Raw genomic sequence first — 57,671 nt, forward strand, 5'->3', positions numbered from 1 at the left:
AGCCGCAAAAGGATGAGATCAGCTTGGAAGTGACAATACAGCATATTGCGAAAAAGCTGGGCTTATCGGTCAGTACCGTATCCAGAGCGTTGAACGGCAGTTACGGTGTACATCCGAGAACCATAGCCCGCGTGCAAGAAGCGGCCCAGTCCCTTGGATACGTCCCCAATTTGGGTGCCAAGCAACTGGTCACCCGTAAAAGCAACCTGGTTGGTGTATTCATGCCGGAGATGGAAAAGGAGTCAATTCGTGAGTTCGACGATATTTTTACCACCTTAAGAAAGGCTTTACGGCTCTACCAGAAGGAGATTCTAATTTTCTCAGTGCCCTTTACGGAGTATAAGCCCAACAGCTTAACCGAATGGGTGCGGATGAGAAATCTGGAAGGCTGTGTATTCATGCCACCCTTTGCCAAGAATCACCCGCTTATTAAGGAAGCGGTAAAGCTGCAGATTCCCTCTGTAAATCTTGGCTCAGCTGTAGGGCCACGTTGCTCGCTGGTTGCCTCTGACGACCGGGAAGGCGGGAAAATGGCAGCCGCCTATTTGATTGGGCTAGGACATCGGAGAATCGGCTATATTACTGGCCCCCCGGATGTAAGCATATGCGAGGAACGCTATAAGGGCTTCAGCGAGATATTTTTATCCGAAACAGGGACTCTCCATGATTCCGCCCAGCTGGAATATGGAGATTTTGGCGGGGAGAGCGGAGCGGTGGCAGTCCTGAAACTGCTGGCAAGGGCACCTGAGCTGACGGCGGTTTGCTGCGCAAATGACTTAATGGCAATGGGTGCGGTTATGGAGCTTGCCCGCAAAGGCATCTCCGTGCCTCAGGATATCTCAGTAATGGGCTATGATGGAGCATTTTTTACCGCATATAATAACCCGCCGCTGTCTACAGTGCGGCATCAGTACGAACGCATGGGGACACTCGCTGCTGAAATGCTGCTTGAAGTGATGAACGGCGGAGCCGGCAGAACATTGAAGTTAGTCCCGGAATTGATCCGCCGGGAATCGGTTAATGCTAACCGAATTTCAACGGATTAATGAATTGAATAGAAGGGCAGTGAGGTCATCTCAAGTCTGCTAATTGTTCAGAGAAAATAAAGTTGCAGACTGAGAAAATAAAGTATTAGACTGGCAGGCGTTTCATAAGCTAACAGAAACTTTTCGTAAAAACTAAATTTGACATCTATTCCAAAAAAACGGAACGGAGAGTTTGAATGATGAAAAGTCGATGGATAACTGTAGCTGTGCTATTTTTGTGTCTACTTTTGCTGTTAACCGCCTGCAGCGACAACACACCAGTAGCTGAGATGCAGAACACAGCAGGGGCACTAGATACATCTGAGGTGGTCGAGTCAAGTGCTGCTCCGATAACCGTGCCGATGGCGGAAATGGACTCGCCATCTAACGAAGCTGGGCTCACCTACGAAGTAACCCGGAAAGATGCAAAGGAAAAGGCAGATCTCCTCACGAAAACTTACGATACTAACAGCGTGCAATACGCCATTATTGATCATGGCAACATCGTTGTATCCGGCCAATCCGGCAAGAATGATGAGAAAGGACAGAGGCCGCTCACGAAAGACACGATGTATGGGATCGGTTCGACGAGTAAAATGTTTACCACGGTTGCCGTTATGCAGTTCGTCGATCAAGGGAAAATCGATCTGGATACGCCGATCGTCCAGTATATCCCAGAGTTTACGATGAAGGATGAACGCTACAAACAGATTACTCCGCGCATGCTGCTCAATCATTCTTCCGGGCTGAAGGGATCCTCGTTTACGAACGCCGGTTTATTCGAAGATAACGACACCTATGCCCACGACACACTGCTTAAGCAACTGGCCGGTCAGACCTTAAAGGCGGCCCCGGGCGCTTATTCGGTTTATTGCAATGACGGATTTACGCTGGCCGAGATTCTGGTTGAGCGGGTTAGCGGCATGGACTTTACCGCTTACATCCACCGGTATATTACGGAACCTCTGGGTATGACGAGTACAGTGACACCGCTCGATTCTCCGGACGAAGCGAAGATGGCGGGACTCTATTATCCTACATATGCAGAACAACTTCCGGGCGAGACGATCAACGTGATCGGAGCTGGGGGCATTTATTCCACGGCGGAAGATTTGGCTCGATTCTCGCAAGTTTTCACGGGGGAAGCGGAAGAAGTCTTGTCCGGTAAATCGGCTGCGGCCATGGCGCAAGACGAGTACAAGATGCCATTGTGGCCTGACGATGCGGACAACTCATTCGAATACGGTCTCGGCTGGGACAGCGTCAATCTGTATCCCTTCAGCGAATACGGGATGAAGGCGCTGACCAAAGGCGGGGACACGTCTTTCTATCACGCGTCGCTCGTTGTGCTTCCCGAACAGTACATGGCGGCAGCTGTTGTCACTTCCGGCGGGAACGGCACGTATGATCAGCTTCTGGCGAATGAAATCCTGCTTCAGGTGCTGAAAGAGAAAGGGACAATTACTGAATTCAAGCCTGAAAAGTCATACGGCGCGCCGGTAAAATCTGATATGCCGGAGTCCATGCTGCAGTATTCGGGAATCTATGGCGCAACCGGTACAACGATGAACATCAAAATATCCGAAGACGGCGTAATGTCCATCACTTCGGAGCTGTCACCTGATAATCCGGTCCAAACCTTCGAATATTCGGCGGACGGCATGTTCCATAGTTCGGATGGAAATTCGCTGATCAGCTTCGTGACGGAGGAGAACGGCCGTATCTACTTATGGCTTCGTCAATACACTTTAGTGCCGGGTCTTGGGCAGATTGCTATGTCTGTATATAATGCCGAGAAGCTCCAGCCCCAACATATTCCGGCTGAGACCAAGGAAGCATGGATGCAGCGCGACGGGAAGAAGTATTATCTGCTGACTGAGAAGTATACGTCGATTTCTTATTTGAAAAAGGTAATCACCAACTTGAATGTGTCGAAACAATTGCCGGGGTATGTGTTGGATAAGCGAATAACCGGCCCGAATTCAGCTGTCTCCGAATTGCAAATTCCGGGATTGAACGGGCGGGATCTCTCAGATCTTATGTTCTTTACACATGACGGCGTTGAGTACCTGAGTATGGGTGGAATCATCTTAGTGAACGAGGACGCCGTGAAGCCTATGTACGTCGCTAAGAAGTCAACCGTTACGATTCAGCCCGACGGCTACGCCAAGTGGTATACGATAAGCGACAAAGACGGGGGTAAGACTATTAAGGTGAGCATGTCCCCGAACGCTTCATTCGCCGTTTATGATGCCAAGGGAAAATGTATCTATTTCAGTGTCATCGGAGGCAAGGATCCGGTCGTACTGCCCTTGGAAGGATCCATTGTTTTCGCCGGTGATGCCGGCACGAAGTTCGAGATTTCCGCTCAGTAACTTCGCAATAAGCATCTTGGCTGTTGCAAGGAAGACTGAAATTCGGCGTATTTTCATCATCTGTGGTGCTGCGCTTGCGCTAGTCAATACTTTATTTTCACCGAACAGCAATACAGTTAGGACGCGCTGAGTTTTGTACAGGGCGTCCTTTTTTGTAAACATTTATACAGCAGATTCCATAATTTACTTTTTCGAAACTGAGATTAATCCATATATTAACACTGCGTCCTTGAGTTGGCTGTGAAAAGCTGTTTTTTTTAATAAGCCACTTGAAATCGCTAACACATGGATTTATAATAGGGCTATCGAAACGATTCGAATCAACCATCAGATGAATTAGCAATATGTTCACGAAAATGCTCATTCAACTCGAAAAATGTCTAAATATTCGTTTCATTCTACATTTTTTGGTTAATATTACCTGTGACTACCTCGGGGAATAAGAAAAAGAATGATAATATTCGAATTTTTTTTCGATAATAATCGAAACGTTTCGATGTAAGGGCTTTTATCATAGTTTTTTAAGTTTTGCTCATACTAAAACAGGGGTGAAAGAGAAATGAAGAAAAAAACTGGAGTTACGATGATGGCAATGTTGATGAGTTTCTCATTAGTTGCGGCGGGTTGCGGTAATAATTCCAACAATGCTGCTTCGGGAGACAACAAGACGCTTAAAGTATGGTTCATGGGTACATCTGATACCGTAGAACCTATTGCTAAAATGTATGAAGAAAAAAATCCTGGTATCAAAGTGGATGTGCAAGCGATCCCATGGGATACCGCACATGATAAGCTGCTGACCGCAGTTGCTTCCAAAAACGGCCCGGACGTTGTTCAGATGGGTACCACATGGATTCCTGAATTTGCTGCTGCCGGAGCTTTGAAAGATATGACTCCATACATCGAAAAGTATCCAAGCATGAAACCGGAGAACTTCTTTGACGGAGCCGTTGAAACGACCAAATATCAAGACCAGACGGTTGGTATCCCATTCTATGTTGAGACACGGGCGCTGTTCTACCGCACCGATATGCTTGGTGATGTTGGTTACCCTGAAGGTCCAAAAACTTGGGACGAGCTGAAGGATGCAAGCAAGAAGCTGGTGGCAAAAGGCGGAGCCGGACATTATGCCTTGCCGATTGAAGGTAAAGACTCTATCTACCCTGTAATTTTTGCTTGGCAGAACGGCAGCGAAATTATTGATAGCAACCGTAAGCCGCAGTTCAATCAACCGGCCTATGTGGAGACTGTTAATTTTCTGAAAAGCTTCTATGATGAAGGATTGTCGCCTAAAGGCACTGACCTTGATACTGTAGCAGCATTCAAAGACGGAACGATGGCTATGTTCATCAGCGGTCCTTGGATGATCCAGACCGTAAAAGAGAAAAACCCTGAAATTGACGGCAAATGGGCTGTAACGACATTGCCTGCTAAAGTAACCAACACCTCTTCCATTGGCGGTGCTGATCTGTCCATCTTCAACTACAGCAAGAATCCGGATGAAGCTGCAAAATTCATTGCTTTCATGGCCGAACAGGATGCACAGCTGAAGTATTTCGAAACCTCTAACTCCATGCCGGCACTCAAAGCAGCTTGGAAGAACGAAGCGCTTCAGGATCCAATGATTGCAGCGTTCGGTAAACAGCTTGAAAATTCCCGCCCGGCTCCAACGGTCAGAGAATATGAAGAAATTGCACAGGCTGCAATGGCTGCTTTCGAGCAGATTACCATGGGCGGAGCGGATACACAAACCGAGCTGGACAAGCTGAACGCCAAAGCGAATGAATTGCTGGGCAACAAATAATTATTGAAGTATTGTGTCAGGCGGACTGCCGGGATCTCCTTTTTACGGAGGTTCCGGCATTATGCCTGTATATCCTTCCACACGGAAGAAAGTGAAAGAATGCGAAGGGGTGTGATGTTGTGAGTTCATTTGTCAAGCAGTGGAACAAGCATAAGTATCCATATTTGTTTATCGCGCCCGCGGTAATCCTGCTGACCCTTTTTTCGATTATCCCGATAATTATCGCACTGGTCATCAGTTTTACGGATATGGATTTGGTGGGGCTTGCGGATTATTCGAATATAAGTGCTATTGGTTTTGATAACTATTTTAATATTTTCAAAGATCCTATTTTCTTAAAGTCGATGTATAACACACTTATTTATGTTGTTGTCGGGGTTCCCTGCGTGGTTATTGCTTCCATGGGGGTTGCATTGCTGCTGAATTACGGAACAGGCTGGCTGTTTAAAAGCTTCCGGGTGATTTATTATATGCCTTCCATTACCAACATTGTGGCCGTAGCCGTAGTATGGGGTTATTTATACAATGGTTCGTACGGTTTGTTTAACTATGTTCTTTCCTGGTTTGACCTGCCTGCGCAGCAATGGCTTCAAGATCCTGTGCTGGCGAAATTTTCACTTATCCTGCTGGCATTCTGGAAATCAATTGGTCTCAATATGATCATCTTCCTGGCGGCCCTTCAGGGAATTCCACGTTCGTATTATGAAGCTGCGGAAATCGACGGTGCAACCGGCTGGAAGAAGCTGCGCTACATCACCGTTCCTTTGCTTGGATTCGCTACTTTCTTTGTAACCATTACGACCCTGATCGGCTGGATTCAGTTCTTCGAAGAGCCGCTCGTGATGACAAAAGGTGGACCGCTAAATGCAACGATGTCAATGGCGCTCTTTATTTACAATAACGGGTTCCAGCTGAGCAAATTCGGTTATGCGGCTTCGGGTTCATTCATACTGTTCATCATCATTATTATTGCGACACTTATCCAATTCGCGGTCAAAAAGAAAGAAGTGGAATACTAAGCTTCAGCGTGATGCTGCAGGCTTAAGAAGGAGGGAACTAGCATGGCACTGAAGATGAAGAAGATGGAAAAAGGAATTATGATTACCCTGCTCGTTGTCGGAGGACTTCTGATGATGGTGCCGTTTATTTGGATGATCGGTTCATCCTTTAAACCAGAGAATGAATTTACGGTGATTCCACCGTCGCTTTTCCCGGCGCACCCAACGTTTAACAACTACCGGGATTTGTTCGTGAAGATGGATTTCTTAATTTACTTGAAAAATACACTGATTATCGTGTTATGTTCTTTTGCCGGACTGTTTCTGAATGCGATGGCCGGATATGCTTTTGCGAAATTTGATTTTCCGGGCAAAAATAAGTTCTTCTTTATTATCCTGGGTACGATGATGATTCCATCACAAGTAACCATGATCCCGACGTATCTGATTATTAATCAAATGCATCTCGTAAATACGATGGCGGGTATCGTTCTGCCCGGCTTAGTAGGGGCATTTGCGATATTCTTGTTCCGTCAGTTTATGACTACCATTCCGATGGATCTGCTGGAAGCGGCAAGGCTGGATGGAGCGGGCGAGCTGCGGATCTTTTTCCAGCTGATGGTGCCGATCGTGAAGCCGGTATTTGCGGTGCAAGGGATTTTGACGTTTATCGGGGCCTGGAACAGCTTCCTGTGGCCGCTGATTATTGCCAATGACGAGAAACTATATACACTTTCAGTAGGTTTGTCCTTGCTCAAAGGCCAATATGGTACAGCGTTTGGACTGCAAATGGCTGGTGCGGCCTTTATGGTCATTCCAATTATTATCATATTTATCTTCTTCCAGAAGCATATCATAGAAGGATATACGATCTCTGGGATAAAATAGTATATAGAGAAATAATGCAGGGTTCAGGAAGGGTTGAAATGGATGGCAACAATCAAGGATGTGGCCAAGCTGGCGGGCGTAGCCCTGTCCACAGCTTCGTATGCGATGAGCGGGGACAGCAAGGTTAGCGCAAAAACGAGAGAAAAAGTTCTGGCAGCAGCAAGACAGCTGAATTATCAAAAAAACGGCTTTGCCATGGATTTGAAGCGGAGCCGGACCAATACGATTGCACTCATATTAACGGATTTATCCGGTCCTTATTATTCGGAGCTCATCCGCAGCATTCAGGATGTCACGCTATCCAACTCCTATGACCTGATTGCCTGCAGCTCGATGGGTGGAAAAGATTCGACGGCTGTACGTTATTTACTCGAAAAAAGAGTAGATGGCGCTATTGTGCTGGCTCATAATATTACAGTAGATCTTCTTCATGCTGCTGCGGGTGCGCGTTTTCCAATCGTCGTGATGGATCGACTGATTTCCGGTGAAGGCCTTATCAATGTGGTGGTAGACAGCGAACAGGGTGGGTATAGTGCGACCCGTCATCTGATTGAAAAAGGGCATCATTCTATTGCTTATATTAGCGGACCTGCTAACTCTTATGACAATGCACTGCGTTATCAGGGGTATTTGCGTGCCATGCATGAGGCGGGTCTGAATGAAAAAACGAAGTGGAAGCTAAGCGGCAACTTTGTCCGTGAGGGCGGTTATAAAGCAACGAAGATGATGCTGGTGCAGGGTGAGCTGCCTTCGGCGGTGTTTTATGCCAATGACGAAATGGCAGTCGGGGGAATGAAGGCGCTGGAGGAAGCCGGAGTTTCCGTGCCGGATGATCTTTCGGTCATTGGATTTGACGATATCCAGTTAGCTGAATACCTTCAGCCAAGGCTGACCACCATCCGTCAACCGATGTACGAATCCGGTTCGCTGGCCGGACATCTGCTGTTCCAAAGGTTGAACGGAGATGAGGTCAACGATTTCTACAAGCTCAAGATCGAACTGATTGAACGGAACTCGGTTAAAATCAACAGTTAACCGGAGCTGGATGCGATAATCCCGCCGAACGCTTTGTTTTTGGCCAGCGCGGCGGCAAGCTTCCGGTTATTTATCGGGCAAGAGTAGATTCTGGTACTCCTACTGCTCTGTATTGCTGTCGAAATTAATAGAAACGTTTATGAAATATATACAATTCATACTGTAAGAGACCATATAAATAAAGAGATAATAGAATAGAAACGTTTCGTTTCGGTGGAGGGAACACAACCATGACTGAACATCTCTATCACAAATATGTTAAGCACATGACACTTGAAGAAAAGATAGCCCAGCTGCTGCAGCTCGCAGCCCCCTTTTATGACGAACCGGGCGATCATTCAGAAATCACCGGACCTATGGAGGAGCTCGGTATCGGCAGCGAGACCAAACTTGCGGCTGGTTCCGTACTTGGAATAGCCGGTGCGGAGAAAATGATGGCTGTGCAGAAAGAACATCTGAAGAATAACAGACTTGGCATTCCATTGCTGTTTATGGCGGACATTGTACATGGATTCAAGACGATATTTCCGATTCCCCTGGCGATCGGCTGCTCCTGGAACCCGGAACTCGCTAAACAGAGTGCAGAAATCGCCGCGCGTGAAGCCGCAGTATCAGGACTACATGTAACTTTTGCGCCGATGGTGGATTTGGTCCGAGATGCCCGCTGGGGCCGTGTGATGGAATCAACGGGTGAAGATCCCTATTTGAACTCAGTATTTGCCAAGGCATTTGTACAGGGCTTCCAAGGGGATGACCTGAGAAATGATGTATTCCGTGTTGCAGCCTGCGTGAAGCATTTTGCAGCTTATGGACTGTCTGAAGGCGGACGTGATTACAATTCAGTCGACTTGTCGGAACGCCAGTTGCGCGAATACTACTTGCCGGCCTATAAAGCAGCGGTAGACGCAGGAGTCGAGATGGTGATGACTTCCTTTAATATTGTGGACGGGATTCCGGCTACCGGAAACAGCAAGCTGCTGCGCAGCCTCTTGCGTGAAGAATGGGGTTTTGAGGGGATCGTCATTTCAGACTGGGCGGCTATTAAAGAAATCATTGCCCATGGCGCTGCCGAAGACGAAAAAGAAGCCGCCTTTAAGGCAATCTGGAGTGGCGTCGACATCGATATGATGACCACAAGCTATGTGAATCATCTGCCCGAACTGGTGGCAGAAGGCCTTGTGGATGAAGAGCTGATTGATGAAGCTGTGCTGCGGATACTGAAGCTTAAGGAAAAGCTGGGCTTGTTCGAGAATCCAATGCGTGGTGCGGATCCGGTTCTTGAACGCGAGCTTGTGTTCTCCGGCGAGCATCGCCTGGTTTCCCGCAAGCTTGCCGAGAAATCCAGTGTACTGCTTAAGAACGAAGGTGTGCTGCCGCTGGCGCCTGAGCAACGGGTTGCATTGATCGGTCCGTTTGCGAATAGCGGAGATATTCTGGGCTGGTGGTCTTGGACCGGTTCTAAAGAGACGGCGGTCAAGCTTGGTGCATCCATGCGTATACTCAGCAAAAATCCGGGCAATGTGATTATTGCTGAGGGAAGCGGCATCGACACGATCAGCGAGTTTCAGCGTAATGAGGCCTTGAAAGCAGCTGCAGATGCTGATGTAATCGTGCTTGCGGTCGGTGAATCTTCAGAGATGAGCGGTGAAGGCGGCAGTCGCAGCAATATCAAATTGCCGCAGGCGCAGCTGGAACTGATTGAGCTGATGAGAGGGCTGGGCAAACCTTTAGCTGTTGTCCTGTTTAACGGCCGCCCGCTTGATCTGCATGGTGTGTATGATCTTGCTGATGCTGTACTTGAAGCATGGTTCCCGGGAAGTGAAGGCGGTGCTGCGCTGGCGGATCTGTTATACGGAAAGGTTAATCCATCCGGAAAGCTTAGTATGTCCGTTCCTTATTCCGTTGGCCAGGTTCCTGTTTATTATAACTCCTTCAGTACCGGCCGTCCCAAACCGGAAGAAGAGACAGGCAACCGTTATATTTCCCAGTACCTTGATATTCCTAACGAACCGTTGCTGCCATTTGGCTTCGGTCTAAGTTATACGGATTTCACCTATGAGCGACTTACACTTTCAGCGGAGACAATGAAGGGTGATCAGCCGATTGAGGCGAAGGTGACTGTCACAAATACCGGGAAGATGGCTGGAACAGAAACGGTTCAACTTTATATCCGTGATGTATCGGCAGAGGTAGTCCGCCCGGTTAAAGAGCTGAAAGGTTTCAAGCAGGTGGAGCTGGCTCCGGGAGAAAGCAGCGAGGTCGTCTTCCAGATTGACGAAAGTATGCTCCGCTATCATCACAGTGACCTGTCCGTAAGCAGTGACCGCGGCCAATTCCGCCTGTTCATCGGCGCTAGCAGCAAGGATGTTCAGGCAGCATCTTTCCGTTTGCTTAAATAATGCGAAATGTTAAACACAAATACTGACGAATAGCGGCAATCTGCCGCAGCAGATAAGGAAGTGAGTAGAAATGACAACTATAACAGGAACTGGCTCCAAGCTGTCGCTTCACGAGGATGGGTTGACTTTTACTTTCCTGGAAAGCGGCGACCTGTACCAGGCTGTCGGCGGGACGATGATGATCAATCAGCTGCTGTCTAATAGCGTAGACGGTGCTCCCGGAAATCTTTATGCGCGTTTGCACCTGCAGGATGGCATTCAGGTCTTTCCGCTGCTAGGTGTGAAATCGAGCAGCCGTTTCCGTCAGGACGGCAAACGCCTGGTGTGGCAAGGTGAAATTACTGCGGGTCCGGATGTGCCAGGGCTATTGACGGATATCCGTTATCAAGTGCTATTTACTTTGTCCAGCCGTGGGGTGTGGTTCTGGGATGTGAAAGTTGAAGGCAGCAATGTGCTGCTGGACGTCATTTATAGTCAAGACGTGGGAATTGCTTCCCCTGCAGCTGTCACCAGTAATGAAGCCTATTTATCGCAATATATTGATCATGCGGTATTTGAGGATGAGAAGTATGGATATGTGGTCTGCTCCCGGCAAAATCAGCCGCAAGGCGGCAAGTTCCCGTACCTGCAGCAAGGTACTCTCACCGGAGCTGCCGGGTATTCCACCGATGGCTTCCAGTTCTTCGGATTATCCTACAAGGAAACCGACAAACCGGAAGCATTGTACCAGGAACAGCTGGCCAATGAGATTTATCAATATGAATTTGCCTATACGGCGCTGAAATCCGAGAAAGTTCAACTGGATGGAGCCGCACGTTTTACTTTTTACGGACTGTTCCGTGAAGATCATCCCGCAGCCATTACAGAGCTGGAATTTAATTCGGCACTGCGTCAAGCGTGGGATGAGGCTGAAGCCCTGGGAGACGTTCAGGAAACAGGTCATTGGCTGAATCAGGCCTCCTTATCTTCACGTTTTGGAACGCCGCTGCAAACTGTAGACATGCTGGAGGAAGAGCTGAACTCATTGTTCCCGCAGAGATTTGAGGAAGAACGTGATGGCGGCCAGCTGCTAGCCTTCTTTACCGGCACCTATGAGCATATTGTGCTCAAGCGTAAGGAATTGCTGGTCGAACGTCCGCACGGGCATATTCTGATGAGCGGGGACAATGCTCATCTGGGTGCTGAGGTCATGACCACAACCTCGTATATGTATGGGATTTTCAACTCCCAGGTGGTAGTCGGTAATACGAATTTCAATAAAATGATGTCCAACCCCCGTAATGCGCTGAATGTGTACAAGACTTCAGGACAGCGTATTTATGTGGAAATGGATGGACAATACCGTATGCTTACGATGCCGTCGTTATTTGAAATCGGCTTTAACTACGTGCGCTGGTACTATAAAACTCTATCCGATACGCTTGTGATTACCAACTATACAACAGTTGATTCACCGGAAGTAAAGCTGCATGTACGATCTGTAAGCGGCCAAGCCTACCGTTTCCTCGTCAGCAACCAGATTACGATGAATGTGGCCGAGTATGAGGTGCCTTACCAAATGGCTCAGGATCCGAACGGAGTGATCAGCTTCCGCGGCGAGAAGTCCGGAACGAGTGCTGAGGTATATCCTGAGCTCACTTACAAGATGTTCCTGGAGGGTGCTTCTTACCGTCTGGGAGATGAAAGTCTGCTGGCGGACGGACCGGTTCAGGGCAGTGCTTCGCTTGCGGTGCTTGAACTGGAGGAGAGCGCAGAGTGGACGCTGACACTACAGGGCTTGCTGGACGGCAAGGAACGTCCGCTCTCCAATAAACCCGTCACAGAAGAAATCACCCGTTACCGTGAGTTTTTCTCCGGTGTCATGAATGGGTTCAAGCTGACACAGGAAAGCGGAGTCGAAGGCGGACTATTCAAAGTGAATGCGCTGGCCTGGTGGTACACTCACAATATGCTGGTCCATTACTCAGTGCCTCATGGTCTGGAGCAGTATGGCGGCGCAGCATGGGGGACACGTGATGTGTGCCAGGGACCGGTGGAATATTTCCTCGCCACACACAAATATGAGCAGGTGCGCGAGATTCTGCTGACCGTGTTTGCCCATCAGTATGAAGATGATGGCAGCTGGCCACAGTGGTTCATGTTCGACAAATACACATCCATTCAGCAGGAAGAAAGCCACGGCGATATTATTGTCTGGCCGCTTAAAGTGCTGGGGGATTATTTGCGGGCAACCCTTGATTTTGCTGTGCTGGATGAACAGATTCCATATACACGCAAGCACAGCTTTGACTTTACAGAAACGACAGCTTCGCTGCGGGAACATGCCAACAAAGAGCTGGATTACATTAAATCTCACTTCCTGCATGATACGTTCCTGTCTTCTTACGGCGACGGGGATTGGGATGATACGCTCCAGCCGGCGAACGCACAGCTGAAGCAGTATATGGTCAGCAGCTGGACAGTTGCACTTACCTATCAGACAGTGCTCGGTTTATCCGGAGTGCTGCAGAGCAATGATGAAGCTTGGTCAAATGAGCTGAAGCAGATGGCGGAAGGGATCAAAAGTGATTTCAACCGTTACATGCTGGGAACGGAAGTGATTCCAGGCTTCCTGTATTTCGAAGATCCGCAGGATGCCAAGCCATTGCTTCATCCAGAAGATCAGGAGACCGGTATTCAATACCGGCTGTTGCCGATGACCCGCAGCATGATCGGTGAGCTGCTCACACCAGAGCAAATGGAGTCGCATTATAAGCTGATCCTGGAGCAATTCCTCTGCCCGGATGGTGTGCGGCTGATGAATCATCCGGCGCAATATGCCGGCGGAGTCAGCACACATTTTAAACGGGCGGAGCAGGCGGCTAATTTCGGACGCGAAATCGGACTTCAATATGTGCATGCGCATATCCGGTTCGTAGAAGCTATGGCGAAGATCGGCAAGCGGGATCAGGTATGGAACGGACTGGCGGTCATTAATCCGATTGGGATCCGCGATGCCGTGCCGAATGCTGAACTGCGTCAGAGCAATGCCTACTTCAGCAGCTCGGACGGGAAATTTGCTAACCGTTACGAAGCGCAGGAGCGGTTCAATGAGCTGCGGAATGGTTCGGTAGCCGTTAAAGGCGGCTGGAGAATTTATTCCAGCGGTCCCGGAATCTACATGAATCAGCTGATCACAAACGTGCTCGGTATCCGTGAGGACGGCGGTGACCTCATCATTGATCCTGTACTGCCGGATGAACTGGATGGAACCCGCTTTGCCTTCGAATATGGCGGTTCGCCGGTATCGTTCATCTACCACTGTGCAGAAGGCAGTCTCCGCTCTGTAAACGTGGGCGGCAAGGAGGTTCAGGCCGAACGGCTTGCCAACCCTTATCGTCTTGGAGGATTGCGGATCAAACAGGCAGACTTTGAAAATCTGCGCACAGCAGAAGGTACTGTAGTCGATATTTATATGTAACAACAAGAAGGGGCCGCTGATTAAGCGGCCTCTTTGCTATTCACAATTATTCATCTGTTAAGTCATCAATTCCAGAACCTTTGTTGAAAGCATCTCGAGTTCATTTAAAATAATCAAGGCTCATGGCCTCGCGGACTTCGTTCATCGTTTCCTGGGCCAGAGACCGGGTATGGCGGGTGCCGGCCATTAGAATGTCATTGACAAGCTTCGGTCTGGCCGCATAATAAGCCCGGCGTTCCCGCATCGGTGCCATAAGCATTTCCAGCGCGGAGGTGATCCGTTCTTTGCAGGCCGAACATCCGATGGTCCCGCGTTCGCAGCCTTCGCGGATTTCAGCGGCGTCTTGCGGAAGAAAGGCCCGGTGATAAGCATAAATTGGACAGATATCCGGATGCCCAGGATCATTTTTATGAACGCGGGCAGGATCTGTCACTGCTCTTTTTATTTTGTGGGCAAGGTCTTCCGTTGAAGCATCGAGCGTTATGGCGTTGCCGAGGCTTTTGCTCATTTTCGCGTTGCCGTCTGTGCCAATCAGCCGGGGTGTTTCACTAATCAACGCCTGAGGTTCCACAAATATAGGCTTATACAGCTCGTTAAACCGGCGCACAACTTTACGGGCCAGCTCCAGATGCGGCAGCTGATCCTCACCAACGGGAATGATGGTGGCTTTGCAAAAGGCAATATCGGCCGCTTGGCTTACCGGATAACCGAGGAACCCATAATACATTTCATCCAGACTGCTGTTTTTCGATTCTGCTTTTACCGTTGGATTGTGCCGCAGGTTATTCACCGTAACAAACATAGAGAAGAAGATCGTCAGCTCGGCGATTTCCGGAATCATGGACTGTACATAAAGGGTTGTCTTACCGGGGTCAATGCCTACAGACAAATAATCGAGCATAATCTCGCGGATATGGCTGCGGATCAATTCGGGTCTATCGAAATGGGTCGTCAGTGCCTGAACATCCGCCAGAAATACATAGGATTCATATTGATCCTGCAAAATAACCCGGTTCTGCAGGCTGCCGGCGTAATGGCCAAGGTGAAGTTTGCCGGTAACCCGATCTCCTGTGAGTACACGTTCTTTCATCGTTAAAAAACCTCCTGGTATAATGTTGTTGTGTAGAAATTATAAATCGCCACCACCAGCCATCCTCCATGGCCATCACCCCCTTATCAATACAAAAAAACTCCGTCCCATAAGGACGAAGTTGTCGTTGTACCACCTTAAATGACCGTCCCGCTGCATGAATTGCAAGCGTTACAGTCTTCGCTATACGGTGCGGAGATCGCTAAATACATGATCTCGAGACCGCTCCCTTGATAACGGCGGGATGCCCGGCATTTCCCTACAACATTGTAGCCGACGGTTCGGGAAAGCAACTCCAAAGTCCATTCGATCATATGCCGGACACCGGTTCGCAGCTACCACCGGCTCTCTGCAAGTCCTCTCACATATGTCTACTTACTCTTCTTCTGTGTTGTTGTTATATATGTATATTATTACCTGATCCATGGAGATTGGTCAATGCTTTATTAGATTGGGGCAGGAAAAAGTATCAATTGTGATAAGATATTTATCAAAGAAAGCCGAGAACACCCAACCTTCTATAGGTTGGGGATGAATCGGTGTTTTTTGCAAAGAAAACGAACGTATGTGCTATAATATCCCTATATACTTCGTCGAAAGGAGGTTGTGTTGGCATGCTCATTCATAAAGCCTATAAGTATCGCATCTTTCCTACAAATGAACAACAGCAACTCATTCATCAGATGTTCGGGTGTTGCCGTTTTGTGTTCAATCATTTTTTAGGTCTATGGAATGATTCCTATAAGACGAAAGGCAAAGGCTTATCCTACAATCGTTGTGCCACACAACTTCCTGCACTCAAACAACAGTTCGAATGGTTGAAAACCGTGGATAGCATTGCTTTGCAATCATCGGTTCGAAACGTGGCAGATAGTTTTGATCGGTTCTTCAAAAAACAGAATCAAGCTCCACGTTTCAAAAACCGTAAACACCCTGTCCAAAGCTACACAACGAAATATACCAACGGCAACATTGCTGTGGAAGAACGTCTACTCAAGCTTCCCAAGCTGGGATGGATGCCCTTTGCCAATTCCAGAGCTTTAGAGGGACGCATCCTGTCTGCAACCGTTCGCCGGAATGCGTCTGGGAAATATTTCGTATCCATCGTCTGTGAAGTTGACGTTAAGCCCCTGCCTCAAGCCAGCAAAGAGATTGGTGTTGACCTTGGCCTTAAAGAGTTTGCCGTCTGCTCCGATGGATTTCGGGTTCAAAATCCCAAGTGGTATCGCCATTTCGAAAAGAAGTTAGCCTATTGGCAACGCCGTATGGCTCGCCGTAGCAAAGGCGGCTCTAATTGGCACAAAGCCAAGCAAAAGGTCGCTTCCATTCATGAGAAGATCGCCAATTGCCGCTATGATTTTCTGCATCAGCTCACAATCAAACTGATTCGCGAAAACCAAACGATCAGTATAGAAAACCTTCGCGTGGCGAATATGCTCAAAAATCACAAACTGGCAAAGTCTATCGCCGATGCGTCCTGGAGTGAGCTCGAACGTCAAATCTCCTACAAGGCGAAATGGTACGGACGCACGGTTAAGATTTCGGATACCTTTGCCCCGACCAGCCAAACCTGTTCTGTATGTGGCTTCATCAACCCCGAAGTGAAGAACCTTTCAGTGCGGCAATGGGTCTGCCCAGGTTGTGATACAACGCATGATCGTGATGAAAATGCCGCACAGAATATTATAATGATGGCGGTTTAACCGTCTTGCAAAGAACTGTGGGAACCACAGGGATCGCTTGGTGTACGATTTTTCACATTTGAGAAAATCGATGCATTTTGCTTCAAGGAAGCAATGACCCAAGAATCCCCCACCTCTACAGGTGGCGGGAGTGTTCAAAGACAATAAATGAAGAGGGATGCAATTACATAAATATTCGGCTGTAATGATAATGACAAATTGCTTGGTATTATCGAGGCATTTGATTTTAATCAGAAAGTAAATATGGTATCGGTCGGCTATTTTTTGGAGCAAGCCCATTGGGGGAAAGGCATTGCTTCAGAAGCGTTATCCCTATTGATAAGTTATTTGTTTAATAATGCGGATATCAATAGGATTCAAGCTGAAGTAATGCCTCCCAATAGGGCTTCCAAAAAGGTACTGCTGAAAAACGGCTTTATGAAAGAAGGGACTTTGAGACAAGCCAATGTATGGTCAGGCAAAGGAATCGTCGATCTTGAAGTGTACAGCATCCTGAAAGATGACTACATCAGCAAACTCAAGGTTTTTTCACTTCTATTTTTGGCAGAGCAAAGCTCCAGTTCACATCGGTAAACCTTTTATCCGTTATGACCCGGCGGAGCGTCAGCTCCTCGGGCAGTTCAGTCATGCCTTTGGCAATAAGATAGGCTTCATTCACATGATTGCCCGTCTCACCGAATGTGACTGTCTCATCCATAGTGAAACCACCTCTAAAGATAACTTTGTATTCCTTTCCTTTACCATCGAGGGCGACCCACTTGTCATTGGCAAATCTGTTGGTGAATTCGCCGCTGACCGACATCCAGCCGGATATTCCCGGTTCATCCTTAATTTCTTTGATCTCCATCTTGTTCACCTTCAGCACATCACCTTGAGCACTAAATACTGCGGGTTTCTCATTAAGCTCATGAGGATGGAACGTCACTGAATCGTTAGACTTGACGGGACTATTGTAACCATCCAGGATGAACCGTACTTGCCGGCTGTCATATGGAAGGCTCTTGAAATAGTAGGTCCAGTGCAGCTTGCCGGCTTGTTCTGTTGATCTGACAGTGTAGCCGAAGGAAGTGTCGGTAATATATCCGGACTTGTAACGGTTGATTCTTGAAACTTCTTCACCTTTCTCATCCTCAAAATGGAACATGAGCCCAAGAGCGTTATTAAGATTGGCAGAAATAAGGCTGGCTGCCTCTCCAGTAAGCGAGGTGTTGAATTTCAGTGTGACACCTGCAGGTGTATGCATTACTTGATCCATCTCCAGCTTCATCCCATCCGGAGTTTTATAGACATGGTCCTTCAAATCTGTGGTTACCGATAATGCCTGTGCTGCGGTCATATCTGCTTCATAGCTAAAACTCCAGTCTCCGGCGACTACCTTTTCTGTTTCACTGTTTGAAGCCAGTTCATGAATATTGCCTTGAATAACTACGGTGCTTCCTGGGCCTTCATCAGGGAATACGTAAGTCAACAGCAGAGAGGCTTGACCAGAGTTTCCATAAATGTCACTGGCCAAGGGCATGATCTCTTTCAGTTCTCCGATGTTGTGTCCTTGTTCATCATGGATTTCCAATTGGCTGGTATTAAATTTGGACATTGCGTCGTTGGCAGCATGTCCGGTTTTATCCGTAATGCTAATGTTAAGCACCAAACGGGTAGGATCAGCCACTACGTCCTGCAGGACAAAGGTATAGCCTTTATCGGTTTTCTCTATGCCAGGCTGCTGCACCACTCCGAGTATTTTGGCGTCCAGAAGACCAAGCTCTGCCCACTGGTTGGCAAGGAGGAACGGCTTCTGTGGAGGGTTGGACAGCGTCTCTGACACTGTACCTGATTTGCCTATAAAGAACAGTAATGAAGCAATTCCTATCACTGCAGCAACAGTGCTGCCCCACTTTAAACCTCCTTTTAGGGTGCGGCCCGTTTGCATTCCGGATATCTCGGATAATTGTTGCCCGGAGGCAGGCAGTATCTCTGTATTGCGAACTTGTTCCATAACGCGCTCTGTGAAATCATCAGCTAGATTAGAGCTTGTATACAATTGTGAATCCGTCAATAGATCGTTATCAGTGCCGGACAAGTCATTGTGATTGGTGTAAGCCCATTTTTTCATTGGAACCCTCCCTGGATTTCGACCATTGTTTCTTCAGCTTTTGACGGGCGCGGTGGAGACAATTTTTGACCTGATGCATAGGCATTCCCGTTATCGCTGAGATTTCCTCATAGGATAATTCATTGGTATAGCGAAGCAGCAGTACAATCCGGTATCGTTCTGGAAGCTTGGACAATTTCCGGTGCATTTCAAGCTCGTCTTCCTTACGCATATACTGCTCTTCAGGGGTTGGCCCGCGATCCTTCTCCTCCAGTAAGTTACTGCTTGTTAGGCCTGGGGATTTCCGCCTTTTCAGTGACCTGAAGTGGTTGATCGCAATGGCGTACAGCCAAGCCGCAAAGCTTGATTGGCTATGATGCCCGCGGAGTTTCTGGTATGCCTTAATAAATGTTTCCTGGGCCAAATCCTGTGCATCCTGGTGACTGGCGCCCATACCGAGCAGCAGACCATACAAGCTTGACTTGTATTTGTCTACAAGTACCGCAAAGGCCTCCCGGTTGCCCTGCAGCACTTCGGCAATGATTTGTTCGTCGTTTTCCTGTGCCTTCATCCAGTGCCTCCAATTGATTTATTTGTATATAAGACGCACCAGCGCCACAATATTTCTCACTTTTAATAAAAAAGAAAGATTATGTTCAGATCATACTACACATTGCAGGGGGAAGAGAGAATGAAACAAGACGAAGCAATCCGTCAGGTAGGCCTGGCCGTAAAGGGTGATCCGGCAGTCAGGGCGGTATTTCTGAAAGGCGCACATGCCAGAGGAGAGCAGGATGCTTACTCGGATGTTGATTTGTACTGTTTGGTCCACAGCGAGGGCTTGACAGATTTTTTAGCGCGCAGAATATCCCATATGGAGAGCTATAAACCGCTGATATTCTGGTCAAACGGATCTATGCACTATCGTAGCCAAACAGATACAGCGAACAATATTTGAATGTGAGAAAAAAGGAGGATAATGACTGCTATTGTCGAATTATAAATTTAGATAGATAATAAATACCAAAATATGTTTGTGATTCGGAAGCGCCAGCTGATGAACAAAGGCAACTCCGCCGAAAGGCGGAAGACGCAAAGCCACCGGTCTAAACCGCTCACGAAAGCGGCATGACAGCGGGGACGCTCATGTAGTTTGGTTTTTTGTTGTCTAAATACAACAAAAGGAGAATAAAAAAACATGTTTTTGAAGATTCGCCACAAATTGAGGCCAGGCTTAACGTTTATTCTGGCTGCGGTCTTGGCTGCAGGCCCCCTGATTGCCACTCCGGTCCACGCAGCTGCGAAGTACACTTTTACGGATGTCAAAACTGCATATAACATGCCGCTTGACTACAACTATAAGTTCACAGGTGACACGATCGCTTCACTGGAGAAGGATAGCAAAGGGGCTTATCAGCTGTACTTACATAACTGGAAGAAGAAGACGACGGAGAAGGTCACTTCAACTAACACGTTCAAAACGAACTTGCAGCTCCTGGGAGACAGTGTTTATTATTATGAGTCCACAATTGAAGTGACTAAGCAAATTAATATCTACCCGAAGAAGCTGGTACAGTACAATTTGAAAACCAAAAAAACAAGCGAGCTTCCGCTGGAAGTGAATAATCCGGAATTACTCGGTGTGGGTGATAAATATTATGCACACAGCAGTAGCTCATATTTTTACTTCACTAACAAAACGACGCTGGAAACCCAGACCATTAATGATCTCGGTTTTGATCAGGTCTACCAGTTTGTAGATGACAAGTTCATCTATAGCAAATGGGACACCGGCACGTTGTATCTGTATGATCTGCCAAGTTCAAAAACAACTGAGATTTATAAGCTGAAAGAAAATGAATCCTTCAACCTCGTAGCTTCGAATGGTAAAGATATTGTCTGGATGATTGACTCCAAAGAAGTGGATACTGCCGGCAAGACCAAAAATTACTTCATTTATATGACGATGGACCGCAGTAAAGCCGGAGCCCCTGTTAAAGTATTGCTTAAGCGTGAATGGGTAATTGGCGACCGGAATGATCTATTAATCGTGGGTGACAATTATGCGGTGTTCTCGGAAATGATGAACAATAAACTGGTAGCCCGCGGAGTGAACCTCCGAAGCGGGGAACTCTTTTTGCTTGGGGAACGAAACCGCAGTGCGGACAATTTTGTGTATTTTAATAAAGACACTTTGATCTCACGCGACGCGAATGACTTTATTGTGCTTCGTACAATAGTCAGAAGGCCCTAAATAAATTTTTAGAAACTATCAAAAAATGCAATTTGATGATAGCAGGAAAGCGGTAAATCTTGGGTATCAACCTATTTCCAATGAATCCCGCAATCACAAATTGAAAAAACAACTAGAGGAGTGTCGTTAAAAAATGATCGCAGAAACTAAAATGTACCCGGAATTCAACACCATCTTCATCAGCTTGCATGGATTTGCCGAATTGGCTGAAACGGTAAAAGAAGTGGAAATATTCGAGGCGTCCATGCCGACCTTGCCGATTCACGAGATGTCTCTGATTATTGACTGCAATGATATGGCGCCCTTCAAGCCGGAGATATTGCCGGTTCTGGAACGCTGCTATGTGCTGTATAACGGATTTAAACATGCGGTTCTGGTGAATCCGAAGAAAGTGGTAGCCAAATCTCAATTACAGAGAGTAGCTCCAAGCGCCGGATTTAAAGGACATTTTGTGGACACGGTGGAAGAGGCATGGGCAATCGTTAAATCCTAAATCGTATATCCTAAATCTAAGCAGAGGGTGGTCGACCATGGCTAATGTCAAAATAATAAGCACCGAAGTGTACCATCCTGCCTATAAGATCAGCAATGAGGAATTGGCTCTGCAGGCCGGAGCTTCAGCGGACAAGCTTATCGGCATTTGGGAGTTCTTTGGCCGTAAGGATCGTTATTACGCGGCGGACTATGAAGAGAGCACGCTTTATATGGCTATTGAAGCATCCAAAAGGCTATTGAAGAACTGCGGGCTCAGCGGAAGCGATTTGGATATGATCGTATTCTCCTCAGGAACACATGATTTCAGCGCTCCGACAGATGCTGCATTTGTGCACCAGGCACTGGAGGGTAAAGATTCCTGCATTATCTATGACAGTAATGCCAACTGTGTAGGTATGGTTGTCGCTGCTGACCAAGCAGCCCGATCCATGATATCCACTCCCAGAGTTAGATACGCACTCATTGTAGGGTCGGAGCAGATTGCCCGTTTCTACAAAGAAGGTGACCTGGCGTCCAAGGGCCTGTGCGGAGATGCAGCCTGTGCGGTTCTGCTGGAGAGAGTGGAGGATACGGACTCCGGCCTGATAGATTCGGCGTACTACACCAATACGCAGAAGGCGGAGGATATGCAGTTCCCTGCCGGAGGCATGACACAAATGTACGGAGAACATCTGTCGCTTGAAGAGAAAAAAATCTATCTTCATCCGGAGTACAATGTCAATGTGGCTTTCCCGACAGCGGTATCCAATATTGAGCAGCTGCTTCAGGAACATGGCTATACTAAAAGTGATGTGAAGCACTATATCCTTAGTCAGTTAAACTTGAGCGTCATTAAAGATATCGCGGGCAAGCTGGACGAGGAGCTCGTTAAATTCCCTTACATTGGGGATATTTATGGCTACACAGGCACAAGCAGTCCATTTATCACCCTTCACCATGCGATTAAGGACGGTACGCTGGTCCCCGGCGACTTGTTCTTTATGTGGTCGGTAGGCGCGGGTATTACGAGTTGTGCTACCTTGTGGAGACTCTAACATCACTATTACAGTAATGGAACGCGATAGAAAAACAACGAAAGCCTGCGCTTTGCCGCAGGCTTTTTTGTGTGGTACGCCCAGCATGGGCGTCATCTCTAGGTGAAAGTCCCGAACGGGGGCTGGCAAGCGCCTACCGTTAGCCAAGAGCAAGGGTGTCCACCGTGAGGCGGAATCTGAAGGAAGCTGGAGGCAAAAGCACGGCCTGAGGTACACGAATCAATTTGAGGCGGTTGCAGCCGGATGAGTCACCCACTCATGACGAAATCCTAAGCTGCCAAAGACTGCAGCCGTAAACTTGGATAGGCGCGGGCGGAAAGATGACGTTCTTATCTGGGGAGACCTGCCGGATACGCAAAAAAAAAAACTTGTAACAGTAGCCGAGAGGCTGCGCTGAACCGGCAGGAGTCAGCAGAGGCCATAGTACGTAAGCTGTTGCAACAGCTTACGGAAGGGCTGAACCGAAAGGAGAGAAGAAAACGATGCGTTCGTATGAAGAGCAACGACAGCAGAATATCTCGCAAGAGAGCTTGCGGCAAAGAGAAGCGGTGAAGCCGCCAGGGTATGCCGGAGCGCCGAGCTCTTCGTCGGCACAAGTCGCCCCTTCCTCTCGCGAAGACCAGAACAACTTGCTGGAGCGAATGCTCGAAGGAGATAACCTTCGGCTCGCGTACAAGCGAGTGGTGCAAAACGGAGGAGCACCCGGTGTGGACAGTGTAACGGTAGCGAATCTACAAGTTTACCTGAATACGCACTGGGAAACGGTGAAAACTGAACTCCTGGCGGGAACTTATAGACCTGCGCCAGTCAAACGGGTGTAAATCCCCAAAGCCGGAGGCGGCGTACGGCTGCTAGGCATCCCGACCGTGATGGACCGTTTTCTCCAGCAAGCACTTCTACAAGTCATGACTCCGATCTTTGACGCACGGTTCTCTTGGTACAGCTACGGCTTTCGGCCGGGGAAGAGTGCGCATGACGCAGTTAAACAAGCCCAAAGGTATATTCAAAGTGGCCTGAGATGGGTCGTGGACTTGGATTTGGAGAAATTCTTTGACCAGGTGAATCACGACATGCTGATGGCAAGAGTCGCGCGGAAAGTAACGGAGAAACGTGTGCTGACACTAATCCGTACCTACTTAAACGCCGGAGTCATGGTGGATGGAAAGCTTAAGCGCAGCCGGGAGGGAACGCCACAAGGCAGTCCGCTCAGTCCGCTTCTAGCAAACATTCTACTGGACGATCTGGATAAGGAACTGACCGGGCGAGGGTTGCGATTCGTACGCTATGCGGACGACTGCAACATCTTTGTGGCGAGTAAGCGAGCAGGCGAACGGGTCATGGAATCGGTCAGCAGATTTGTAGAAGGAAAGTTAAAACTGAAAGTGAACCGGGAGAAAAGTACGGTAGCCAGACCTTGGCACCGGAAGTTCTTAGGATTCAGTTTCCTAAGCCAGAAACAGGCAACGATTCGACTAGCCCCAAAGACTCTTTCAACAGTTAAAGAAAGAGTTCGCGAGCTAACCAAACGAACATGGTCGATTTCAATGGAAGAACGGATTAGCCGACTGAACCGGTATTTGATGGGGTGTATCGGCTATTTCCATCTAGCGTCAGCTAAGAAACACTTCCAAACGCTGGACCAGTGGATTCGGAGAAGACTCCGAATGTGTCTATGGAAGCAATGGAAACGAGTACGCACACGAATCCGCGAACTCCGGGCGCTTGGGGTTCCAGAGTGGGTCTGTTTTATGATGGCTAACTCGAGACGAGGCGCATGGGAAATGTCCCGGAACACGAATAACGCCCTTCCGACTTCCTATTGGGAAGCGAAAGGGCTGAAAAGTTTGCTTTCAAGTTATCTGGAACTTTGTTAACCTTTTGGAACCGCCGTATGCGGACCCGCATGTACGGTGGTGTGAGAGGACGGGGGTTTACCGCCCCCTCCTACTCGATTTTTCGCCGGGCGAGCCATCTATATAGATTGAACATGAAAATTACATGTAGTCACGGCCAACCCCAAAATAGAAGAATTATAAGTTCAATTTATTGAAATTTATTTTCGGTGCTATAAGGACCGTATAGATTTGCAGATTTGATTTTAATACCTGGTGATAATTAAATGTGGAACCAGTAAAAAAAGTCTGAAACTAATGATTATTTTATCTAGACGGGAGCCTGATAGAATGGTGGTTTCGGGTTACTTTCTTTTTTCTTAATGGAATTGATTGGCCATACGAACTCCTTATGACCTAGTAGTTGGTTAATTAAAGCATAGATTCTCATTATTACCAATTAATCTCTTGATCGACATTAGTAGTGGTATATAAAACACTTAAACAACTCGTCCACTTCCAACAATATACATAAATTTGCTAAATATGTTTACTTTGTTTTATTTACCAAGTAAAATAATTACAGTTATACTAGGAAAGGTTGAAGGTTCTAGTATATATAAATTTTTTGCCATTTGTGCATTCGTTTGCATAAATGACAAAAAAACAAAAAGCGCTGTAATGGGCAAAACTAGTCTTTAAATTATTTAGGCATCATGGATACGATCAAATCGAATTGAATAAAGCAATTGGAGAGTTTGCACCTATAAGTAAAGAAAGGGTGAATGGATATGAATAAGAGTTACAGCATTTTGGTGGAATTCTTAGGAAAGATAAATCTTCCGTACTAAATGGTGGTTTTTACATAGATGTTCATCAGAGTCTTTCAACTATATTTGACCTTGTTTCTTATGACATAGATGAGTGCAGTATTAGAAGATATTGATAGTGTGTCAGTATATAGATTAAGTAACGAATACTTGCTTACACATTTATGCAGCTATCTATATTGGCACACACAGTAAATTCGTGACATTTTAGATGGTGATGATTCAAAAATATTAGCATATTCAGATGTCAGATCATTTATCAAAACACATGATACTGATTGGAATTTAATCTTTGATAAAGCAGCATTAACTGGTTAGATACTGTTTTATACGATACGAGTCTCATACGCAATTATTGTATGGTGTTGTAGTTCAGTAAGACATTTATAGTGACTGGAATAGAGATAAGTTATTAGAGTTATCTAACGCAATTTCTGATAGATGGATTACAAGAGACTGATCTATCATTATTGGAAAGTGGAAACAGGACTTTATGACAAGATTATAAATTATAATTGCGGTGAAATGGCTTTAAAGCCTTTATTTGAAGATTATCTTGAGCCTATATTGCATAGAGAAGCAGTACTAAAAGTACTTGAGTTGAGAGAACCAGGAAAATAAATTTTTAAAACGAGGGGCACTTGTATGATTCGTGTTGAAAATCTAGTAAAAGAGTATAAACAATACACCCGAAAAGAAGGCTTCTTTTCACCTATCGCTAATTTATTCAATACTGAGTTTAAGCAAAAACGTGTAGTTGATAATCTATCCTTTGAAGTTAATGAAGGAGAACTATTGGGATTTATCGGACCCAATGGAGCAGGGAAATCAACAACAATAAAAATGTTAACAGGAATTTTAGTTCCTTCAAGCGGTATTGTAGAAGTAAACGGTTTAATACCTCACATAGATCGAAAAAAATATGTTCAACAGATTGGTGTCGTGTTTGGGCAAAAAACTCAGCTCTGGTGGGATGTCCCGGTAATTGATAGTCTACGTTTACTCCGTGATATTTATAAAATACCCGAGAACTTATATAAGCAGAATTTAGAACTTTTTTCGGACCTATTAAGTCTTGAGCAATTCCAACACACACCAGTAAGGCAACTAAGTTTGGGTCAAAGAATGAGAGCGGACTTAGCTGCAGCGTTATTACACAGCCCCAAAATTTTATTCCTGGATGAACCAACAATTGGTCTAGATATCGTTGCAAAAGAGAAACTTAGGACATTTATAAAAGAAATAAATAAAAAATTAAAAGTAACGGTGTTACTCACTACCCATGACATGAGTGATCTTGAAAAGTTGTGTGATAGAATGATGATTATTGATTTTGGGCATGCGATCTATGATGGTAGCGTAGATGATATACGAAAAAAATATGGAACCAATAGAATTCTAATTATTGAATTTGAAGAACATATACCAGATATTGATGTCCCCAATGCAAAACTGATAAAAAGTGAAGGCAAGAGAAAGTGGTATCAATTTAATCGTGTTACTACCTCACCATCTAATTTGATTAATTTCCTAGGATCAAAATATTCAATTACTGACTTGACAGTGGATGAGCCAGAAATAGAAGAAATGGTGCGGAACATATACCAAGGTAAATATACCACATCTGAGGTGTTTTGAATATGAGGATATTTTGGTCATTTTCAAGACAAGCATTTCATAATACTGCTATTTATCGTTTTGATTTTTGGTTACAGTTAGTAACGGTTTGGTTCATGAGCTACAGTGTATATTGGATTTGGAATAGTCTATATGCACAAAACCCTAGCTCATTCGAAGTGAGTCTTGAGCAGATGGTGACTTATGGAATATTAGGTATGGCTTTCGAAACTATATTTGCACCTGGTAAGGGTCCTCAAACCTATATTGCTTCTCAAGTTCAAACCGGTTTAATACATTCAGATCTAATGAAACCAATTGATTTTCAAGTTCATATGTTAGCGCGTAATTTTGGTGAAACATTTTTTAGGTTCTGCGCACTGGTAATTCCATCTCTGGTGATAAGTTATGTGTTTTTTGATTTGTCAATTCCTAAACATATTTCAACGATTGTACTATTTACTATTAGTATTGTTTTTGGATATTTGGTACTGTTCTCATTGAATTTTTTAATTGGACTTCTTGCTATAATCACACTTGATATCAGGAGTATCGGGTGGGCTTACAATGCGTTACTTCGGTTCTTTTCTGGACAGATGGTTCCTCTATGGTTATTTCCCGGAGTACTCGTAGGTGTAGCTGAGTTTCTACCTTTTAAAAGTATATATTATACACCTTTGTCCATTTATATTGAAAAACTATCCGGTATTTCTGCGCTTAAAGCAATTATGTTTCAATTAATATGGATAATTATTTTATTTTTTATTGGAAGGTTAATATGGAATCGCATACATTTAAGACTAACCGTTCAGGGGGGATGAGATGGGTATCGTCCAAATTTATCTTAAACTCATAAATATTTCAATGAAATCTCGGATGCAATATCGAACGGATTTTCTCACGGGTATACTGGGAATTCTTGTTTTTAATGCGATTAATATTAGTTTAATTGGCATCATTGTAACACGTTTTGTTCATTTAAATGGCTGGAGTATATGGGAGCTAGTGTTTTTATACAGTCTTTGGATATTGGGCCACAGTATATTTAGCTTGCTTTTTTGGCAATTAACGTCGATGGAAGAGTATTTAATTAATGGTACGTTTGATCAGTTTCTTACTCGTCCAATAAGTCCATTAGTTCAACTATTAGGGCGAGAAATTCAATATTTAGGTATCGGGGATGCAATTATTGGGATTTTAGGAATAACGCTTGCTTACTATAATTTAGGGTTAGATTGGAGTTTTTTTGAATTCATTTATTTCCTGGTGTCGGTATTGTCTGGAACTGGAATAGAAGTTGCTATTTTTTGGATGATTGCCTGTATTTCATTTTGGACAGGTCGTTCCATGACTGCATCAACCGTTTTGTGGAGAATTAATTCTATGGTACAGCAATATCCGATTGATATTTTTGGAAAGTGGTTCCAAATTGTTGTTACAGGTATTATTCCAGTCGCATTTATGAATTTTTATCCTTCTATTGCCTTGCTAGGTAAAACGGATGCGTATGATCATCCTAATTGGATAAACTACATGTCACCTATTGTAGCAATTGTTCTTCTACTAATAGCATCAAAAATTTGGAGCTTAGCTTTGAAAAGGTATAGTAGTTCTGGTAACTAGTGAATCATTACACTAGAGTGTTGTACTGATGAACTCAACTACAATAATATTTTGTCGGCGCCAGCGGTTGCCGTTGGTACGATTTCTTCGGGCGGCTTTTATGTGGATTCTTTCGTCGTAAACGGTCGTCGGTTCACTTTCGCATCATGTTTTGTTCATATGCCGCCCTCGTTCAATGGTAGGATAGCCGTCTTGTAAGCGGTAGACGCGGGTTCGATTCCTGCGGGCGGCTTTATATGTGAATGTAGTTTCTTTGGAAGGACGGTGGTCTCCAAAACCATCAGCGGATTAAAACCAGCCTACATTTACTATTATTTTTAATAAAGATTTAATATTGCATTTCTACAAACTGGATAATCTGCTTGTGTCTCTACCGGAAGCGATTTTTTAAAATGCTGGATCTGTACATCACATATCTGATTATTGGTATCGTTCAGTATTAATGTATGAATCAAATTAACGATTACTGGGAGGATTGCACATGATTCGCAATAATGAATTCTTGATTGAAACGGCAAAACTAAATCCTAATATTGATTTTCTTACAAAGCTAAATTCGACAGACCTTGATTGGGAATACATTCTGAAGCAATCTAAGTTTCATTCGATTTTGCAACTAATATATTATCACTGTTCTAGCCTAAAGGTTATTCCAACTCACTATGAAAACCTACTGCGATCAAATTATGTTTTGGCTGAGTCTAAAGGTCGCCTTATGACGGACGAGTACAAAAATGTTTTGAAAAGATTCAATGAAGAGGGAGTCAAAGTCATTGTTTTAAAAGGGGTCTATTTAGCAACAAAGGTGTATAAAAATGTAGCTTTGAGGCCATTTGGAGATATGGACATTCTGATTGAGAAAGAAAGTATAAATAAAGTGTTTAAAATTTTGCTAGAGCTTGGGTATAGCCAAAGTGAGATTGATCCTGCTTCAGGTGAACAAGTTCCGCTTGGAGAGGACAGGTTGCAAGGATACGAACAAGAATTACAGCACTTTGGAGAATTCTTCAAGTTAAACAAATCACCTCTTCTAAAAAATGGGTTTTATATTGACGTCCATCATAGATTATCCACGGTATTCGATAAATTTAGTTACAACATAGATGAAATAATTGATAGATCTGTTGAAGATTATTTAGATGAGACTCCGATTTTTAGACTCAGTAATGAGGATTTTTTGACACATTTGTGCACGCATCTATATTGGCACACTCAATCTTTAAGAGATATTTTAGATGGCGAAGATGCTCGCCTACTTGCCTATACGGATATTCGTTCTTTTCTACAAACGCATGAGATAGACTGGGAACTTCTGTTTCAAAGAGCTAAAAAAAATAACACTGATTCTGCGCTGTACTATACATTACATCATGCTCAATTGCTATTTGGTGATGTTATCCCGCACAAAATTTACGAGTCCTGGAATTTAGAGTATTTAAATGAAATATCAAATTCAATTTATGATCGGTGGATCACGAGAGATAATACCATGAAAATAGGAAATTGGGATCAAGATTTCATGACTCGACTATTTAACCTGGACCGTTCTTCTATGGCTTTAAAATCTTTTTATGAGGATTACCTTGAACCTATTTTACATCGCGGAGGAGTATTAAAAGTCGTCGAGTTCGGTGATCCCAATCGTTGAAAATCAGAATGTTGTTGTCAGTCTAGGTTTGAGCTGAGTCAATGCTGAGCCGTAGATACTCGAGAATAAGGCTACCATGGACATGAACCAGATCAAACTGATCGGGTTCGGCATCGATGCTAACGAATTCATACCATATCAGTGTCCAAAATGGGATTGCCTCGCATTAATCCGATTTATAATGGAAGATTTGTACTACTTTTACTCAAACACACTCTAGCTATACACATTGCAGAAAGAAGGGTATATGTGTCTTTAAAAGATTATTTATTGTCAGAGTTAAAGTCTTACTCAGAAAAAGCTGATCAGAAAATTTGCTTAAGTCCAACTGAAAATTTCGCTGATAGGGGCACTAGTAATCCCGATTATTTAGATAAAATAACGAATTTATATGTCCCAGAAATGTCCCGTGGTAAGCAAGATAAGTTAATTTTTTCTGGTCGGACTGAACTAACGAATAGTATTCAACTGATTTATCAAGAATGGATGCAAAAACTTAATGCAAAAGCAATTACAATGAAGCCTCTTTCGGGACTTCATTCTCACACATTACTTGCTTTAGCTTTTCGTAACAAATTTAAAAAAGTGTTATTGGTATCAGAGAGCGGGGGAGGCCATTATCTAACTGAAAATTTATTTAGCAATCTTGGATATGAAGTTATGACTATGCCCGTTGATTATGATAATCATGAAATAGATTTAGACAAAACGTGCGAACTTCTTAAAAATAATAACTTTGACATGATATTTGTTGATCAAAGCGAAAGTCTTAACTATATGGATTTCTCACCAATATTTAAGTTTACTGATGCATATACAATATTTGATGCTTCACATTATCTGTCAAATATTATAGTTGGGGACTACAAAAATCCTTTTGACATGGGTTTCGATCTATGTTTGGGAACCATGCATAAAAATTTCCCTGGGCCTCAGAAGGCATTTATGGCTTCGCGAGAATTGAATGAACAATGGGAAATTATTACGCGTGCGATTTCGATGCACGTATCAAGCTTCCACTTCGCAGATATATTTAAAGCAGGGATGCTTATTAGTGATGAAACTGCACTTAAGCATAATGCGCGTTTATACATGGAAAATGCAATATCTTTGGAAAAAGCTTTAAAAAAGAATGGTATTCCGGTCGTTGAACGCAGAAATGATCAACCATCATCCTACTTCATTTTTCTTAATATCAACGATCAAGATATTGCTTTTGAGAAATATAATCAGTTATTGGACGGTAATATTGAGACCAATTATAGGCTGTTGCCATATTCGTTGGGCTATGGGATTCGGATAGGGACGATGCCCATGACATTGCGAGGTATGTTACCTCAAGATACGGAGAATTTGGCGAATATAATCAGCTCAATATATTTGGATGGGGCTACAGATCATTCTAGTCAGGCGATCCGTGATTTCTTATGCCAGATTGATAAACGTAAGGAGATATGATTGATGAACTTAGAGAAAAAGATAAAAGCGAATGATTTTACTCTACCTAATAAGGTCCCAATAGTGGCATTATTTGGACCTTCCGCATCGGGGAAAAGTACGCTTCTCAGAATGCTCTCTAACGAGTTTCCAGATTTGTTTGTGACTGTTCCTATTATAACCACGAGAGAAAAGCGGGTAGAAGAGAAATCTGTTGAGCGAAATTGTATCACAGAGGAACAATTTTTTGAGTTGCTTCACGCCGAAAAACTCTGCTTTGTAGGGAAGTATTATGGCTTTTATGTAGGGGTAGATCGTGAAACATTAGGTCAGATTGCCGAATCAGGTAAAACAATAATTTTTGAACCAAACCAATTTGAAAGATTAACTATGATTGAGCAAATGTTTCCGTATTCTAATGTGTGTGACATTTTATTTGTTCCATTCGATAAAGGACATTATGAACAAATGGATGAATCACAACTCCGAGAAACTTTTTCTACTAGAATTACGAAGAGAGGGGACATTCCGACAGTAGAGTTTGAGCAAAGGCTGAACGAATGTATTGAAACTATAGTTACATTATATAGAGATTTTCCCTGAAGACAATTTGTTCATCAATGATTTTTCAATCTTACTTGAAGATCGGTATGAAAAATTTAAACGAATTATTAGAGGTTACATGAAAAATTTTAGCAAATGAATTTTGATTCAATCGATAATACATCGTTTTAATAGGGGGATATGGTGAATGGTTTATCTTGATAATAACGCAACAACAACTGTGGATGCTTGTGTCCAAGAAAGTATTATGCAAGGTTTATCTCATTATGCAAATCCATCATCTCTGCATTATGGTGGATTAGCTGCTGCTAAAGATTTAGCAGAATCACGGTCTATTATTGCGCACAGCATCGGATGTGAGGATATTGAGATTATATTCACTAGTTCGGGATCAGAATCTAATAATCTGTGCATAAAGGGTTACGCTTTAGCTAATATACACAGAGGAAATCACATTATTACTACATCCATTGAACACCCATCGATCTTGCAATCGTGTAAATATCTTTCTGATAATGGATTTGATGTTACTTATCTTGATGTTGATAGTCAGGGTTTTGTGCTTGAAGATCAATTAAGGGAATCATTGAATGACAATACAATACTGGTTTCAATAACTCATGCTAATAGTGAAATTGGAACGATACAACCGTTGGACAAGTTGTTACGCATTATAAAAACAACTAAACCAGATGTTGCGACTCATGTGGATATGGCACAAAGTTATCTTAAAACGAAATACAGTGAATATTTTAATCTAATTGATATGGCATCTTTTTCAGGGCACAAGATTCATGCACCTAAAGGAATTGGGTTTGTATATAAAAGGAATTCTATAACGTTGCAACCAATTGTTCATGGTGGAAAGCAAGAAGGTGGATTGCGAGCTGGTACAGAAAACATCCCATATATTAAGGGTCTGGCTACTGCTGTTAGCATGTACACAGAAGATGATGTATTGTATGTCCATGAATTGCAGTCATATTTAGTTTCGAAATTACAGGAAATTAAAAATATTCGAATTAATGGACCAACTGAACCTGAAATGCGTCTTTGTACAAATGTTAATTTTTCTACAGATGCAATGGATGGTGAGTATATCTTAAAAGTATTATCAAGCAGGGGGATCTGTGTATCAACAGGATCGGCATGTTCTTCGCGATATGAAAAAACCTCTCATGTTTTAAAAGCAATAAAATGTCCGATTGAATTTATTCATGGGACAATACGAATCGGATTGTCCAAATACAATACAAAAAGCGAAATTGATTTATTTATTTCAGAACTCGAGATTATTATTAATAGCAAGAAGTCGTTTCGTTTATTTGGTTGAGGTGCGACTGTTACTCAACCGTACAAATATTGCGTTATCGTAGGATTTAAATAGACTAAACAGGAACGAATGGAGGTATATCATGAATACAGATTTTGTTCTGGATAACACAATTATAACTGGGGGGCATTTTGTAGTTACAGATGGCCTTGAAAACTTAAACCAAGGAACAATTAGTTCCTTTATAGATGCCGTAGATCTCTTTGTTAACTGTCGAAATGAAAACAAAAATCTCGGACTTGGCTTACTTATAAACGATATCGGATCTACTTGTTCAGCTCAAAATTGCTCTATTGCGCAGGTTAGCAACGCTACTTTTGAATTGCCTGAAATATATAAGCAAATCCTACTTGATAGAGGAGTAGAGATAGAAAAATTGGAAATATATTCTGAAAAGTATTGTAGAAACCGAGGCAAAAGATTGCTAAATAAACAATTGAAAATGCAGAATGATTATATACGTGAAGGTGCGGAAGGTTATATTTATCAAGATGACGTCAATGACGTAACATTGATGCTTACGCGTAGAAGTACAAATGATCCCAAGGGAACACCAGCATGCCCACTTATTATGTGTGCTTATTACTTAGAGCAATTAAAACAAGGATATGTCCATAGCGTGAATTATTACTATGTAGCCGATGACAATGAAATGAATATTCCAAATCATCATGTTATTGAGAAAGGTGTTTTTTTAGCGAAAAGTTTTTGTTCAGAACTAGACATAAAAAATATTTACATGTTTGGACATAAAACACTAACTAATTTTAACACAAACTTGTTTAAAAAGGAGCAATATCTATGCGTATGAGTTTTATGCTTGATAAAAATTATAGTCCGGTTACAATCCCAGAATCCTATACCAATGATCCCGCAAAATGTTTTTTTTACTCAATTGATTCTTTTTATATCGAATCGGTTCGCGATTTTCAGTCCGTCAAGTTATTGCAGTACCTTGAAGAAGGTTCTTTAACAGGTATAGTATTTTTACCTGAAGCGATTGTAGGACGTAAGATTGACACTGCTATGGAGTTACTATATATAGAAGGGTTTACGCCTGTTGCATACAGTAGATTTCGTTTCAACCGGCATATGATACGTGAAAATTGGCGTTACCAATATAATGCCGCGATTCAACAACGTATTGATGCAGCAGACTTGTTACGTACTGCAACAGATTCGCTTTATGTGATTCTCAAAAAGAATGATGTTTCAAATGGTACGGCATCTCATAAGTTGAAAAGTATGAAAGGCGCCTCAGATCCAGAGCAAAGAAAAAAGAGTGACTTGAGGTATGTGCTTGGTAATTTGTCTTATATGCTTAGCATAGTACATACTCCTGATGATACGAGTGACTTCATACGGGAATTTGGAGTGTATTTTGATAAAGATAAGCGTTGTAATCTTTTGAAGCATGTGGAAGCGGAGACTGTAGATGAAAGTGGCTTAAATAAGCTGATAGAAGAACTATACAATGAATACAAGCCGGAGGATCTTTGTTTCGAAAGAGTTGTTAATAGAATAGAAAATGCAATAAATTCAAGTGTAATTGCAAAGCATTCAATTAATTATGCTTCACAAATTCAGGTTTTTAATGACTTATCTAAACAAAAATCATTGGATTGGTATGACTTTTTTAGTTTCTTAGATGAGAGTCAAGTAGACTACCGTCATTGGGATAAGTTGATGTTGATATCTTACTTATATAACAAACACAACGCTAGTATAACTGGTGTCGAGCGAGTGATTTAGAGTGTTTTCACAATAGGTGTATCCTGTAAATTAGTTTAATAAATGTGGCTCAACCAAAAAATTAGCGGTTGATATTTTCACCCTAATAAGCGTTGCCGATTGCATTCGATTAAAATCCCAGCTTTGTAACATCGACGATTGCGCGTGAAATAGTGTCGGCGTTGGTACGCTTTAATACGATTATGCCGTCCTTCTACTGTCGCATTCGTCCAGCGGCAGTGATGGTAGTTCACGATTTCCTCTTCCCAGTTCCGCATCGTTTTCAAAGCGTTTTGCACGGCTTGATGCTCAATACCTTCCCCTTACTGACACCAACGGGTAAAACCAAGCCGTGCCACATCGAAGTTCGGCGAATAATCATACCACCTTGAGAAGGATTCTTTCCATTCCCATACCTCACGCAGCAGCGGGGAGAAGGCCAGCAGTTGATCTAGCTGAGTTCTGCTCTTTTCCGGTAAGGAATCTGCCGGCGGATTTAGCAGTCGGTGATGACTTTTTAAGATCCCTTTGGCCCGGGGGGAAAGGGTAGATTGAACGGATTTCCGGACAGCTTGGACACTTTCAATGACATAACCATGAACGTGGAAGCGGTCAGCAATCCGAATCGCCTTTGGAAAACACTCGCTGATCCAGGTGTGATACGCTGGAGCCAGATCCATGACGACAGCCTTGGGATTGAGGTTTAAAAATTCAGGATGCTGCTCGGCATACGCGCGTAGCGCATCCAGCTTTCGCCCCAAAAGCAGGTCTAGCATGGTTTCGCCTCGGAGATCGTGAATACCGGTGTTGTACGTGTGTCCCTTTTTAATCGCAAAATCGTCGATACCGAGCACCAGATCCGTCTGGACTTTCGCTTGATGCCATGCTTGCTGGAGCAAACGCTCGCTCTCTGCTGGAAGGGTTTACTGATGCATGCGCTGAACCGTGCTAGCCGGAGCTTCTTGCATTCTGGCACTATGTACTGCCGTGGAGCCCAGTGCCTGGTTTACGGTCTGCAAGCGAAAAGCACGACTGTATTGTTCCTTGGAGCCAACACACGAATAAGACCAAACAAACCAATATTGCACCGCGAGCAGGCCAAGCGTAGTGAGGGAATGTGCAAAAAACACTTTTTACCAAAGATGCTGACATGACGAATCTTGCGCGGCGTATTACGGCCGTCTCGCTTTACCGCTTCTTCGGAGCGGCAGAGGGGACAGGCCTGTTTGTAGGCTACCGGTGAGGCTTCCAAATGTACTTCTGTTTCATGGATCGAGACAACGCTATGAAGTTGTAGCTCTGGTAATCCAAGCAGTTCGTTGATATACTGGATGGGCATCTGTCATATCCTTTTCGTGTTGTTTGGTAGGACTTACAACATTACAGGATTTGCAGATGTTTTTCCATTTATATCCATGCTTTTTCTCCGTTTCAATTTTCAACCGCTAATTTTGGTTTTGAGCCTCAATTTATATAGTCTTTATTTAAGAATTCAATAATCAACTCTATAAATTCAGCAGGCTGCTCAAGATGTGGATAATGGCCGCATTGACGCAGCTGGACGAATTCTGAAGCTGGAATATTCTTGTGTACGTATCTGCAGATCTGCTTGTTGAAGGGTAAATCCAGCCCGGCTTCCATAACAAGTGTTGAATGACTGATTTCATTTAAGCGACTGTAGGCCTGAGGCATTAAAGGACGATGCAAATTAGGCTTGCCTTGATAAAAGACTTCATTACTGACATAAAGCTCTTTGAATTGGGCCCGAAGCGTCTGATCTTGTGGAACGAGGTAGTGCCAGAAGCTGTTCTTCATAAAATGCTCCGCAGCCTTGTTGATTCCAACCCGGCGGACTCTCAGGAAATCCTTCATGCCTTCCCAGGACAGCCGCAGTGGATACTTGGCGCCGTTAACCGAAGGGGCAACAAGGATTAGCTTGCTGACACGATCCGGATAGGCTAGAGCGAAGTCAATCGCAGCACTTCCTCCAAAGGAAGAGGCGACAACACTAGCACGGGTAATCCCAAGATGATCCAGAACGGATTTCAGATCCTGATAATAGGAGAAGGGGGTGGTGATAGCGTCGCTTTGTCCATATCCTCTCTGATCATACCGGATCACCTGATAAGCTTGAGCCAGTCTTTCCACATGGAGATCCCACACCTTGAGGTTGGAGTAGCCGCCATGCAGCAGCACAAGCGGTTCACCTGTTCCTTGTACATCGATGTTAAAGTTTACACCCTGGATGTTATGCAGTTCACTCTGATTCACTTTTTTCACTCCCTCGTTAACGCTGTTGATTTAACCATTCAATTGATTCTTTGCACCACTGCAATCTAGCTTCGGTTGACAGGATCCCATAGTTCAAGGTTAACATCCACATCGGTAAATCTTCCGGCGATTGCTTCTGTGTCATTAATGCACGCTGTTGTTCGCGGTAAACCTCCATGGCATTTGTGAGCTCACCCAGCTCATATTCGAACAAACCTCTAATGACTTCTCTATCCTGAGGGGTTGCAAAAAAAACCTTAAGCAGCAATTCATCCCGGTAGTTAAGGGCGCCAATGGGAGCGGACAGCCATTCCCGGAAATGATCCATGCCTTCAGGCGTAATCTGATACTTCTTCTGTCCGCGTGTTTGATTAGGTGTACTTGCTTCCACAGCATATCCTTGAGCAACAAGCTCCTTCAAAGCAGGATAAATCTGCCCGTAACTTTCACTCCAGAAATGATGAAGCGAGCCGCTGAAATGTTTCTTGATGTCATATCCGGAATAGACTCCTTTCGTTAAGACACCCAGAACTGCGAACATTGTATTTCCTGATTTGGCCATAACCCTCACTCCTGACTATAATGTATCTATTAGATATGTAACTATTAGATATATCATACAGCGTTGATCTTATAATTTCAACCCTTACAAGCTATCTCATCGGCACAAAAAAACAGAGCAGCGGAGGATGTGCCTGCCGTGCTCTGTTGTGCTATTTAATGAATTTAGCTTCTAAGACCTGCCGCTGCATTTGTTATTCCGTCAATTGGGCGGCGATAATATTACCCAGAGCTTCTTCAGCGGCTATCATTTCCAATGGAGGTGGATTCATCTAGAGGCAACTCGACTCTTATCTCTAGCACCCCATCTTGTATGGAGGCACTGGTGCTGCCGCCCGATTGTTCTGCAAGCAGCCGGACAATGGACAAGCCCAGTCCTGTAGTTGCGCCTCTTGCTTGATCTGCGGTATAGAAACGTTCGAATATCCGCTGTATATCAATAGCAGTAGCATCGTTCACTGGATTTCTGAAGACGATAGCCGCTTGTTGACCGGCAAGTATCTGCACTTCCACAGCTCCGTCCGAGTGGGTGACACGCGGTGTGCGCAGATCATACGAGAGATTCGCAATCAGCTCTTTGAATCTTTTTTCTTCCAGAATGCTGTCCAGACGCAGGTAATAAGTGAAGTCTTCTTCAGTACAAAGGAAGACAGGATGCAAATGCTCAGCCGCGCAGCATATACCGTCAACAGGATCAGCATGACCGCAATCAGCTTCAGCAGGAACTCAGCATCAAAGGGGATGCCGGATTTGTTGTCCAATATTTGCAAAAACACCGAAGCGGCATAAGGTCTATGCTCGAAATCTCCGTAGATGAAGCTACCTGCAAGGAATGAGCCTAGCAGGGTCAGAATGAACAGATCGGATACCTCATGATCTTCAATAGTCCCTACAGCCCTGAGTTCCTTTCTTGGTATGAATAGAATGTTTTATAGATGCTCGTGTACTTCTTTAAATAACTGATCAATTTCCTTACATACATTACACATGATTTCTGCTGTGGGCAAATGTTTCCCCTTGATAATCATTTCCTTGATATCGCAGCCTCCTAAGACTGTCCGGGCTTTTGGGAAGACCTTGTGGGGAGGGGGAAAAATATCATCTGCTGCACAAATTATTAGTAATGGCGAAGAGTAACCATTCAGTTCTTTTCGTTTGAACTCTCTCGGAGCACGCATTTCCATCTTGTAGCAGGTCAAGAGCAGATTAAAGAATTGGTACCATAGCACATCCTTTTCCGTCAGCATCGGATCGAAGATCTTTACCAGCCGCTCTTTCGAAGGACGAAGCAATACGTCATCATAGGAATCATCATTTTTGTAAAGATGGGCAGGAGTGAACCATGAGCAATACCGGAAGGAGCGAGCAGCACGGCTTTGGTTATTTTACCAGGATCAACTTTGGCCAGTGATAACATCATAGCCGAGCTGTATGAACTGACTACGAACATCATACTGTTAAATCTTAAGGCTTCCAGCAGCTCACTGATCCACCAACCGTAATCATCTTTCGAGGGGGATAGGTTTCTATAAGGGGTGCTTTTTCCGGGCATGCCAATTACATCCGGTGCATAAAGGCAATAGTTATCAAGCAGTGGCAAAAAAAAGCTTTAGATTCAACGGGTTAATACCGTTTCTACCGTGCAGGGTAAATAAAGGCGGCTTTAACTTATCTCCAACGATAAGCAAATGTGTGCTTCCATAACTGGTGAATGATCTGCTCTTCGTACATCACATCTAGAGCAGCAAGTGCTTTATCGTAAAAATCATGCATTTTGCTTCACTTTCTTTGTTCTTATAGATGTACTTTACCATCACTTTCCCCCTATGATCAATCTACATCCTCATTCATTTCATCTTAATCCGGAAAGTTCTCAGCTTCCATAATATTAAACACTTAAATTCTCCCATCTGTAAACAACAGGAGAATGATATAATCGTTTGGAAAAGGGGGGTGAGCAGAGTGCTGGAACGCTCAATGGAAAATATCATGGGTTCAGGAAAGGAAAGGAGGGATGCGAAAAAAAACAAATGAAATGAGGATGATTTTGAGATGAACAGAGGACAAGTGATGAGCAATGACGGTGTAAAACTGAATTATTTTGTACAAGGAACCGGGCCAAAGATATTGGTTATAGGCAGCAGCGTCTATTATCCGCAACTCTTCTCGGCAGATTTATTTGCACAATTTCAGTTTATATTCCTTGATCATATAGGTTTTGCCAGTCCGTCTGCAGCCTTGAAGCCGGAGCAGTACCAGCTGGATCGGGTGCTGGATGACCTCGAGCTTGCAAGGCAGCAGCTTGGCCTGAGTGATGTGGTCATAATGGGGCATTCAGGGCATGCTTTTATGGCGCTGGCGTATGCCAGGAAATATCCGGAGCAGGTTCACAAAGTAATTCTGCTGAATTCAGCGCCAAGCAACAGCCGGGAAAGGCAAATTCAGAGCGCTGCATTTTTCAATGAGACTGCAAGTCTGGAGAGAAAGACGGGGTTCGAACAGGATTTGGCTCTGCTAGAAGGCGACATCCGACTAGACCCGGAACGCCGCTTCGTTCACATGTGTATTCGAATGGGTGCACAGAGCTTCTACGACTATTCCTTTGATGCAGCCTATATGTGGGAACAGGTACAAACGAATATGCCGGTTATGGATTATTTGTGGGGCGAGGTATTCGCCGGGATGAATCTGCTGCAGATGCTGAAGGATGTCAGAATGCCGGTTTTTATCGGGCTGGGAAGATATGATTATCTGGTTGGACCTGTTTCCTTATGGGATGCTATCGACGACGAGACATACCCACATGTGAAGAAGATAATCTTCGAGCACAGCGGACATAATCCGATGTTCGAACAACCGGAGCTGTTTAATCAAACATTGATACAGTGGATGACACAGGGGTAAGGTTTGTTTAGATACGCTATATGAGTTGAACTAAAGAACTACCAAGAGGCTAAAGCAATGGAGGGGAATTTTGGAACTGTAGGAGCGATAGCGACCGCCTTTGTCTCCGGATTTCAACCGCAAATGGCGGTATAAATCAAGAAATCTGGGGACAACAGCGGCCGGAAGTCCAAATATTCACCGCAGTTGCGTTCTATGCCGGCTCGGTAAAACTAAAGTTTAACTTATATAATCGTTTGAAAAAAGGATCAGAGAAGATCGCCGACGGCGGATATTCCTGATCCTCCTTACGATTCCGGTTGCTTAAAGCTGACCTAAAAATCCATCCATATAGGCATAAAACTCTTCCTTATTGCTGAGATGTACATTATGGTCGGGATGGGACATTTCATAGGCATGACCATTCGCTAGCAGGGACTGCATTTTGTTATAATCCTCGTCCGGTACGCCCTCACTGTTCTTAGCTCTAATCAGTAAAACGGGACACTTGATCTCCGGCAGCAGGTGATACCAATCTGCATTGTAATGAATGTTGGCAGCCATCGCCTGGGGACTGAACATCATCTGGTATCCATCAACGGTTTCGATCAGACTGTTCATGAAATATTGATAGCTAAGCTCCGATTCCATGGCCTGCCGGATATAATCCATCGCTTCGTTTAGGCTGGAGAAGGGCAGCGGCCAATCCTTGGTTACAGGCTCAACACATGGTAGCTGATCCAATGGCAGCTGGCTTGGCGTGGCAGGCCCGGCTGGGGATTTATCCAATATCGCTAAGGCTTGTATGTAATTTGGGTACATGGCTGTCAGATATCCGGCTACCCTCCCGCCCATAGAATGGCCTACCAGAATGATCGAATCGATCTTCAGATGATCCAATAGTTCAATAATGTCCCCGGCCATTTCTTCACCTGTATACTTGGATACAGGTTTGCTGCTTAGTCCGTGACCTCTTTGATCGGGGGCGATAATTCTGTACTGTTTGCCGTAATGCCGCATGAAATCAACCCACGTTTCTGCTCTGCCCCATCTGCCGTGGAGACAAAGAATGACCGGACCTTCCGTACGTGTATCCAGATAAAACATTTCCAGACTGTTCAGCTTAGCCAGCTTTCTGTAGATTTTTGGATGCTCCAGCTTTTCCTCTAAGATTGAATCCCGCATATTTAACCTCCAAGTGAATCTAATGTATTTGGATGAATTATACCATGTGAACTAAATAAAGGGAACGTATGTTTCCTTTATTCGTGTAATTACTCCCAGTAGGGTGTGCATGTGAACAGGAACTGTTCTTTGTTAACATAATGCTTAAACTCTCTGGAGGCCAGTCTTTGAATATGCTCCTGCAGCCAATCCTTGGCATCAGGCAGCCCTATCCAGAAATTCATGGTTTCAAGCTGTGCGGCTATAACTGTCCCAAATGCAGCGTGTGTTAAAAAGTGGAACTTATGGTAGACAAAGCGGTCTACAAGTTGTAAACTGTGACTACATTAGTCTACGGATTGTAGACCCAAAGGAGTTCTGCAGAATGGATAAAATCAGACTGACGGAGATGGAAACTAAATTTGCGGACCTCATCTGGAGCCATGAGCCAGTCCCGTCGGGCGACCTCGTGAAGCTGTGCGAATCTGAACTGAACTGGAAAAAATCGACGACCTATACGATGCTGAAACGTCTGGAAAGCAAAGGGATTTTTAAAAACAATGAGGGTGTGGTGGCAGCGCTCATCTCCAAAGAGGATTTCTATGCCCAGCAGAGCAAGCAGTTTGTAGAGGAGACCTTTCAGGGATCGTTGCCGAAGTTTCTGGCCGCATTCACAAGGAGCCGTAAACTGAGCGACACAGAGATTGACGAGTTTCTTAAAGTGATTCAGGATCATAAGGAGGAATAGCGGTGGAATCGCTGTTTTTGCAACTTTTGAGTATGAGCCTTACCGGGAGCTATGTCATCGTGTTTGTGATTGTGGCCCGGCTGCTGCTTAGAAAAGTTCCCAAGATTTTCTCTTATGCCCTGTGGTCAGTGGTGTTGTTCCGGCTCGTATGCCCGTTCTCCTTCGAAAGTGTATTCAGCCTGATTCCTGCCAAAGCGCAGGAGATCCCGCTTCAGCGGATCGCCACACAGCCGCCCCAGATACCAAGCGGATTAGCCGGAGGCGGGCAAGCATTAAACAACCTGCTGGCTGAACCGGCCGCTGCATCTGTGGTGGATACAAGTACTGCTGCCGATACGAATATCTGGCTGCTTGTGGGCCAATATGTATGGCTGTTTGGGATTGTGGTGCTGCTCCTCTACAGCATTAGGGCAACGGTGCGGTTAGTTCGGAGCTTGAAGCCTGCACAGCAGATCAGCGGAAATATCTATGAGATGAAAGGACTCGCAACCCCATTTGTGTTCGGGGCAATCAGCCCCAAGATTTATCTTCCGGTAGAGCTTGGTGAACATGAGCGGGGGTATATTCTGAAACATGAACAGGTGCATATCAAAAGACTTGACCATCTGATCAAACCTTTAGCATTTGCTGTATTATGCATACATTGGTTTAATCCGCTGGTCTGGATAGCTTTTGTTCTAATGAGTGAGGATATGGAGCTGTCTTGTGATGAAAGTGTTATCCGGCAGTTAGGCAGCGGCATCAAAAAGGATTATTCCACTTCACTTTTAGCACTTTCGGCGGGCAGACGGTTCATAGGCGGTTCACCACTTGCCTTCGGTGAGAATAATACGAAAGGACGCATTCTCAACATCCTGAACTACAGGAAACCCGCGTTCTGGGTAGTGATCCTTGTTATTATTGCCATTGCTGCTGTCAGTGTGGGTCTTATGAGTAATCCGAGACAAACCACATTAACTGAACGGGATTATGCTGAACAGTTCATTCAAGAAGAAATTGCGGGTTTTACCAGCAATGAGGCGAATAAGTTCAAAATTGTAGACAGCAGCATCACGAAGTTTGAAAAGCTGGCAGAGTTTGATAATCTGATGCCTGCTTCTTTGCAAATCTGGCACCTGGAGTATCGCCTGAAGCCTGATGATCCGGCTAAAGTAAGTGGGGCATTTGATCTGAAAGACGGAATGCTTATCGAAGAGGGCAGCATGGGCGACCCGATAATGGTTTTTTCCTATGAACAGGATACTCCGAATTATTTGGGCTCATTCCGGAGCGCAGAATATGATTTAAGTACAATTGCCGGCCAAGAGACTGCACTTCGTATGTTCCTCGAAGGCAAACAGCTATTGCCTCATGAGACCTATAGCGGGAAGCATATTCTGGTCAAATTCCCACTGACACTGGGTGAGACCAGCCAACTGTTATTATCACAGCCCGCGAAAGCAGGAGATAAAGGAATTTGGGCCGTTGAGCGCTGGAAGGATACCCGTGGCAATGAGTACTATCATACGCCGCAAAGTGATCTCCCGCCCGCAGAATATTATGACCGTTTGCAGGCACAAGCGGATCAGGGGGAAGAGTCCTGGCTCCTTGATCCTCAGCAGGTGGCCATCCGGTATATCAAAACTTTTATCGGGCCAACGGTTGCCAAGGATAAGCTTGAGGTGAATTATAATGCAACAGCAGCAGAGTTTGCCGTCTCTCCGGAAAGCACTACTTTAGGTTATGTTCTGAACTTCAGCTTGGACAGTGAATCCTTTGATTTTGACAATGTTGAGTGGCTGACTGAGGCGGATTCTGCACGGTTTAAGGATTTGAACATTACGGAGGAAGATTTGCCGGGCGGATTTTATATTCTTAACAAATATACGTTTACAGACCCCATGAAAGTAACCGGTGAAACGAAGTATAGCCTCCTTGACCAGGAGAACTGGGGCTCTTATAAAGACGTAACTAAGCAGGAATTCATTGAATTTCTCAATCAATACTCTGATTATTCGCCCTTATGCAAAGTTAATTACAAGGACAACGTTGTTACCGGCATTTCGGAAGTCTATCTGCCATAATCTAATCTAAACCTTCAATATAAGATTCTAAAACAGACCGTCTTCCAGTTAGGGAGAGGGTCTGTTGCTGTTGATTGAGCATATAGCGCAGAGTTGGCTGAGATCTTTGCATGTTTCGGTTGACCTTAGGTCAGACCTAAGGTTTATAGTAGAGATATCCAAAAGAGACAAAGGAGCCCCGCATATGAGAGATACCCTTACGATTAGCCAACTATCACAATTAATGAACGTTTCTGTTCATCAGCTGCGTTATTTTGAAGAAAAGGGGGTGCTATACCCGGCATTTACGGAAGACAATCAATACCGGATGTATGGGATCGATGAGATTTATCAGCTATCCCATGTTTTGCTGCTGCGCAAACTGAATATTCCGGTTAGTCAGATCGAGCAATGTCTCACTTCATACTCCGGCAGTCAGTACAAGCAGGTTTTTGAACAGTCGCTGACCAAAGTTCAGGAAGAAATCAACAGATTGGTTAAGCTGGAACAATTCATTCACAAGGTATTGAAGGAACAGGCGGACATGGAGGGACGTGATCAGGAAGTTGTGATGGTTTCTTTGAGGCCCCGGTATTTGAGACACTGGCTGTCTCTTGATGAGCATCAAGTGCTTACTGCCGGAACATTGTATGAGCACCGTCCAGCTCCGCCGGATTTGTATGAACAGGATCTGCATTACTTAACAGATAGCGGAGTGATCAAGATATGTTATGAGACCATGGAACCAGCCGATTACGTGCTTGAAGAAGGTGACTATCTGCTGAAGAATTTTTCTGTGCATCGAGTGGAAGAGCTCGAACAAGAGGTTTTGCAGCTGGAGCAATATATACAAGAGCATGGGTATACTCGCCAAGGTCAAATTGTGGTGATCGAAAAGTCTTATTTGTCCATGTTCAGCAACGAGCAGCTGCATTATCAAATCCAAGCCAAAGTGGGCATATCGGAAAGGGAGACTGAAAACTATGCATCTACCCCAGTTTCAGATTGAGCCATTTCATGAGGATGATCATGAGCAGGTGTGCGAGCTGCTGGTTGACTCTTTTCGAAGCAAATTTCAAGCCCTTGTTCATTTGAGTGATCGAGAGATGACTGAATTATTAATGAAGCTTTGGACCTTTGACAGCAGAGATGTATCTGTTAAACAATTTGTTGCCCGAAAAGACGGGAAGATCGCCGGTGTGCTCTGTTTAAAATGGAAGCCTTCAGAACCCCGGAGTAATCCGCAGAGCCAAGTGAATATAATCCGGTTAATCCGACAGTATGGCCCTGTAAAGGTTCTGAAGCTGCTGACAGGACTGGGTGCGCTGGGCTATGCTCCGCATGAAACTGAATGCTACATTGAACATCTTGCTGTCAGTTCCAAGGAGCGGAATCAGGGGGCCGGACAACAACTGTTGAATTATGCTAAGAACATGGCTGTACAATCCCGGTGCAAAGTGCTTTCTCTGCATGTATCATGCAGCAATTCCCAAGCGATCCAGCTTTATCGCAAGCTGTCATTCGACATCAGGTGGACCCGTTACAATGTGCTCAGGCATCTAATCTTCCGGGAACCAGCCTGGCATCTAATGACCTGGGAAACGAGTGAAATAACAAGCAGGGAGTGAACTTACTTGAAGAAAGCGATGAAAATCACATTATGGATCATGGGCAGCCTGATGGCTGCCGCTGTTCTGTTTATCCTCTATCAGAATGACTACGAAATGACTGAAAAGAGCGTGCGGATTGAAACGCCGCAAGGCATCTTAACGGGAACTTTGGTGCTGCCGGAGGAGTACTCCGGAAAGGTTGGGCTTGTTGTTTTTGTCCATGGAGACGGCCCGATTAATGCCGACCATGAAGAAGGGTACAGACCTCTATGGGAGGTGTTGGCAACTAACGGATATGCTTCCTTGTCTCTGAACAAGCCTGGCATCGGGGGTGCTCCGGGCAATTGGCTGGATCAGAGTATGGAGGACCGGGCGCAGGAGATTCAATCAGCAATAGAATGGGCACAAACGTTGTCTATGATCGATGCTGACAACATCGGTTTATGGGGGGCCAGTCAAGCCGGATGGGTCATACCCAAGGTAGTGAGAGAGAACCGCCATATTGCTTTCAGCATTCTTGTCTCACCGGCTGTAAACTGGATCACTCAGGGTCAATTCAATACTAAGGAGGAAATGAAGCAGGCCGGCATAAGTGCTCAGGAAATCATGCGGAAAGAAAAATACAATCAGCAAGTGCTGAACCTGCTAAAGGCCGGGGCATCTTACAAGGAGTATTTGAGCATAGCCGATCCTGAACATGTCATCACGGAAGAGAGATGGACCTTTATCAGCAAAAACGTTAAGTCTGATGCTACGGCAGAATTAACCTATTTTAATTCACCGGTACTGCTTGTTCTGGGAGGCAAGGACATCAACGTGGATGTGGAAGAAACAGAGCAAGTTTACCGGAAAGAAATTTCAGCAGGACTGCTGACAGTAGTCAAAATCCCGGAAGCCGACCACTCCATGATGAATGAGCCACTAGCGGATTCACAGCTGCTGACCGTGATAACTGCTCTTTTTGCACCCGGGAAATTGACCAATACCGAGTATTTAAACTCGATCTCCGGGTTTGTCACTCAGCAGAAAGCAGACTGATAGCTTTCACCGTGGGCTGGATTTATTGGTTATAACCAAACAATCCCTTGTAAAATATGGATGGAGGTCTGAAAATGTATATTGTGTAATCATTGCAGTTGACAGCAGATCTGGAGGATTAAACTATGATTGTATTGAACAAAGAGGAATATGGTAAGGTAAGACATCTTGTGGAAAGTCAGAACGAGTTATCCGTATTTTCGGTGCTGAACGGAGAAATGCCGGGAGAGGTAAAAGTGAATTCAGCAGAACATCCGGATGCCGTCCTTATTGAGACGAGTGAGACTATTTTGCTTGCCGGCAATGCAGGCGACACCGATTTTAATAAGGAAATTACAGGAGAGCTGGATTTTTGGAATAACGTAACCCCCGATACGGCCGAATGGCGGGACAAGATCCCAGCCATTCACCCTAATAGATTCATTAGAGAGTATACAAGATATAAATACAGCCTCAGCAGCAGGGAGTTCATACACCCGGAGTTGTCGCTTCCTGAAGGTTATGTCATGGAGCCCGTTAACCTGAAAGACCTGAAGCAACAAAATTACGGCAATGCAGACCGGATCTTGGAGTGGGCCCAAGCCTGGGGAAGTGAAGAACGGTTTGAGGAAGGTGGCTGCGGCTGCTACATCCGTAAGGAGAATCAAATTGTCAGCTGGTCCTTAAGCGACTGCTCTGCAGGAGATGTCATCGCAGTGGGAATTCATACAGATGCGCCGTTTCGAAAGCTGGGATTGGCCAAGAAGGTTGTTGCCGGTGTCGTCCAGCTTTGTTTTGACAAAGGGTATAACAGGGTTGAATGGTTGTGCGTCTCATCCAATGCCGGCTCCCGGGCCATCGCGGAGGGACTTGGATTTAAGAAGGAGAACGAATACGCCTCCTTTTCCTCCTACCCGCCAATTGAGAACCAGAGAGACTTAAGTGAAGAGGGCTGGTATGATTGGGGGACTTATCTGGAGAGGGCGTCCAAGGAAGAGCCTAAGCTGGCTATGGATTGTCTGTATTGTTATATCAAAGCTAATGAAGTTGAAAAGACAATGACCTTCATTCGGGAACTCACTGCAAGTGGAGTGGAAATTACTCCGCAACGGTTGGCCGACGATATTTCCTGGTTTCAAAAAGAGGGATTATGTTCGGCGTTCAACAGTCCGCAGTGGGCCGAGTTTACCGCGGGAATGCTGCAGAAAAAGTAAATGTAACATACATCTGCATAGGTAAACCCAAAGAAGCCGGGCTGAACACGGCTTCTTTGGGTTGTTCTTTGACTTGATTAAGACGCCGGGCCTATAGCCTGCTTGCTGACCCGTTTGCGGTATAGATGCAGCAGAGCATAGGAGAGGACAAAGGCGGCGGTAACCAGCCACAGCGGAATCCGCGGGTCCAGCTTGTAAGCCCATCCGCCGATAATGCCCGCAGGCGAGGTGAAGAGAAGAATCAGCACGGACAGCATGGAAAAGACCTTGGCGCGTTTATCATCGTCGATGGCATTCTGGACAGCGGTCTCCAGATAAGGCGAACTGATCATTAGCCCCACTGCCGACAGGATGGTACTAAGGCCGATCCAGAGCAGGCTGGATGACGGGTAAAGCACAAGCATGACGCTTGATAAAGCGGACAATGCGAACCCCGCCATCATGGAGCGGTTCGCCCCCTGCTCCGGAATTTTAGGCATAATCAGCCAGAGTGTCAGCAGCATAATGATGGAGGACACAGCCGGAAAGAGCGACAGAATGCCGTTGTCCAGCTGCAAATAGTCTGCCAGATAAAGAGACAGATATGTCGTCTTCAATGTGGCCTGGAAGTTGAACAGAATGTACACGGCAAAGATCAGCAACAGATTGCTGTCAGCCCATAACTCGCGGAAAGCGCCGCTGTACTCGATCAGGCTCTGTTTTAGCCCAAGCTCGCGCGTCTCCTGTCTTTTTTGGATTCCGGCTGCGGTTTCGCGGGTGGTCAGATGACGGCCGACAAACTGGAACGTCATCAGGACAAAAGCGAGAACGTACATAATCCTTACACCTTGCACCATTCCGTACTGGGCGACGAGCAGACCGCCGAGCGGTGCGAACAGGCCGCCGATGACACTGATGATCTGCAGCAGTGTGAACACGTAGGTACGGTCGGCTGGCCGGGTATCTTCAACAATCAGGCAGTAGAAAGCAACATGCGGCACACGCTGAAAACCGTTGATGAAGGCAGCAGCCACAAAAAACCACAGGTTCTGCGAAAATGCCCACAACAGCGTAGCCAAGCTCCAGCTAATCAGGTCAAAATATAAAATCGCCCGCTTGCGGCCCAGCCTGTCGGTTAAATAGCCGCTGATAAAAGAAGACAAAACTTGAACGATAAGTCCAATTGTTGTGATCCAGCCGATATTCATCTCCGTAACGCCAAGCTCGTACATATATAAGGTTGCGTAGGTAGAGAACATGCTGAACGGGATCAGGAAAAAAGGCTCAAATGCGAGACAGCCCCGGCTGTTCCCCTGCAGACGGGCGAATAACGGTCGTGCCATGATGGTTCCTCCGGATTGTTATAATTATTGGATTTAAGCTTTAATCGTATATGAATTTGCGGAAAAATAAAAGAAGGAAGTATACGTATTATCCGATCCTATTTCTTGAAAAATGTTTACATTTCATGTGATGTATATATACTTGTAATTAAAGTTATTAAATTACCCGGAATTATCCGGCAGGGGAGGATCATCATGAGCAGCAACATTAGAATAGGTATTGTAGGATACGGCAATCTGGGAAGAGGGGTACAGCAGGCGATTCAACAAAATCCGGATATGGAGCTGGTCGCCATCTTTACACGCCGCGATCCCGGCCCGTTGGCGGAGGAAACAGGTGTCCTGACAGAACGCCTTTCCGATGCTGAAAAGTACATAGGCCGAATCGATGTAATGATTTTATGCGGAGGATCGGCGACGGATCTGCCGGATCAGACGCCGCAGCTGGTGAAGCTGTTTAATACGGTGGATAGCTTTGATACCCATGCCAAGATTCCGGATTTCTATGAAAAGGTAAACGCCGCTGCACAAGAGGGCGGAAAAGTCGGTGTGATTTCCACTGGCTGGGACCCTGGACTCTTCTCCATGAACCGCCTGTTAATGCAGGCCGTGCTGCCGGAAGGACAGGATTATACCTTCTGGGGTACCGGAGTCAGCCAGGGGCATTCCGATGCGATCCGCCGTGTGCCGGGCGTCAAGGCTGGAGTCCAGTATACTGTACCGGTGCAGGCAGTAATTGAACGTATTCGCTCCGGTGAGACGCCGCAGTTGTCCACCCGCGAAAAGCACCGCCGCGACTGCTTCGTCGTAGCGCAAGAGGGGGCAGATCAGGAAGCCGTACGGCGTACCATTACAGACATGCCTGATTATTTTGCCGACTATGATACGACGGTGACGTTTATTACAGAAGAAGAGCTTGCCGCAGAACATTCCGGCATGCCGCACGGCGGATTTGTCATCCGCAGCGCAGTCACGGGCAACGGCAGCAAACAAATTGCTGAATTCGGTCTGAAGCTCGACAGCAATCCAGAATTTACGGCCAGCGTACTAATAGCCTATGCCAGAGCCGCTTACCGGCTGAGCAATGAAGGGGCTGTTGGGGCGAAGACGGTATTCGATATTCCACTGGGCTATCTTTCTCCGAAAGCTGCGGAAGTCCTGCGCCGCGAATTGCTGTAACAGCAGCACAGACAGATCAGACGCGATGCACTTATCGACAGCTGAAAAATATCATAACAAAAAGACGTGCCGGTTTGCGGCACGTCTTTTTGTTAGCTGATTTTAAGAATGTTCTTTAAGCAGTAGTCTGGCAGCCTGTCAGTCTTAGACGACTCCTTGGGCCAGCATAGTGTCGGCTACCTTCAGGAAGCCGGCGATGTTGGCACCGGCCACCAAGTTGCCGGGCACTTCGTATTCATCTGCTGCCCGGACGGCGCTGCGGTAAATGTTCTTCATAATCTGCCGCAGCCGTTCATCCACCTCTTCAAAGGCCCAGGACAGCCGCATTCCGTTCTGGCTCATTTCCAGACCTGATACGGCTACACCGCCGGCATTGGCTGCCTTGGCCGGTGCGAACAGGATGCCATGCTCCAGAAAGTAATCGATGGCCGGCAGTGTAGAGGGCATGTTGGCGCCTTCTCCGACAGCCTTCACCCCACCTGCAACAAGCGTCCGCGCTGCTTCTTCATCCAGCTCGTTCTGCGTGGCGCAAGGTAAGGCAATCTGGCAAGGGATAGTCCAGATGGCTGTGCTGCCTTCCGTATATACCGCATGGGGATGCTCTTTGACATATTCGCTGATCCGCAGCCGTTCTTGCTCTTTCAATCGCTTGACGGTATCGACATTGATGCCTTTCGGATCATAAATGTACCCCGCGGAATCGCTGCAGGCGACAACGAGTGCACCAAGCTGCTGTGCTTTTTCCATGGCATAAATCGAAACGTTGCCTGAACCGGAAACGACGACGGATTGCCCATGGAAGTCCAGTCCTTGCGCGGCCAGCATTTCCTGCACGAAATAAACGAGGCCGTAGCCTGTAGCTTCTTTTCTCGCCAGGCTTCCGCCGTATAACAAACCTTTGCCGGTAAGCACACCTGCTTCATGGCCCCCGCGTATCCGTTTATATTGACCGAACATATAGCCGATTTCCCGCGCGCCGACACCAATATCACCTGCAGGGATATCCGTGTCTGGACCGATATGGCGGTATAGCTCAGTCATGAAGCTCTGGGCGAAGGCCATGATTTCCCGGTCTGACTTCCCCTTGGGATCGAAATCGGCACCGCCTTTGCCTCCCCCGATCGGCAGGCCGGTCAGAGCATTTTTGAATATCTGCTCGAAGCCCAGAAATTTGACAATTCCCGAATAGACGGATGGATGGAAACGAATGCCGCCTTTATATGGTCCGATAGCACTGTTGAACTGGATCCGGTAGCCGCGGTTGACGCGGATCTGACCGGAGTCATCGCTCCAGGGAACACGGAAGGAAATGCTGCGTTCCGGCTCAACCAGCCGTTCCAGAATGGCATGCTCCATGTAATGGGGGTGGCGGGCCAGCACGGGTACTAGGCTATCCAGAATTTCTTTGACAGCCTGATGGAACTCGCGTTCCTGAGGATCGCGGTGTTTGACCTCTTCATAGATACGCCGTACATAACTTTCGGCCGAAGCTGAGGCTTCCGGTGTAAGGGTAGACACTTGATGAACACTCCTTGTCTGTATAGTGGATATGGATAAACCCATCATTTACTAAGAATTTAAAAGAATTTTACTAAAACCTGACATCCTTTTGCCAATCAATTCTTTTTTGATGGCCTATCAATAATTTCTATGAAACTAACAAAAGGTGTTATATTTATGCATTGGACAGCATTTATTCTGCGCCCGCCGCAGTATAAATATACGTGTGATCCGGCAGGGAGAAGACGATTACAGCGGGGGGGAAACGGGTGATAGTGTATTGATTATGCACTGCAATACACCTAAGAAGTAGAGCCAAAGAGTCAAGTGTAATTCTATTGAAGGATGTTTGAGAGGAAAAGAAGCTTACTCCTGAAATTGAAGCCTTTCTCAAAACAGCATTAAAGCCTATTAGCGCTTCAAATCTTTAACGGGCTTATCCGATACTTTCGACGATATTTCCTTCACTGTCTTTGATATGGGTAGGTACGATACTCACAATGAGTTCCGGCCAAGCTGGAACCGCGAAAGTTCCGGCTACCGGGGTAAGCAGCAGGGCAATTGCTGCCGCCGAAGCAGGATCAAGCTTAATTGTGACTGAATCCTCCTGTTCCTGTACTTCTCTGGCCTCACCCGTCTCGAAGACGATCCGGGTCTCCGGGCCGGATAAGGTCAAGTTACGCTTTTTTAAGATTCTTCCCCGCAGCAATTTACTAACAACCTCAGCCTGCTTTGCGCCGATGGTCAATGTCTTGGACATGCCCCCGGCAGGTGAAGGATTCCAGGACAACTGATCAACATAGAGAATTCCGGTATTTGAACCCTCTGTCTCACTTCCAATCCGAACGGCTTCAAAAACCGCAGGGAGGCTCAGCAGCGAATCTCTCAGCAGATTAGTTGTGTAGAGCGGTATATGCTCAGAGATTGCCGAAAGAACGCCAAGCGTATTCCAGACCTGCATAGCCAGCAGCTCTTCTTGCGTAATGCCGATCATTTGCAGAAACTCCACCCGCCCGTTAGGAGTCTCGATCTCCGGTAGCTGGGGATCAGCAATGAAGGAGAGGGCAGTCAGAAGCGTATCTGCTCCCTGACAAATAGGTCCATTCGCGTCCATGTAATCACCAGACCGGAAGATATTGCCGCTGCCAAACACATATCTCCCCATATTCTGAAGGAGATTCAATGCCCAGGCCGGGGGCTCATCTTCGTTGTCTGATTTGGACAGCCGGAAGGTCAATTCAAATCCATAACCGCTGTATTCAGGATCGCTGCTCTCTTTATCGTAAAGCTCTGAGAAGCCGTAGGTAACAAAATGCCAATGGGCTACAGGCTCTTTCACTTCATACACACTGATGCCATTCAGAGGATCAGGGCCTCCCAGCGTATACGGAATTATAGTTCCGTAGTGTTTGGGCTCTTGGTCTCCATAGATGTTCTGTAAAGCCGCGTCTATAGCGTCCCAACCCGAAGCGTTTTCTACTCCACTCATTTTTCTGCAAACCTCCTTGTTAATGTGGAAACAACTGTTTTTGCAACAACAGCCTTAATTCGTCTATGCTTGCTACACGATCTCTTGGGATGTCACTTCTTTCGAAATAATCCTTCAAGATGAAACCACAGAAAAGATGAATAGAAAGGCCTTTAATTAGTGCATCCAGAAACAATTCGCGGTCTTCTTCCCCGATATATACCGCCACCAGCTCTTGATCGCATAAGAACAATTCAAATATGATTGCAGGCAGCTCGTAATAGGCTGGAGCCATGATGCAGTCTGCAAAGTCAATTAGCGTAACGGAGCGATCAGTACCAATGATCAGATTATCTCTCGTGATATCACCGTGTACCAAAACCACTTCATCATAATCCAGGTTCTCAGCGCATCTTGCCAGCTCTTTGATGAGATTCGGATTCAACCCATCCATGCGGTTCATTCGGTTGTCTTGAATTCTGAGGTCAATACGGGGCAGCAAGTTTTGCGCCGGCTGATGGAGTTTAACAGAGATCTGTTTGATATGATTTACAAATTCTTTCTTCTCGGATGAAGAAGCTAATAAAAGTTCCTGAATGGAAAATGCGGCAGGTACATAATCCATAATAAGATAACGAAACAAATACTTGTCCATAAACTCACCGTGCCCGATGATCTTGGGGATGGAAATATTGTGATTCATAGCAAATTCCATTACTGCCAGTTCAGTAGCGTAGTCTTGTTGCGTATCCAAGTTAGTTTGTATAGGGGCGTAGATTTTAATGATTAGCTCATTGGCTTTGAAGACTGCGTTGGTGCCTGGAGGAAGAGTCTCTAAGGATTTTACCAAAGGTAATCCTTCTTTATCGAAGATCGCCTTGGCTAAAGGGAAAAAGGCTTCCTTCGATTGGAAAACGCTGCTCCAGGAATCCCACCCGTTCAAATTATGTTCAAATAACAATAAATTCTCCTCCGAACCTTCAGATTTTAGTTGGCATAGAAGACTATACTCATTAGGATACACATTTTGTATCTATTTTCCAAAGGAATATTTCACTGTTAGCGGATTATTGCCTAATTCTCCAAAACTACACTTTGCTACATTATACCGATATACAACAAATTGTGGCAGAATCAGGTCCGGAGGGTAATCAATAAGGAACCTGGATTTGGTTCAGGAAGATATTCTCTTGAAGAGAGGCGTGATCCGAAGCATGAAGGCAGTTGTGATTGAACAATTTGGCGGACCTGAAGTATTGGTGGGCAAAGAAATTCCCAAGCCGGTGATTGAACCCAATCAGGTATTGATTCGGCTGAGGGCAACATCTGTAAATCCGGTGGATTTTAAAATTCGGCAAGGTGCTATGGGCTCTGCCACTGGTGATTTTCCATTAGTGTTAGGCGGAGATGCCGCCGGTGTGGTCGTTGAGGTAGGCGAGAATGTGAGCCGGTTTAAGGCGGATGAACGTGTCTTTGCACGTCCGCGTGATTTCGGCACTTATGCCGAGTATATCGCGGTAGATGCGGATGTGGTGAGCAAGATGCCCAAAGCATTCAACTTTGAAGAAGCTGCAGCCGTGCCGCTGGCAGCGATGACAGCGTGGCAGGCGCTCGTTGACCACGGGAAGATTAAAGAAGGCGATAAGGTTCTAATTCACGCCGGTTCGGGCGGGGTCGGCACGTTTGCCATCCAGTTGGCCAAACATTTCGGAGCAGAAGTGGCCTCAACAGCCAGTTCCAGGAACAAGGAACTGTTGGAATCGCTCGGTGCCGATCGTTTTATTGATTATAAAGAAGAAGATTTTTCGAAGGTCCTCTCAGACTATGACCTCGTGCTGGACACGATGGGTGGGGATATCCAGCGTAAAAGCTTTGAGATCTTAAAACCCGGCGGCAGGCTGGTCTCTCTTGTTGAGAAACCTGATGAGCAGCTGCAGGAGAAATACCAAGTCACCGGCGTTCAATTCATGATGGAGCCCAGCGGCAGTCAGCTGGAGAAGCTTGCAGAGCTTGCCGATCAAGGCAAACTGCGGGCGGTAATTGACAGTACCTTCTGGCTGAACGAAGAAGGAATCAGGCAGGCTCATGAAAAAAGTGAAACGCATCATGCAGCTGGTAAAATTGTCCTCCGTGCCGAGCAGTAGGGGGTGAGGCGGCGGTATTGCCTAGCGGTGCGTTCAGCTATGGCAACTGCGGGCTGTGAACCTCCGCAAGTACGTCGAACAAACCGGAGGCAGTCTAAATAACGAAGCAAGAGCCCGAGTCTGTCGCGGGCTCTTGCTTCGTTGTGTGTAAAGGCAGAGCAGCAATAGGCTGCTAATCTGCCGCAGATATACTAGGAGGGCCGGACAACAAGTTCATTTATAGCGGTATCGGCCGGTTGTTCGATGGCAAAAAGGATTGTCCGTGCAACAGCCTCGGCCGGGAGTGCCTGCTTCCGGTATTCCTTCATCAGCTCTTTCGCATACTCCTCCGAAATGCTGTTGGCCAGTTCGGATTCAGTAACTCCCGGCGAAATTTGCCTAATTCTCCAAGCTGGATTACAGTAAAGAGAGAGGAGGGGGCTAAGATGAACCAGACACAACCGGAAGAAGAACTGTCCTTAGAAGGGCAGAGGGAACTGGCTTCCTTGATTGAACGGCATACAAGAACCGATGGAAAGCACCAGAGCGCAATACCTTCGCTGCATTTATTCCGCGCTTCCTGCGGGCAGGAACCGCAGTTCGCGATCTATGAGCCGGCTCTTTGTATGATTGCCCAGGGAAGCAAAATGGTAATGCTGGCCAAGGAGAGCTACCGTTATGACTCGAGGTCGTATTTGCTGGCATCCGTACATCTCCCTGTCAAAGGTCAAATCCTGGAGGCGACGTCAATTCGGCCGTATCTGGGCCTGCAGTTAAATTTTCAACCGGATCAAATTGTCGATATGCTGCAGATGCCGCGTTCTGGCGGGGAAGCCGGGAACCATTCCAGCCGGGGGCTAGCGGCGGGTTCCGTCAGCTCCACTCTGCTGGACGCCGTCATTCGGCTGATCCGGTTGCTGGATAACCCGGAGGATATTGAAGGTCTGGCGCCATTGATGATCCGGGAGATTTTGTATCGGGTCATTCAAGGGGAACAGGGAGCGACTATCAAGTCTTTTGTTGTCAGCGGCAGCCATGCCCAGCGAATCGCAGCCGTTATAGACCGGATTAACCGTGACTACAGGCAACGGCTTCAAGTGCATGATCTGGCCAAAATGGTCAACATGAGTGTATCTTCACTCCACTATTATTTTAAAGAAGTTACTGCGATGAGTCCCCTGCAGTATCTGAAGCAGGTCCGGTTGCAGGAAGCCCGGCGGCTCCTGTTGTCAGAGACCACAGAAGCCGCTGAGGCAGCATTTCAGGTGGGATACGAAAGCCCGTCGCAATTCAGCCGGGAATATG

Annotated in this window: 49 protein-coding genes, 1 tRNA gene, 3 pseudogenes and 1 riboswitch (2 of these 54 only partly in view); of the genes and pseudogenes, 37 read left to right on the forward strand and 16 right to left on the reverse strand. The window is 45.5% G+C overall.

The genetic code is table 11. The annotated features are described in order from the left end of the window. From NST07_RS14440 to NST07_RS14480, 9 genes are all read left to right on the forward strand, one after another. Positions 1–16: the 3' end of an amidohydrolase family protein gene (locus tag NST07_RS14440; protein ID WP_342481768.1), read on the forward strand. It extends 1,124 nt beyond the left edge of the window; only the last 16 of its 1,140 coding nucleotides appear in the window; its start codon lies beyond the left edge, outside the window; the stop codon is at positions 14–16. A gap of 13 nt (positions 17–29) precedes the next feature. Then, positions 30–1,046: a LacI family DNA-binding transcriptional regulator gene (locus NST07_RS14445; RefSeq protein ID WP_341380364.1), complete on the forward strand. Its 1,017-nt coding sequence runs from the start codon at positions 30–32 to the stop codon at positions 1,044–1,046. A gap of 176 nt (positions 1,047–1,222) precedes the next feature. Beyond that, positions 1,223–3,400 (forward strand): serine hydrolase domain-containing protein, encoded by a 2,178-nt coding sequence (locus NST07_RS14450; protein ID WP_342481769.1) that lies wholly within the window; start codon positions 1,223–1,225, stop codon positions 3,398–3,400. Between the two features lie 559 nt (positions 3,401–3,959). Further along, the gene (locus NST07_RS14455) at positions 3,960–5,204 is read left to right on the forward strand and encodes a sugar ABC transporter substrate-binding protein (RefSeq protein WP_341092627.1); all 1,245 of its coding nucleotides are present in this window, start codon (positions 3,960–3,962) and stop codon (positions 5,202–5,204) included. A gap of 119 nt (positions 5,205–5,323) precedes the next feature. Further along, entirely contained in the window at positions 5,324–6,223 is a 900-nt protein-coding gene (locus NST07_RS14460) for a sugar ABC transporter permease (protein WP_076112720.1), read from the forward strand. Between the two features lie 42 nt (positions 6,224–6,265). After that, the gene (locus NST07_RS14465; protein WP_038590959.1) at positions 6,266–7,090 is read left to right on the forward strand and encodes a carbohydrate ABC transporter permease; all 825 of its coding nucleotides are present in this window, start codon (positions 6,266–6,268) and stop codon (positions 7,088–7,090) included. A 42-nt stretch (positions 7,091–7,132) separates the two neighbouring features. Continuing rightward, on the forward strand, positions 7,133–8,125 hold the full coding sequence (locus tag NST07_RS14470; RefSeq protein ID WP_341092629.1) for a LacI family DNA-binding transcriptional regulator: 993 nt from the start codon (positions 7,133–7,135) through the stop codon (positions 8,123–8,125). A 230-nt stretch (positions 8,126–8,355) separates the two neighbouring features. After that, positions 8,356–10,524 carry a glycoside hydrolase family 3 N-terminal domain-containing protein gene (locus NST07_RS14475; RefSeq protein WP_342481770.1) on the forward strand — a complete coding sequence of 723 codons (2,169 nt, stop codon included), beginning with the start codon at positions 8,356–8,358 and terminating at the stop codon, positions 10,522–10,524. 70 nt (positions 10,525–10,594) lie between these two features. After that, entirely contained in the window at positions 10,595–13,984 is a 3,390-nt protein-coding gene (locus NST07_RS14480; RefSeq protein WP_342481771.1) for a cellobiose phosphorylase, read from the forward strand. Between the two features lie 100 nt (positions 13,985–14,084). On the opposite strand, the gene trpS is transcribed toward NST07_RS14480, so the two are convergent. Beyond that, entirely contained in the window at positions 14,085–15,074 is a 990-nt protein-coding gene (trpS, locus tag NST07_RS14485) for a tryptophan--tRNA ligase (protein WP_342481772.1), read from the reverse strand. A gap of 614 nt (positions 15,075–15,688) precedes the next feature. On the opposite strand from trpS, the gene tnpB reads away from it, so the two are divergent. Next, positions 15,689–16,777 (forward strand): IS200/IS605 family element RNA-guided endonuclease TnpB, encoded by a 1,089-nt coding sequence (gene tnpB, locus NST07_RS14490; protein WP_341092635.1) that lies wholly within the window; start codon positions 15,689–15,691, stop codon positions 16,775–16,777. A 183-nt stretch (positions 16,778–16,960) separates the two neighbouring features. Beyond that, positions 16,961–17,350: pseudogene (locus NST07_RS14495) on the forward strand (GNAT family protein); the annotation flags it as partial. Here the strand turns inward: NST07_RS14495 and NST07_RS14500 are convergent. Together NST07_RS14500 and NST07_RS14505 are read right to left on the reverse strand one after the other, a co-directional pair. Continuing rightward, complete coding sequence (locus NST07_RS14500) at positions 17,295–18,887, reverse strand: DUF4179 domain-containing protein (RefSeq protein ID WP_341378385.1); 1,593 nt, start codon at positions 18,885–18,887, stop codon at positions 17,295–17,297. The pseudogene NST07_RS14495 and the gene NST07_RS14500 sit on opposite strands and share 56 nt — an antisense overlap. Next, positions 18,856–19,437, reverse strand: coding sequence for a sigma-70 family RNA polymerase sigma factor (locus NST07_RS14505; protein ID WP_341092637.1), 582 nt, complete (start codon positions 19,435–19,437; stop codon positions 18,856–18,858). The genes NST07_RS14500 and NST07_RS14505 overlap by 32 nt, the downstream gene beginning before the upstream one ends. 120 nt (positions 19,438–19,557) lie before the next feature. Here NST07_RS14505 and NST07_RS14510 point away from each other — a divergent pair, with 120 nt between their 5' ends. From NST07_RS14510 to NST07_RS14585, 16 genes and pseudogenes are all read left to right on the forward strand, one after another. Continuing rightward, positions 19,558–19,824 (forward strand): hypothetical protein, encoded by a 267-nt coding sequence (locus NST07_RS14510; RefSeq protein WP_341378387.1) that lies wholly within the window; start codon positions 19,558–19,560, stop codon positions 19,822–19,824. Between the two features lie 98 nt (positions 19,825–19,922). After that, positions 19,923–20,014, forward strand: a riboswitch (cyclic di-GMP riboswitch). A gap of 50 nt (positions 20,015–20,064) precedes the next feature. Then, positions 20,065–21,120 carry a hypothetical protein gene (locus NST07_RS14515; protein WP_342481773.1) on the forward strand — a complete coding sequence of 352 codons (1,056 nt, stop codon included), beginning with the start codon at positions 20,065–20,067 and terminating at the stop codon, positions 21,118–21,120. A 133-nt stretch (positions 21,121–21,253) separates the two neighbouring features. Continuing rightward, a complete protein-coding gene (locus tag NST07_RS14520; protein WP_038590982.1) occupies positions 21,254–21,613 on the forward strand; it encodes a hypothetical protein in 360 nt (119 codons plus the stop codon). Between the two features lie 37 nt (positions 21,614–21,650). After that, positions 21,651–22,649: a ketoacyl-ACP synthase III gene (locus tag NST07_RS14525; protein ID WP_342481774.1), complete on the forward strand. Its 999-nt coding sequence runs from the start codon at positions 21,651–21,653 to the stop codon at positions 22,647–22,649. Between the two features lie 482 nt (positions 22,650–23,131). Beyond that, positions 23,132–24,523 (forward strand): annotated as a pseudogene (gene ltrA / locus NST07_RS14530) (group II intron reverse transcriptase/maturase). A 1,229-nt stretch (positions 24,524–25,752) separates the two neighbouring features. Further along, positions 25,753–25,932 (forward strand): hypothetical protein, encoded by a 180-nt coding sequence (locus NST07_RS14535; RefSeq protein WP_342481775.1) that lies wholly within the window; start codon positions 25,753–25,755, stop codon positions 25,930–25,932. A gap of 24 nt (positions 25,933–25,956) precedes the next feature. Next, a complete protein-coding gene (locus tag NST07_RS14540; RefSeq protein ID WP_342481776.1) occupies positions 25,957–26,949 on the forward strand; it encodes an ATP-binding cassette domain-containing protein in 993 nt (330 codons plus the stop codon). 2 nt (positions 26,950–26,951) lie between these two features. Further along, the gene (locus tag NST07_RS14545) at positions 26,952–27,749 is read left to right on the forward strand and encodes an ABC-2 family transporter protein (protein WP_342481777.1); all 798 of its coding nucleotides are present in this window, start codon (positions 26,952–26,954) and stop codon (positions 27,747–27,749) included. Position 27,750: 1 nt separating this feature from the next. Beyond that, the gene (locus NST07_RS14550; RefSeq protein ID WP_342481778.1) at positions 27,751–28,551 is read left to right on the forward strand and encodes an ABC-2 family transporter protein; all 801 of its coding nucleotides are present in this window, start codon (positions 27,751–27,753) and stop codon (positions 28,549–28,551) included. Between the two features lie 161 nt (positions 28,552–28,712). Further along, positions 28,713–28,783, forward strand: a tRNA-Thr gene (locus NST07_RS14555). A 249-nt stretch (positions 28,784–29,032) separates the two neighbouring features. Continuing rightward, entirely contained in the window at positions 29,033–30,199 is a 1,167-nt protein-coding gene (locus NST07_RS14560) for a nucleotidyltransferase family protein (protein ID WP_342481779.1), read from the forward strand. Positions 30,200–30,349: 150 nt separating this feature from the next. Then, complete coding sequence (locus tag NST07_RS14565; RefSeq protein ID WP_342481951.1) at positions 30,350–31,657, forward strand: hypothetical protein; 1,308 nt, start codon at positions 30,350–30,352, stop codon at positions 31,655–31,657. Between the two features lie 3 nt (positions 31,658–31,660). After that, complete coding sequence (locus NST07_RS14570; RefSeq protein WP_342481780.1) at positions 31,661–32,239, forward strand: hypothetical protein; 579 nt, start codon at positions 31,661–31,663, stop codon at positions 32,237–32,239. Between the two features lie 148 nt (positions 32,240–32,387). Continuing rightward, positions 32,388–33,533: a cysteine desulfurase family protein gene (locus tag NST07_RS14575; RefSeq protein WP_342481781.1), complete on the forward strand. Its 1,146-nt coding sequence runs from the start codon at positions 32,388–32,390 to the stop codon at positions 33,531–33,533. Between the two features lie 82 nt (positions 33,534–33,615). Beyond that, the gene (locus NST07_RS14580) at positions 33,616–34,344 is read left to right on the forward strand and encodes a hypothetical protein (RefSeq protein ID WP_342481782.1); all 729 of its coding nucleotides are present in this window, start codon (positions 33,616–33,618) and stop codon (positions 34,342–34,344) included. Further along, positions 34,335–35,285 (forward strand): hypothetical protein, encoded by a 951-nt coding sequence (locus NST07_RS14585; protein ID WP_342481783.1) that lies wholly within the window; start codon positions 34,335–34,337, stop codon positions 35,283–35,285. The genes NST07_RS14580 and NST07_RS14585 overlap by 10 nt, the downstream gene beginning before the upstream one ends. Positions 35,286–35,362: 77 nt before the next feature. On the opposite strand, the pseudogene NST07_RS14590 reads toward NST07_RS14585, so the two are convergent. The 7 genes and pseudogenes from NST07_RS14590 to NST07_RS14620 all read right to left on the reverse strand — a co-directional run bounded on the left by NST07_RS14590 (position 35,363) and on the right by NST07_RS14620 (position 39,696). Continuing rightward, positions 35,363–36,118: pseudogene (locus NST07_RS14590) on the reverse strand (transposase). 152 nt (positions 36,119–36,270) lie between these two features. Next, positions 36,271–36,603, reverse strand: coding sequence for a transposase family protein (locus tag NST07_RS14595; protein WP_342481784.1), 333 nt, complete (start codon positions 36,601–36,603; stop codon positions 36,271–36,273). A 125-nt stretch (positions 36,604–36,728) separates the two neighbouring features. Next, entirely contained in the window at positions 36,729–37,535 is an 807-nt protein-coding gene (locus NST07_RS14600) for an alpha/beta hydrolase (protein ID WP_342481785.1), read from the reverse strand. A 16-nt stretch (positions 37,536–37,551) separates the two neighbouring features. Further along, positions 37,552–38,097: a PadR family transcriptional regulator gene (locus NST07_RS14605; protein WP_342481786.1), complete on the reverse strand. Its 546-nt coding sequence runs from the start codon at positions 38,095–38,097 to the stop codon at positions 37,552–37,554. A 236-nt stretch (positions 38,098–38,333) separates the two neighbouring features. Further along, entirely contained in the window at positions 38,334–38,756 is a 423-nt protein-coding gene (locus tag NST07_RS14610) for an ATP-binding protein (protein WP_342481787.1), read from the reverse strand. A 269-nt stretch (positions 38,757–39,025) separates the two neighbouring features. Next, positions 39,026–39,343, reverse strand: coding sequence for a hypothetical protein (locus tag NST07_RS14615; protein WP_342481788.1), 318 nt, complete (start codon positions 39,341–39,343; stop codon positions 39,026–39,028). 14 nt (positions 39,344–39,357) lie between these two features. Beyond that, positions 39,358–39,696: a hypothetical protein gene (locus NST07_RS14620; protein WP_342481789.1), complete on the reverse strand. Its 339-nt coding sequence runs from the start codon at positions 39,694–39,696 to the stop codon at positions 39,358–39,360. Positions 39,697–40,148: 452 nt separating this feature from the next. Between NST07_RS14620 and NST07_RS14625 the strand changes: the two genes are divergently transcribed. Beyond that, positions 40,149–41,000 carry an alpha/beta hydrolase gene (locus NST07_RS14625; protein ID WP_342481790.1) on the forward strand — a complete coding sequence of 284 codons (852 nt, stop codon included), beginning with the start codon at positions 40,149–40,151 and terminating at the stop codon, positions 40,998–41,000. A gap of 303 nt (positions 41,001–41,303) precedes the next feature. On the opposite strand, the gene NST07_RS14630 is transcribed toward NST07_RS14625, so the two are convergent. Beyond that, a complete protein-coding gene (locus NST07_RS14630) occupies positions 41,304–42,164 on the reverse strand; it encodes an alpha/beta hydrolase (RefSeq protein ID WP_341378393.1) in 861 nt (286 codons plus the stop codon). Positions 42,165–42,253: 89 nt separating this feature from the next. Then, positions 42,254–42,388 carry a hypothetical protein gene (locus NST07_RS14635; RefSeq protein ID WP_341092648.1) on the reverse strand — a complete coding sequence of 45 codons (135 nt, stop codon included), beginning with the start codon at positions 42,386–42,388 and terminating at the stop codon, positions 42,254–42,256. A gap of 140 nt (positions 42,389–42,528) precedes the next feature. Between NST07_RS14635 and NST07_RS14640 the strand changes: the two genes are divergently transcribed. From NST07_RS14640 to NST07_RS14665, 6 genes are all read left to right on the forward strand, one after another. Further along, positions 42,529–42,891: a BlaI/MecI/CopY family transcriptional regulator gene (locus NST07_RS14640; protein ID WP_342481791.1), complete on the forward strand. Its 363-nt coding sequence runs from the start codon at positions 42,529–42,531 to the stop codon at positions 42,889–42,891. A 32-nt stretch (positions 42,892–42,923) separates the two neighbouring features. After that, the gene (locus NST07_RS14645; RefSeq protein ID WP_342481792.1) at positions 42,924–44,954 is read left to right on the forward strand and encodes a M56 family metallopeptidase; all 2,031 of its coding nucleotides are present in this window, start codon (positions 42,924–42,926) and stop codon (positions 44,952–44,954) included. A gap of 184 nt (positions 44,955–45,138) precedes the next feature. After that, complete coding sequence (locus NST07_RS14650) at positions 45,139–45,942, forward strand: MerR family transcriptional regulator (RefSeq protein WP_341092652.1); 804 nt, start codon at positions 45,139–45,141, stop codon at positions 45,940–45,942. Then, entirely contained in the window at positions 45,917–46,561 is a 645-nt protein-coding gene (locus NST07_RS14655; protein WP_342481793.1) for a GNAT family N-acetyltransferase, read from the forward strand. The genes NST07_RS14650 and NST07_RS14655 overlap by 26 nt, the downstream gene beginning before the upstream one ends. Positions 46,562–46,567: 6 nt before the next feature. After that, positions 46,568–47,581 (forward strand): alpha/beta hydrolase, encoded by a 1,014-nt coding sequence (locus tag NST07_RS14660; RefSeq protein ID WP_342481794.1) that lies wholly within the window; start codon positions 46,568–46,570, stop codon positions 47,579–47,581. A gap of 125 nt (positions 47,582–47,706) precedes the next feature. Next, a complete protein-coding gene (locus NST07_RS14665) occupies positions 47,707–48,774 on the forward strand; it encodes a GNAT family N-acetyltransferase (RefSeq protein WP_342481795.1) in 1,068 nt (355 codons plus the stop codon). A gap of 77 nt (positions 48,775–48,851) precedes the next feature. Here the strand turns inward: NST07_RS14665 and NST07_RS14670 are convergent, their stop codons facing one another. Continuing rightward, positions 48,852–50,096 carry an MFS transporter gene (locus tag NST07_RS14670; protein ID WP_342481796.1) on the reverse strand — a complete coding sequence of 415 codons (1,245 nt, stop codon included), beginning with the start codon at positions 50,094–50,096 and terminating at the stop codon, positions 48,852–48,854. Positions 50,097–50,291: 195 nt separating this feature from the next. On the opposite strand from NST07_RS14670, the gene NST07_RS14675 reads away from it, so the two are divergent. Next, a complete protein-coding gene (locus tag NST07_RS14675) occupies positions 50,292–51,275 on the forward strand; it encodes a diaminopimelate dehydrogenase (protein ID WP_341092657.1) in 984 nt (327 codons plus the stop codon). A gap of 144 nt (positions 51,276–51,419) precedes the next feature. On the opposite strand, the gene gdhA is transcribed toward NST07_RS14675, so the two are convergent. The 3 genes from gdhA to NST07_RS14690 all read right to left on the reverse strand — a co-directional run bounded on the left by gdhA (position 51,420) and on the right by NST07_RS14690 (position 55,204). Beyond that, a complete protein-coding gene (gene gdhA, locus NST07_RS14680; protein WP_341092659.1) occupies positions 51,420–52,793 on the reverse strand; it encodes an NADP-specific glutamate dehydrogenase in 1,374 nt (457 codons plus the stop codon). Positions 52,794–53,211: 418 nt separating this feature from the next. Beyond that, the gene (locus NST07_RS14685) at positions 53,212–54,264 is read right to left on the reverse strand and encodes a suppressor of fused domain protein (RefSeq protein WP_342481797.1); all 1,053 of its coding nucleotides are present in this window, start codon (positions 54,262–54,264) and stop codon (positions 53,212–53,214) included. Positions 54,265–54,283: 19 nt separating this feature from the next. Continuing rightward, positions 54,284–55,204, reverse strand: coding sequence for an aminoglycoside phosphotransferase family protein (locus NST07_RS14690; protein WP_341378399.1), 921 nt, complete (start codon positions 55,202–55,204; stop codon positions 54,284–54,286). Between the two features lie 229 nt (positions 55,205–55,433). Between NST07_RS14690 and NST07_RS14695 the strand changes: the two genes are divergently transcribed. Both NST07_RS14695 and NST07_RS14700 read left to right on the forward strand, forming a co-directional pair. Beyond that, entirely contained in the window at positions 55,434–56,387 is a 954-nt protein-coding gene (locus NST07_RS14695) for an NADP-dependent oxidoreductase (protein ID WP_306080841.1), read from the forward strand. Between the two features lie 425 nt (positions 56,388–56,812). After that, on the forward strand, positions 56,813–57,671 hold the 5' portion of the coding sequence (locus NST07_RS14700) for an AraC family transcriptional regulator (RefSeq protein WP_342481798.1). 68 nt of this gene lie beyond the right edge of the window; the window shows 859 of its 927 coding nt (coding positions 1–859); the start codon lies at positions 56,813–56,815; the stop codon falls past the right edge of the window.

The organism is Paenibacillus sp. FSL L8-0340 (assembly GCF_038593145.1).
Lineage (GTDB): Bacteria > Bacillota > Bacilli > Paenibacillales > Paenibacillaceae > Paenibacillus_AQ.

Coding starts and splice junctions, on each gene's coding strand:
- NST07_RS14585 (WP_342481783.1), top strand. CDS start 34,335: ATGCGTATGAGTTTTATGCTTGATAAAAATTATAGTCCGGTTACAATC.
- NST07_RS14595 (WP_342481784.1), bottom strand. CDS start 36,603: ATGCCCATCCAGTATATCAACGAACTGCTTGGATTACCAGAGCTACAA.
- NST07_RS14650 (WP_341092652.1), top strand. CDS start 45,139: ATGAGAGATACCCTTACGATTAGCCAACTATCACAATTAATGAACGTT.
- NST07_RS14535 (WP_342481775.1), top strand. CDS start 25,753: ATGGATTACAAGAGACTGATCTATCATTATTGGAAAGTGGAAACAGGA.
- NST07_RS14565 (WP_342481951.1), top strand. CDS start 30,350: ATGGGATTGCCTCGCATTAATCCGATTTATAATGGAAGATTTGTACTA.
- NST07_RS14510 (WP_341378387.1), top strand. CDS start 19,558: ATGAAACAAGACGAAGCAATCCGTCAGGTAGGCCTGGCCGTAAAGGGT.
- NST07_RS14630 (WP_341378393.1), bottom strand. CDS start 42,164: ATGCGGGATTCAATCTTAGAGGAAAAGCTGGAGCATCCAAAAATCTAC.
- NST07_RS14675 (WP_341092657.1), top strand. CDS start 50,292: ATGAGCAGCAACATTAGAATAGGTATTGTAGGATACGGCAATCTGGGA.
- NST07_RS14465 (WP_038590959.1), top strand. CDS start 6,266: ATGGCACTGAAGATGAAGAAGATGGAAAAAGGAATTATGATTACCCTG.
- NST07_RS14645 (WP_342481792.1), top strand. CDS start 42,924: ATGAGCCTTACCGGGAGCTATGTCATCGTGTTTGTGATTGTGGCCCGG.
- NST07_RS14500 (WP_341378385.1), bottom strand. CDS start 18,887: ATGAAAAAATGGGCTTACACCAATCACAATGACTTGTCCGGCACTGAT.
- NST07_RS14670 (WP_342481796.1), bottom strand. CDS start 50,096: ATGGCACGACCGTTATTCGCCCGTCTGCAGGGGAACAGCCGGGGCTGT.
- trpS (WP_342481772.1), bottom strand. CDS start 15,074: ATGAAAGAACGTGTACTCACAGGAGATCGGGTTACCGGCAAACTTCAC.
- NST07_RS14570 (WP_342481780.1), top strand. CDS start 31,661: ATGAACTTAGAGAAAAAGATAAAAGCGAATGATTTTACTCTACCTAAT.
- NST07_RS14470 (WP_341092629.1), top strand. CDS start 7,133: ATGGCAACAATCAAGGATGTGGCCAAGCTGGCGGGCGTAGCCCTGTCC.
- NST07_RS14475 (WP_342481770.1), top strand. CDS start 8,356: ATGACTGAACATCTCTATCACAAATATGTTAAGCACATGACACTTGAA.
- NST07_RS14615 (WP_342481788.1), bottom strand. CDS start 39,343: ATGCTGACGGAAAAGGATGTGCTATGGTACCAATTCTTTAATCTGCTC.
- NST07_RS14550 (WP_342481778.1), top strand. CDS start 27,751: ATGGGTATCGTCCAAATTTATCTTAAACTCATAAATATTTCAATGAAA.
- NST07_RS14505 (WP_341092637.1), bottom strand. CDS start 19,437: ATGAAGGCACAGGAAAACGACGAACAAATCATTGCCGAAGTGCTGCAG.
- NST07_RS14525 (WP_342481774.1), top strand. CDS start 21,651: ATGGCTAATGTCAAAATAATAAGCACCGAAGTGTACCATCCTGCCTAT.
- NST07_RS14655 (WP_342481793.1), top strand. CDS start 45,917: ATGCATCTACCCCAGTTTCAGATTGAGCCATTTCATGAGGATGATCAT.
- NST07_RS14605 (WP_342481786.1), bottom strand. CDS start 38,097: ATGGCCAAATCAGGAAATACAATGTTCGCAGTTCTGGGTGTCTTAACG.
- NST07_RS14625 (WP_342481790.1), top strand. CDS start 40,149: ATGAACAGAGGACAAGTGATGAGCAATGACGGTGTAAAACTGAATTAT.
- NST07_RS14560 (WP_342481779.1), top strand. CDS start 29,033: ATGATTCGCAATAATGAATTCTTGATTGAAACGGCAAAACTAAATCCT.
- NST07_RS14540 (WP_342481776.1), top strand. CDS start 25,957: ATGATTCGTGTTGAAAATCTAGTAAAAGAGTATAAACAATACACCCGA.
- tnpB (WP_341092635.1), top strand. CDS start 15,689: ATGCTCATTCATAAAGCCTATAAGTATCGCATCTTTCCTACAAATGAA.
- NST07_RS14580 (WP_342481782.1), top strand. CDS start 33,616: ATGAATACAGATTTTGTTCTGGATAACACAATTATAACTGGGGGGCAT.
- NST07_RS14520 (WP_038590982.1), top strand. CDS start 21,254: ATGATCGCAGAAACTAAAATGTACCCGGAATTCAACACCATCTTCATC.
- NST07_RS14635 (WP_341092648.1), bottom strand. CDS start 42,388: ATGAATTTCTGGATAGGGCTGCCTGATGCCAAGGATTGGCTGCAGGAG.
- NST07_RS14480 (WP_342481771.1), top strand. CDS start 10,595: ATGACAACTATAACAGGAACTGGCTCCAAGCTGTCGCTTCACGAGGAT.
- NST07_RS14685 (WP_342481797.1), bottom strand. CDS start 54,264: ATGAGTGGAGTAGAAAACGCTTCGGGTTGGGACGCTATAGACGCGGCT.
- NST07_RS14515 (WP_342481773.1), top strand. CDS start 20,065: ATGTTTTTGAAGATTCGCCACAAATTGAGGCCAGGCTTAACGTTTATT.
- NST07_RS14640 (WP_342481791.1), top strand. CDS start 42,529: ATGGATAAAATCAGACTGACGGAGATGGAAACTAAATTTGCGGACCTC.
- NST07_RS14575 (WP_342481781.1), top strand. CDS start 32,388: ATGGTTTATCTTGATAATAACGCAACAACAACTGTGGATGCTTGTGTC.
- NST07_RS14545 (WP_342481777.1), top strand. CDS start 26,952: ATGAGGATATTTTGGTCATTTTCAAGACAAGCATTTCATAATACTGCT.
- NST07_RS14665 (WP_342481795.1), top strand. CDS start 47,707: ATGATTGTATTGAACAAAGAGGAATATGGTAAGGTAAGACATCTTGTG.
- NST07_RS14455 (WP_341092627.1), top strand. CDS start 3,960: ATGAAGAAAAAAACTGGAGTTACGATGATGGCAATGTTGATGAGTTTC.
- NST07_RS14450 (WP_342481769.1), top strand. CDS start 1,223: ATGATGAAAAGTCGATGGATAACTGTAGCTGTGCTATTTTTGTGTCTA.